The sequence below is a fragment of the Acidovorax sp. 56 genome, from assembly GCF_002749705.1.
Classification (GTDB): domain Bacteria; phylum Pseudomonadota; class Gammaproteobacteria; order Burkholderiales; family Burkholderiaceae_C; genus Acidovorax.
This window is the reverse complement of record NZ_PEEV01000001.1, coordinates 3,961,635-4,019,305: the sequence shown is the minus strand read 5'-3', so window position 1 is coordinate 4,019,305 and position 57,671 is coordinate 3,961,635. Positions and strand designations below refer to the sequence as shown.

Genomic DNA, 57,671 nt, shown 5'->3' with positions numbered 1-57,671 from the left:
AGGTCGGCACCGCCGCCAGCGGGGTACGACACCACCAGGGTGATCGTCTTGCCACCGGCAATGGGGGCTGCCGTGGCCAGGCGCCAGGGGGCTGCCACGGCGGCAGCGGCCGACGCCACCAACAGGGTGCGGCGCGACAGCGGCGTGCGCGCGGACAGGCGGGTTGCTTGTGTCATGAGAGGTCCTCTCTTTCGCTCAGTAAAAATCAGGAGATGTCCGGCACAGGACCTGGGCACAACCCTGGCAGCAGGCCACCCCAGCCGGGGCCGGCGCTGCGTGCTCAGGCCGGGTCAAGTCAGGTGCACGGTGTAGTGAAAGGCGTTGGCATCGCCCCAGGTGGTGCGCCACTCCACGCAGCGCCCCGACAGGTTGAAGGCTTTGCGGCGCACCACGGCGCAGGGGTAGCCCGGCGGCAGCGCCAGGTGGGCCGCCACATCGGTGGGCAAGGCGCCAAAGCCGATGTCGTCAGAGGCGCGGTGCACGTGCACATCGCAGCGCTGGGCAAACAGGGGGTACAGCAAGGGCTCCCACTGGCCCGCATCGTCATGCTCCAGCGCCGCAAACAACTCGCATGGCAGCCAGATGTGCTCCAGCAAGCGCGGTTGCTGCGCAATCAGGCGCAGGCGCTCCAGCCGCAGCACAGGCGCCCCAGCGGGTAGCCCCAGCGCTCGGGACACCTCGGCGGGGGCCGCCACACGCTGCTTGGACAGGATGCGCGACTGCGGGGCTTGCCCTGCAGAGGCGGCCGATGCAGGGACGGCAGCATCCCACTCGTCGCCAAACCGAAAGAAGCGGAGCATGGAAGCGCCCGGGATGCCCGAGCGCACAAACGTGCCCCGCCCGTGCACCCGCTCGATCAGCCCCTGCTCGGTCAACAGCTGCAACGCGCGGCGAATGGTGCCCAGCGCCACCGAATGGTCGTGCGCCAGCACTTGCTCAGCAGGCAAGGCCGTACCGGGCTGCCATTCGCCCCGCACGATGCGCTGGCGCAGCACATCGGCCAGGGCGGCATAGCGGGCCAAGCCCTGCGTGGGCATGGTGGGGAGTGTCGGCATGGCTGAAAGATATAGTCCTATAGAGGACTTCCAGTGTAGCCGAGAGGTTTGCTTGGCCACAAGCCTGGAGCGCTTAGCGAATCTGCGGTGCCTCCCATAAAAACGGCTGTCATCGACAGCCGTTGTTTGTGGTGCAACCTCCCTCGCTCGGTGTGGAGCGCGACCCTCAGCCCGCCTGGATTTTGCGGGCCGTGATCACCCGGCGCCACAGGACTTGCTGGGTTTTGATGAACCCACCCGCCAATCCATCGGGCTCATTGGGGAACACCTCTCCACCCAATGCATGCACCTTGGTCACAAATTCAGGTTGTTTCAGCACCTTGACGACAGCATCTACCAATTGCTTGCGGCGGTCTTTTGCAATTGCGGCGGGAGCCACCAGAGGATTCCAGTCCTGCACCTCATAGTTGCGCACACCGGCTTCCTCCATCGATTCGACCTGGGGCAGCAGCTTGGAGCGCCTGCGCAACGTGATGGCCAAGGCACGCAACTTGTTTGACTGCAGATACTCTCTGGAAGACGCAACGTGCGCAAAAAGCAAAGGCACCTTGCCAGCCACCACATCTGCCAGCGCCGCGCTGCCACCGGCATAAGGCACATGCTTCAAAGATACCTGGGCCACATCTTCAAACAAGGCGCCCGCCAAATGCTGGGCCGATCCGTTGCCAGAAGATGCATACGCGATCTGGCCCGGTTTGGCCTTGGCCAAGCGGATCAGATCGGCCACCTTGTTGGCTTCAAACTTGGGGTGGCACACCAACACATTGGGCAAAACTGCCAGCACCCCAATCACAGAGAAAGCGGTGTCAGTGTCATAGGGAAGTTTGGCAAAAAGCCCCGGGTTGATCGCAAAAGTCGATGAATCCATCAGCAACGTATTGCCATCTGCGGCCGCCTTGGCCACATAAGCCGCTGCTTTCTGGCCACTGTCACCAGGCATGTTTTCCACAGTGACAGGCTGTCCCAATGCGGTCGCTAGGTAGGGCGCGAACAGGCGGGCCATCAAATCGGTTCCACCACCGGGTGGGTAGGAGACAACGATCCGCACAGGCGAACCCGGCGCCGAGCGCCCCACTGAAGGCAACGCCACCGTAGCCGCAGCAGCCAGACCGCTGGCCAGCACCTTCCGGCGACCCAAAGACGATGTCGGACCACTTTGTGCAAGAAAGAGATTTTTCATAAGCAAGTACCAAAAGGAAAGTCAGACAGACAACCCTGCAAGACAACGGCGGCTCACCGCAATACGCCCAAGACATGTGCCCCCGACGGCATCGCCCCTGGGCTAAAGAGCCTCCCCAAAAACCCATGGGAGCCCCATTCACGTGCAGGCAGTGAACACAGCCTGCATGGCCCGCGATGGCCTTCCTGCCAGAGAAACTCTAGGCGCTCACGTCGTGCCCTACAAGCGACGGCGCTCTCGCGCTGTCGCATCCGCACGACGAACGACGGACGAACACATTACATGTCTTCGATCAACCGCGCCTTCACGCTCTTGCCCTTGACCCGTCCGCTGTTCAGGCGTGCGGCCACTTGGGCGGCAATCGCCCGGTCCACCGCCACATAGGTAGAAAAGTCATTCACGTTGATCTTGCCCACCTGCTCGCGGGTGTAGCCCAGGTCGCCGGTCAGCGCGCCCAGCACATCGCCCGCGCGGATCTTTTCCTTGCGCCCGCCCACGATCTGGATCGTGGCCATGGGCGGCTGCAACGGGCCGTCGCCTGTGGGCTTGAGGTCGGCCAGTGCAAACCAGGTGGATTCGCGGCCTTGCAGCACCTCGATCTTGCCCACATAACCCATCTCGTCCATGCTCGACAGGTTCAGCGCCAGGCCCTGGGCATCACCCCGGCCGGTGCGGCCAATGCGGTGGATGTGGACCTCGGGGTCGGGCGTCACGTCCACATTGATGACGGCCGCCAGGTTGGCGATGTCCAGGCCCCGTGCGGCCACATCGGTGGCCACCAGCACCGAGCAACTGCGGTTGGCAAACTGCACCAGCACCTGGTCGCGCTCGCGCTGTTCCAGCTCGCCGTACAGCGCCAGCGCGCTGAAGCCCTGGGCTTGCAGCACGCCCACCAGGTCGCGGCACTGCTGCTTGGTGTTGCAAAACGCAATCGATGATTCGGGACGGAAGTGGTTGAGCAGTTGCGACACCACGTGCAGCCGCTCGCTGTTCTTCACCTCGTACCAGCGCTGCTCGATCTTGCCCTCGGCATGCTGGGCCTGCACCGTGATCTGCACGGGCTGCTTCATGAACTGGGCGCTGAGCTTGGCAATGCCTTCGGGGTAGGTGGCCGAGAACAGCAGGGTTTGCCGCTCTTTGGGGCACTGGCGCGCCACGGTCACGATGTCGTCGAAGAAGCCCATGTCCAGCATGCGGTCGGCTTCGTCCAGCACCAAGGTGTTCAGGGCTTCCAGCGTCAGGTGCTGGCGCTCCAGGTGATCCATCACGCGGCCGGGCGTGCCCACCACGATGTGCGCGCCATGCTCCAGGCTCAGCATCTGCCCGCGCAGCGGCACGCCGCCGCACAGGGTCACGACCTTGATGTTTTCTTCGGCCCGCGCCAAGCGGCGGATTTCGGTGGTCACCTGGTCTGCCAGCTCGCGCGTGGGGCACAGCACCAGGGCCTGTACCGCAAACCGGCGGGGATTGAGGTTGGCCAGCAGGGCCAGGGCAAACGCGGCGGTCTTGCCGCTGCCGGTGCTGGCCTGGGCGATCAGGTCCTTGCCCAGCAGCGCGGGCGGCAGGCTGGCCGCCTGGATGGGGGTCATCGTGGTGTAGCCCAGCTGCTGCAGATTGGCCAGCGTCGTGGGGCTCAGCGCCAGCGTGCTGAAGTCCGTGCTGGCTTGGTTTTCTTTGGAGGTCATGGGGTGGATTATCCGGCCCGTGCCTCCAAGAACCTTTCTAACGTGTTCAGAGCAACGCCAGCACGCCGATAAATGCCACCGTGTGGGCCAGCACACCCGGGGCCACGGTGGCGGCATAAGCGCCCCCACCGCTCACCCAGGCCACCCCGCTTTTGCTCACGGCATGCACCAGCAGCGCGGCCATCAGGGCGTGCTCCACGCCCATAGCGGCAGGCTGCCCCGGCAAGGCATGCATCAGCACTGCCGCGGCGGCCGCGTGCACATCGGCCAGCCCGGCCAACAGGGCTCCGGCCAACATGCCTGCATCGCCCTGGGTGCGGTCCAGCCAGCGCACGCCCACCTGGATGCCCGTCAGCAGCAGTGTGATCAGCACCACATCGCGCAGTTTGAACATGGGGGCGTCGGCGGCCAGGGCGGCGGAGGGGGCCGTCTGCTCGCCCGCCCCCCGCAGCAGCCACAGCCCCCAGGCGCCAGCCACCAAGCCCCCGGCCAGCGCTGGCAACGCCAGGCGCGGCAGCCACTGCGGCTGCACCGTGGCGGCCACCACCAGCACATGCAGCATGGTGGCCACGCACGACAGCACCGCGCCACTGGCCTGTGCACGGGCGCTGGACTTGCCCGCGCGCACCTCCATGCCCAGGCTGGCAATGGTGGCGGTGCTGGAGACAAAGCCCGATGCCAGCGCCGACAGCGCCACGGCCTGGCGCGCCTGCATCAGCCGTCGCGCCACATGGGCCAGCGACTGGATGAGCAACAGCACGATCACCAGCCGCAGCACCACCTGCGGATTGAGCAGGTCCTGCAGCAGCGGCTGGTTGGGCACCAGCGGAAACACCAGCAGCGCCAGCGCCGCCAGCACCAGGCCGCTGCGCACCTCGCCGGGCTGCAGCCAGTGGTTTGAAAACTCATGCAGCGGCCCGCGCAGCGCCAAGATCCCCGTCACCGTCACGGCCAGCGCCGCCCCCAGCAGGCGATTGCTGGCGCACAGCACGCCAATCAGGTAGGCCATCAGCAAGGCAATCTCGGTGGCCACACCAGGGTCTTCCGAGCGATCGCGCACATAGGCCACCACGCCCAGCGCCGCCACAAAGGTGGCGCCCACCCCCAGCAGCACCACCGAGCCCGACAGCGCCGCCACCGCCCCGGCCAGGCTGACCAGCGTGAACGAGCGCACCCCCGCCAGCGCCCGGTGCGGCCCGCTGCCCTTGCGGCGCTCCCGCTCAATGCCCATCAGCAAGCCACAACCCAGCGCGCTGGCCAGCACCGCCAGTGCGGCATAAAAGCCTTGTAAATCCTGCATCCCCACGACCACACCCTTCCTTGGACACCCCATGGCAGGCACGATACTCCAGCCCGGCCCCGCGCCAGCGGACTTGTGGACAATAGCGCCATGGCCCCCACATCCTCCGACTTCATCGCCCCCACCCGCCACACGACGGCCGCCTCGGCCCTGGCGCAGGTGCACCACATCTACAACCACCAGATTGGACTGCTGCGCGCCAGCATGCAGCGCTTTGTCGCGGGCGAGACCCTGCCCGGCCACGTGCGCGCCTGCTACCCCTATGTGCGCATCCAGACCGACACCGTCTCGCGCGCCAAGCCCAACCCCGACATCGCCCACCTGGCCTACGGCTTTGTGGCCGGCCCCGGCCGCTTTGAGACCACGCTGACCCGCCCCGACCTGTACCACGAGTACTACCTGGAGCAATTCCAGCTGCTGCTGCAAAACCATGGCGTGGAGCTGGAAGTGGGCACCAGCCACCAGCCCATCCCTGTGCACTTCTCGTTCAGCGAGCACGACCATGTCGAAGGCCAGATGAGCGCCGAGCGCCGCACCCTGATGCGCGACGTGTTCGACCTACCCGACTTGGCCGCCATGGACGACGGCATTGCCAACGGTACCTGGGAGCCCAAGCCCGGCGAGGCGCAGCCCCTGTCGCTGTTCACCGCGCCCCGCGTGGACTACTCGCTGCACCGCTTGCGCCACTACACAGGCACCTCGCCGCGCGCCTTCCAGAACTTTGTGCTGTTCACCAACTACCAGTTCTACATCGACGAATTCGTGCGACTGGGCCATGAAGAGATGGCCAAGCCCGATAGCGAATACATCGCCTTCATCGAACCCGGCAACGTGGTCACCCGCCGCACCGGCCTGGCCGCCGAGCCCGGTGACGAGCTGGGCGCCCCGCCCCCCCGCTTGCCGCAAATGCCCGCCTACCACCTGGTGCGCGCCGACCACAGCGGCATCACCATGGTCAACATCGGCGTGGGCCCGGCCAACGCCAAGAACATCACCGACCACATCGCCGTGCTGCGCCCCCACGCCTGGATCATGCTGGGCCACTGCGCAGGCCTGCGCAACAGCCAGCAGCTGGGCGACTACGTGCTGGCCCACGGCTATGTGCGCGAAGACCACGTGCTGGACGAAGAACTGCCGCTGTGGGTGCCCATCCCCGCGCTGGCCGAGATCCAGCTCGCCTTGGAATCGGCCGTGGAAGACGTGACCGGCGTGACCGGCGCCGACCTCAAGCGCATCATGCGCACCGGCACCGTGGCCAGCACCGACAACCGCAACTGGGAGCTGCTGCCCGACAACCAGCCCCAGCGCCGCTTCAGCCAAAGCCGCGCCGTGGCGCTGGACATGGAAAGCGCCACCATCGCCGCCAACGGCTTCCGCTTTCGCGTGCCCTACGGCACCCTGCTGTGCGTGAGCGACAAGCCCCTGCACGGCGAAATCAAGCTGCCCGGCATGGCCAACCACTTCTACCGCGAGCGCGTAGACCAGCACCTGCGCATCGGCATCCGCGCACTGGAGACGCTGCGCGCCGAAGGCATGGCCCGCCTGCACAGCCGCAAGCTGCGCAGCTTTGCGGAAGTGGCGTTTCAGTAAGCCACGAATCAACACATCCCCTGACTGCCTTCAGGCCGTGCATTGTGCGAGAGGAGTGCCAACGGGCCTCCATTCTGATCGGCCTTTGAAAATATGTTCCTAAAACAATCATTAGAAATCGAGAGCAAAACCTCTTCTGGCATGTACCTCGACACACTGACAGGGGTACGCGCGGTAGCGGTACTTTGGACGCTACTTTTTCATATGTGGGGAATCACACGTGGTGGTGATCTTCTAATTTACCTTCCACTCGGGCGTGAACTGAACTTGCGTCTGCTCGCGCAGAATGGCGAGTGGGGCGTACGCATCTTCTTCGTACTGTCAGGATTTCTGCTGTCGCTCCCGTTTCTCAGGCAAGACCATGCGCCGGCATTCATGCAAAGGGCCCGCACCTTCTATGTACGCCGAGCGCTGCGCATTCTCCCTGCCTATTACGCACTGCTTCTAGTCATGCTGTATTTGTGCTTGTTTGGCTACGACAAGCTTCCTAGCCCCTCTTACATGCTCGGGCATGTACTTTTCATCAACCACTGGTGGATGGAAGCGCCGATTCGCGGAGTGTTTTGGACGCTACCCGTAGAAGTTTGCTTCTACCTTGTTCTCCCAGTGCTGATCCTTGCCCTTCAGCCCAAGCGTTGGCCCTTTCTACTTATAGGCACCATCGCTTTCGTGTTTGCCTTCAAAGTTGTGTTGCGTCACTATGCTCAGGCAGGATACCCCCAACTTTGGCCCCTGGGCCTCTCGTATCTTGCGCAAATGGAGTATTTCATAGCAGGAATGCTGGCCGCGTACTTTTTCCATCATTTGGAGCCCTCTGGAAAGAGTGGAGACCGATGGATGCTGCTTTCCATGTTCTTGGTGCTGATTCAATTGCAACTCTTTGGAAGACACCTTGAACGTGTGCTTGCTTGGTTTCCACAAAGCCATTACGCATTCGCATCATTGAGCGCATTGACCTTGGCGATGTTCTTGTACGGGGCTGCCGCAGCAGGCCCCATAGCGCGCGCCTTGCTTGCGAACAAAGCCATGGTGTTTATCGGCACCATCAGCTTCAGCCTCTACCTGTGGCATACGGTTGTCATGGATGCATTCGACCATGCTCAACTGCTCAACGGTATCCCTAGCGAAGTCAAATTCGCTGTGGCTTGCTTGTACATGCTGCCCCCCATCCTCATTGTGTCGATTGCTTCCTACTGGTTCATTGAAGTGCCATTTTTGAAGGCAAGACACAACGCTAAACAGGAAAGCGCTAGCTGGGTAAGTCGACAGCCCATACACGCCCTGGCATTGCTTGGAGCAACATTAGTGGCACTCACTTGGATCGCCAACCTAGCCTTCTCGGTTAACCATCCCGCCAAGTAGCAGCGATTACGAAAACCTGGTGATAAAGGGGTTTTCGTCTACGTTCGCTCTGATCTCGCATGAGAGCGGTTATCCCCATTTGCGCTGCGCTAGTGAGTCACATCTTTAACGAAGTGCGTACTCAGACAGGCGCGCCCGAGAGATAGATTTATCAGTCGCTTAGGCGGCAAACGATGATGCACTCGCGCTGACTTTTCAATGGCCCTGGACTTTCTCACGCTGATGGCCGTGATGGCGGCCAACCTGTTCGCCATCTCGGCGGCGCTGCCGCTCGTCATGGGCCGTGACGTGAGCCAAGCCGCGCGCAACGTGCAGGCCAGCATGCTGCTGCAGGCCCTGGCCTGGGCCGCCATCATTGCCTCGTCCACCCTGTGGGACCAGGCCCTGTCCACCCTGTCGATGGCCTGCAACGCCTGGGCGCAGTGGCTGCTGTACCGGGCGCTGCGCGAATGGCTGGGCGCGCGCCCCTTCAAGCGCACGCTGCTGGCGCTGGTGTGCCTGATGCCGCTGGGCTATGCCATCGGCTTTGGGCACTACGCCTTTCGCGTGGGCTGGGCCAACTTTTTGATGGCTGCAATTTTGCTCATCGTGGCCCGTGCCACGCTCTACCCGGCAGCCCCCACCACGCCTGCCGATGCGCGCTGGCGCCGCTTGCTCATGCTGTGTTTACTCACCTCGGCGGGCTTCACGCTGGCGCGAGGGGTGCTGGGCGCGTTCACCGACCAGTACCCCAGCTTTCGCACGCCCCACCCCGTCAACCTGGGGGCCGCCGTGGCCACCAACATCAGCCTGGTGCTGGGCACCGTCGCCATCCTGGTGGCCTGGCATGCCGAGGCCGAGCGCAAGCTGCGCGACCTGGCCATGACCGACGGGCTGACCGGGCTGGCCAACCGCCGCTCGTTTGCCGCGCAAGGGGCCGCCATGATCTCGCACGCACAGCGCCACCGCCTGCCCCTGACGGCGCTGATGCTGGACATCGACCACTTCAAGCAAATCAACGACACCCTGGGCCACGAAACCGGTGACCGCGCCCTGCAACTGTTTGGCCGCCTGCTTCAAGAGTGCCACCGCAGCGGCGACATGGTGGGCCGCCTGGGCGGTGAAGAGTTTGGCGTGCTGCTGCTGCACAACAGCGCCCCGGCAGGCACCTCGTTTGACCGGCGCCTGCGCCAGCGGCTGGCCGAGTGCAGCGTGCCGGAGCTGGGCTTTGCGCTCAACTACAGCGCTGGCATGGCCGTGCTGACGCCCCAGGACGACGCACTGACCCCGCTCATGGCCCGGGCCGATACCGCTCTGTATGCCGCCAAAGCCGCAGGCCGGGGGCAGCTGCTGGCGGCCCGCTGAGCAGTCGCGCTATCCAAAACGCTATATTTTCGATAGCTTCCAGCGCTTATCAAATAAGGGCGGATTCAAGTCCAAGTGCAACATTGATTGCTGTTGCTCAGTGCACAGACTCAGGCTGCTGAGTCAAGCGATGCAGGTGCTGGGCATAGACCTCCAAGGGCGTGCTGTAGCCCAGGGTCATCCTGGGCCGCCCGTTGAGTTCATCGGCCACCGCATCAAGCTGCTCCTGGGTGTAGCCACTGAGCTCCGTACCCTTGGGGAAGTACTGACGCAGCAGCCCATTGGTGTTCTCGTTGCTGCCCCGCTGCCAAGGGCTGTAGGGGTCACAGAAGTACACCTTCATGCCCGTGTTCTGGGTGAGTCTGGCGTGCTCGGCCATCTCGCGGCCTCGGTCGTAGGTCAGGCTCTGGCGCATCGGGCTGGCAATTGCATTGAGTTTGTCGCTGAATGCCTTGAGCACATGTGCGGCCGTAGCCGGGTTGGGGTGTGGCAGCTTGACCAGCACCACTAAGCGCGTGGTGCGCTCGACCAAGGTTCCTATGGCGCTGGCGTTGTGGGCCCCCTTGATGAGGTCTCCCTCCCAATGGCCGGGAAGCTGGCGATCCTCTACCTCTGGAGGGCGCACGTGAATGCTCACAAGATCGGTGATTTCTCCTCGGCGGTCCTCGCCTTTGGAGCGGGGCCAGCGCTTGGCGTGAGCCATGCGCAGACAGGCCACCAACTCCTTCTTGAGCTCTCCCCGGGGCTGGGCATAGATGCAGGTGTAAATGCTCTCGTGTGACACTCTCTGGCGCCTGTCGTTGGGATGAAGTTTCTTCAGGTGTCCGGCAATTTGCTGGGGCGACCAATGCTGGCGCAGATACTCGCACACCTGCTTGAACAAGATGCCTGGGCGCAGTAGCTTGGGCTGGGGGCGGCTATGGATGCGGCGAATACGGCAGCGCTGTTGGGCAAACCGGCTGACGTAGCCATGGCCTCCTGCATTGCGGAGGATCTCCCGGCTGATGGTGCTGGGGCTGCGGCCTAGAGCCCTGGCAATGGCCCGCAGGCTTTGCTTTTGCTGCAGGCCCAGCGCTATGGCGTGGCGCTCGGATTCTGTGATCTGCTCGTAGGTTCTTTTGCTCATGGAGGCCTCAATTCTGAAGGGGGTGTTGCACTTCAGATTTGAGGCCGCCAAGTGCTAGAGGCCAATTTCTCTTCAAGCTCTGAGCCCCCGCTGCCCCAATGCCGCCACAATGGCGGCATGAGCGAACTCTTTGCCGTCCAGAACCTGTACAAGCACTATGGCGATGCCACGGTGGTGAACGATGTGTCTTTTGCCATCGCACCCGGCGAATGCCTTGGCGTCATCGGCCCCAACGGGGCGGGCAAGACCACCACCATCCGCATGTGCCTGGGCCTCACGGCGCCCGACAGTGGCGACGTGCTGTTCTACCCCGAGGGCGCGACCGAGCCGCTGTACATGCCACGCGACGCGCTCGCCATCAAGGCGCAGCTCGGCGTGGTCACGCAGTTCGACACGCTGGACCCGGACTTCACCTGCGCCGAAAACCTGCGCGTGTTTGGCCGCTACTTTGGCATCCAGGGCCACACCATGGACGAGCGCGTGCCGCAACTGCTGGAGTTTGCCGCGCTGACGCACAAGGCCCACGCCAAGCCGGGCGAACTCTCGGGCGGCATGAAGCGGCGCCTGTCGCTGGCCCGCGCCCTCGTCAACCGCCCGCGCCTGCTGCTGCTGGACGAGCCCACCACCGGCCTGGACCCGCAGGCCCGCCACCTGATGTGGGAACGCCTGCAACTGCTGCTGCAGCAAGGCACCTCCATCTTGCTGACCACGCACTTCATGGACGAGGCCGAGCGCCTGTGCTCGCGCCTGCTGGTGCTGGACCATGGCAAGAAAATCGCCGAAGGCAAGCCGCGCGAGCTGATCGCCCAGCACCTGGAAAGCGATGTGGTGGAAGTTTTTGGCGTGGGCGCCGTGGCACTGGCCGAGGATGCGAACCTGCGTGCCCTGGCTGCCCGCGTGGAGGTCAGCGGCGAGACGGTGTTCTTCTACACGCAGAACGCACAGCCGCTGTTGCAAGCGCTGGGCCAGCACGGGCACCTGCGCACACTGCACCGGCCAGCCAACCTGGAGGACTTGTTCCTGAAGCTGACGGGGCGGCAGATTCGAGAGTAGGGCTGAGGCGTGGCGTCGGGTGACGCTGCGCCCACCCACCCATACCAAAAATGATAGCTGCCAGCGCTTTCTGAATAAGCGCTAGCGGCCAATTTCACTTAAAACGCAGCATCAAGCCTTGCGTGGCTTGACCTTGCTGGCCGCCAGCTTGGCGTTGGTGCGGGCCGCATCCACATCGGCCGCACGCGCCAAGGCCACACCCATGCGGCGCTTGGCAAAGCTCTCGGGCTTGCCGAACAGGCGCAGGTCGGTGCCGGGCACGCGCAGGGCTTCGTCTACGCCGTCAAACACAATGCCTTGGGCTTCCATGCCGCCATAGATCACGGCACTGGCGCCGGGGTTGCGCAGGCTGGTGTCCACGGGCAGGCCCAGGATGGCGCGGGCGTGCAGCTCGAACTCGCTCTGGTGCTGGGTGCACAGCGTGACCAGTCCGGTGTCGTGCGGGCGGGGGCTGACTTCGCTGAACCAGACGTCCTGGCCCTTCACGAACAGCTCCACGCCAAACAATCCCTGGCCGCCCAGGTTGTCGGTCACGGCCTTGGCGATCTGGCGCGATTTTTCCAGCGCTGCAGGGTGCATGGGGTGCGGCTGCCAGCTTTCCACATAGTCGCCGCTGACCTGCACGTGGCCGATGGGGTCGCAGAAGCTGGTGGTAATTTGGCCATCTGTGCCCACCGACCGCACCGTGAGCTGCGTGATTTCGTAGTCAAAGTCGATGAAGCCTTCCACGATGACGCGGCCGTGGCTCACGCGGCCACCGGCCATGGCGTAATCCCAGGCTTTTGGCACATCGGCCGGGCCGTCGATCTTGCTTTGGCCCTTGCCGGAGCTGCTCATCACGGGCTTGACGATGCAGGGGTAGCCGATGCCTGCATCGATCGCGGCCTGCAGTTCTTCGAGCGAGTTGCAGAACTTGTAAGGGCTGGTGGGCAGGCCCAGCGTTTCGGCGGCCAGCACGCGGATGCCTTCACGGTCCATGGTCAGGCGCGCGGCGCGGGCGGTGGGGATGACGCGCACCACACCGGCGGCTTCCAGCTCTTCGAGCATGGGGGTGGCGATGGCTTCGATCTCGGGCACGACCAGGTGTGGGCGCTCAGCCTCGATCAGGGCCTTGAGCTGGGCCGGATCGCTCATGGTGATGGTGCGTGCGTGGTGGGCCACCTGCTGGCCGGGGGCGTTCTCGTAGCGGTCGACCGCAATGGTCTCCACGCCCAGGCGCTGCAGCGCGATCAGCACTTCCTTGCCCAGCTCTCCCGAGCCCAAGAGCATGACTTTGGTGGCGTGGGGGGACAAAGGGGTTCCGAGGGTGGTCATGGCAAGGGCCTTCAAACGGTGATTGGGGGGAAAGAGGATAGAAGAGAGTCGGCCAGGATTTTGCCTGCTGCGCAAAGCCTGGGAACCCTCTGCGCGAATCACCGCGCCGGGGATTCCTGGAGCCCCGCACAATAGCCCCCATGAGTACCACGCCCAGCTTGCAGCCCCAGGCCACCGACGCAGCCCCACCCAGCACCTTGCGGCCCCGCCCGCCCGCACCGGCTTCAGTCTGGCGCCCGCCTGCGCTGTCGGCCCGCTGGTGGCCGGTGTTTTTGCGCAACCTGCTGGTGTGGCGCAAGCTGGCCATCCCTAGCCTGGTAGGCAACATTGCCGAGCCGCTGATGTGGCTGGTGGCCTTTGGCTACGGCATGGGTGCCCTGGTGGGGCAGGTGAGCGTGGGCGCCGCAGGCGGGGATGCCAAGGTGCCCTACATCCTGTTCCTGGCCAGCGGCTCGATCTGCATGAGCGCCATGAACGCGGCCAGCTTTGAGGCGCTGTACTCAGCCTTCTCGCGCATGCATGTGCAAAAGACGTGGGACGGCATCATGAATGCGCCCGTCACGCTCGACGATGTGGTGCTGGCCGAGATGCTGTGGGCGGCGTTCAAGGCGCTGTTCACCGTCACGGCCATCCTGGGGGTGATGCTGGCCCTGGGCATCAGCCACAGCCCCAAGTTGCTGGTGGCGTGGCCGGTGCTGCTGGGGGTGGGCATCATGTTTTCCAGCATTGCGCTCATCTTCAATGCACTGGCCAAGGGGTATGACTTTTTCACGTACTACTTCACGCTGGTGCTCACGCCCATGATGTTTTTGTCGGGGGTGTTCTTCCCGCGCGAGCAGCTACCGCCGCTGGTGCGTGCGATCTCGGACTGGCTGCCGCTGACCAATGCGGTCGAGCTGGTGCGCCCGCTGTTCATGGACCAGTGGCCCCAGCAGCCGATGCGCCACGGCCTGGTGCTGGTAGCCACCACCGTGGTGGCCTTCTGGCTGGCGCTGGCGCTGACGCGGCGGCGCTTTCGCGGCTGAAGGGCACGCCGCTGCAGCGGCTCAGTGGGCCCCATCCAGGTGCTTGAGGGCCTGCACATCCAGCCCGTCCGCCCCGGGTGCCCAGCCCTTGGCTTGCAGGCGCTCTTCGGCGTAGCACACCAGCTGCAAAGCCAGCGGGGCGCCCAGTTCGTTGCAATAGCGGGTGATGACCTGGTAGCGCAGCACCAGCAGGCCCCGCAGCTCGCTGCGCAGGCGGCTTTCGCGGGTGCTTTGGTGGGGGCCGCTTTGGGGGGTGGCGGGCTGCTGATGGAGCCATTGCTGCAATTGCCCATGCTGCTCCAATCGGGCGTCCAGCAAGTGGGACAGGGCGGCGATGCGTTCATCCAGTTTTTCCAGCCTGCCTTCCAGGCGCAGGGCGTATTGGGTCAGGGCCTGTTGTGCGGCTTCGGTCTGCATGGTGCTCCAGGGCCGGCGGTGCGGCGGCGTCTCTTGCCAGCGGCAAGAACCAAGGGTAAACCCTAGCCGCCATTCTGAGGGACGCCGCCCAGCACCCTCCCCATTCCAGGCCCACCACGGACCTGACACCTGATGCAGATCAAGAAACTCAGGCAACGCTGGCCCGCAGCAGGTCCACCGCCTTCTCGGCAATCATCACCGTGGGGGCGTTGGTGTTGCCACTGACGATGCGTGGCATCACCGAGGCATCCACCACCCGCAACCCCTGCACGCCATGCACACGCAGCTGCGCGTCCACCACATCCATGGGCCCGGGCCCCATGCGGCACGAGCCCACCGGGTGGTAGATGGTGTCGGCATGGTTTCGGATGAAGGCGGCAATGTCGGCATCGGTGTGCGCGGCGGCCGATGCAGGCAGCTCGCGTGCGCCCAGGTCGGCCAGCGCGGGCTGCGACAGGATGGAGCGCATGCGGCGCACGCCCAGCACCATGCGCCGCAGGTCGTCCGCATCGGCCAGAAAGTTCGGGTCCACCAGCGGCAGCGCCATGGCATCGCCGCTGGCCAGGCGCACACGCCCCCGGCTGCGCGGCTGCAGCAGGCACAAATGCGACGAGTAGCCGTGGCCCAGCGCGGTTTGGCGCCCATGGTCCACCAGCTTGCCAATCACAAAGTGCAGTTGCAGGTCGGGTGCGGGCTCTGCCGCGCTGCTGCAGATAAAGCCCCCGGCCTCGGCAAAGTTGGTGGTGAGCATGCCCCGGCGCTCTTTGCGCCACTGGGCCATGCCCTGCACCACCCGCAGCAGCCCCGCCGCTGACACGCCAAACAGGTCCTTGAGGTGCGGCGCGTCGTACAGCAGCACCACATCGGGGTGGTCGTGCAGGTGCTCGCCCACGCCGGGCAGCGCATGCACCACGGCAATGCCGTGCTGCTGCAGCTGCGCGGCCGGGCCAATGCCCGAGAGCATCAACAGCTGCGGCGACAGCAAAGCCCCGGCGCTCAGCAGCACTTCGCGCGCCGCGCGCACCTGCTTGAGTTGCCCGCCCTGGCGGTACTCCACGCCCACGGCGCGCCGCCCGTCCATGAGGATGCGCGTGGCATGCGCCTGGGTGATGACCTGCAGGTTGGCGCGCCCCAGGTGCGGGGTCAGGTAGGCCTTGGCGGCGCTGTGGCGCTCACCGTTTTTGTGGGTGACCTGATACAGGCCCACCCCCTCTTGCGTGGGGCCGTTGAAATCGGTGTTGTGGGGGTAGCCCGCCTCCTCGCCCGCCAGCACAAAGCGCTGGCTCACGCGGTGGGGCGAACGCAGGTCGGCCACGTTGAAGGGGCCGCCTTGGCCATGCAGTGCATCGGCGATGCGCTCGTTGTGCTCGGCACGCACAAAGTAGGGCAGCACATCGGCCCAGGCCCAGCCCGGGTTGCCTTGCGCGGCCCAGTGGTCGTAGTCGGCAGCCTGCCCACGCACGTAGACCATGGCGTTGACCGAGCTGGAGCCCCCCAGCACTTTGCCGCGCGGCTGGTAGCCCCTGCGCCCGTTCAGCCCTGGCTGCGGCACGGTGCTCTGGTGCCAGCTGTGCGATTGCAGCCGTGCCATGGCCGCCAGGCCCGCAGGGCAGTGGATGAAAACGCTGGTATCGGCCGCACCAGCCTCCAGCAGGCACACGCGCACAGCCGGGTTCTCTGACAAGCGCCCCGCCAGCACAGACCCCGCCGAGCCCCCTCCCACCACGATGTAATCGAACATGGCCGCCTCCTCCCGGGCTGTGCACAGCAGCCCCGCGAGCACCTTAACCGAACGCCCGTGCTTTTTACTCAGGAACTTACCCGGGGGCGACAGGGCCAAGTAACTCTTGTCACGTACCATGCGGGCGTCTGTTTCACTTGGAAGAAGGCTCTTTTTTATGACGATTCAAACCGTTGGCATCATCGGCGCGGGCACCATGGGCAACGGCATTGCGCAGGCTTGCGCGGTGTCGGGCATCAACGTGGTGATGGTGGATATTTCTGACGCGGCCGTGCAAAAAGGCCTGGCCACCGTGGCCGGCAGCCTGGACCGCCTGATCAAGAAAGAGAAGATCACCGAGGCCGACAAGGCGGCTGCCCTGGCGCGCATCCAGACCTCCACCAACTACGACGCGCTGAAAACCGCGCAGCTGGTGATCGAGGCCGCTACCGAGAACTACGAGCTCAAGCTCAAGATCCTGAAGCAGGTCGACGCCTTGGTCGCCCCCGAGGTGATCGTGGCCTCCAACACCTCCTCCATCTCCATCACCAAGCTGGCCGCCGCCACCGGCCGTGCCGACCGTTTCATCGGCATGCACTTCTTCAACCCTGTGCCCATGATGGCGCTGGTGGAGATCATCCGCGGCCTGCAGACCAGCGACGCCACGCACGACGCGGTGAAGGCACTGGCCGAAGCGCTGGGCAAGAGCCCCATCACCGTGAAGAATGCGCCAGGCTTTGTGGTCAACCGCATCCTGGTGCCGATGATCAACGAAGCATTTTTTGTGCTGGCTGAGGGTCTGGCCACGCCCGAAGACATCGACGCGGGCATGAAGCTGGGCTGCAACCAGCCCATTGGCCCGCTGGCACTGGCTGACATGATTGGCCTGGACGTGTGCCTGGCGGTGATGGACGTGTACCTCACCGAGTTTGGCGACAGCAAGTACCGCCCCTGCCCGCTGCTCAAGGAAATGGTGGCCGCTGGCCGCCTGGGCCGCAAGACGGGTCAGGGCGTTTACACCTACTGAAGCGACGGGGGTGCAGCCGCCCCCCCATCGCGTCAAGGGGCGGCGGGGTCCGCCAGCGGCAGCCACACACTGGCCACCAGCCCCGGCCCTTGGGCAGCGCCCTCCAGGGCCAAGCGACCGCCCATCAACTGGGCATAACGCGCGACGATGGAGAGCCCCAGGCCCGCCCCCTGCCCCAGCGCCAGCCCCGGCGCGCCTTGCGCCCAGCGCTGCTGGACATGGCGGGCCAGCTCGGCGTCCACGCCGGGGCCGTTGTCCTGCACTTGCAGCACGGCATAGGGCGGCTCGCAATGCAGGGCCACGGTGATCTGGGGCGGATGGCCCCGGCCGTAACGCAGGGCGTTGTCCAGCAGGTTGTGCAAGATGCCTTCGATCAAACCGGTGTTCCCCCGCACCTGGGTGCCAGGCTCCAGGCCCTGCGCGCCCAGGTCTACCCCCAAAGCATCGGCACGGGGCAGGCACCGCAACACCACATCGCGCACCACGGCGTCCAGCGCCACGGTCTGCACCGACAGCGCAATGCCGCCCTCGGCCGCCCGCGCCAGGGCCAGCAGCTGGTCCACCGTGCGGCTGGCGCGCTGCTCTGCCTTGGCAATGCCCTCCAGTTCGCTGCGCCAGACGGTCGGATCATCCTGCGCCAGCGCATGCGCGGCCTGGGCGCGGATGCCTGCCAGCGGCGTGCGCAGCTCATGTGCCACATTGCCAGCAAACTCGCGCTGGGCGTGCAAACCCTCGCGCACACGGGCCAGCAGCCCGTCCAGCGCCTCGCCCAGGCGCTGCACATCCAGGGTGGTGGCCTGCTCGGTGAGCGCTGGGGGCAGCGGTTGCAGGTCGGCCGCATCCCGCTGCTGCACGGCATCTTGCAAAGCAGCCAAGGGGCGCAAGTGCTTTTCGATACCGCCCAACAGGCGCGATCCCAGCACCACCAGCAGCCACAGCTGGGCCAGGCCCGAGTAGATAAGCAAGCGGTGCAGCAGCTGGGTGCGGCTCTCGGTGGCCTCGGCCATGACCACGGTGAAAGACGGCGGGCCAGCCACGTGCAAGCTCACACGGCGCCACTCGCGTCCCTCGCGCTCCATCGTGGAAAAGGCCTGCATTCGGCCCCGGGGCATGGCATCGGCTGCCAGTTCAGGGTCACCCGCCACCAGCGCTCCATCGGGGCCGTACACCGCAAAAGGGGCTGCGGCACTTTGATCGAGCAACAAGATGCCCACCTCCCGCTGCGTGAGGCCCAACTCCAGCGGCACGCCGCCCACACCACCTCGCACATGGGCTGCCAGCCCGTGCGCATCGTCCAGCAGGGCCCGGTCAAAGGCCTCGGCCACAAAGTGGTTGCCCACCGCCAAAATGACGGCGCTGCCCAGCCCCCAGACCAACACCAGCGACACCAGCACATGGCGCCCGATACGCTGGCGCAGTGCAGGCAACGGCAGGCGTTGCGCCCACCCGCCAGGGCTACGAGGAACTGGCATCTTCCTCCAGCACATAGCCCAGCCCGCGCAGCGTGCGAATGGCTGCGCCGCTGCCCTGCAGCTTGCGCCGCAGGCGTGAGACGAAGGACTCCAGCGCGTTGTCGCCCAGGGCTTCGCTGGTGTCGGACAACCGCTGCGACAGCTCGCTTTTGCTCAACACCCGGCCGGGTGGCGTCATCAGCTCCCACAGCAGTTCAAACTCCCGGGCGGGCAGCTCCAGCGGCTGGCCGCCCAGGCTGCAACGGCGTGCCAGCCGGTCCAGCAGCAGCTGGCCCACGGTGACCACGTCGGCGGTGCCGCTGGCGCGGCGCACCAGCGCTCGCAAGCGCGCCTCCACCTCTTTGAGTTCGTAAGGTTTGCCCAGGTAGTCATCAGCCCCGGCATCCAGGCCGGCAATGCGCTCTTCGGTGCTGTCGCGGGCGCTGAGGATCAGCACGGGGGTGCGATCGCCCCGGGCCCGGGCACCCCGCAGCGCGGTCAGCCCACTGCCCAGGCCGCTGCGGGTGCTGGCAGCGTGGGGCAGGTTCAAGTCCAGCAGCACGGCATCAAAGCCTTGCACGGCCCACCAGTGCTGGGCCTCTTCCACCGTGCGGGCCAGCTCCACCCGGTGGCCCGCTTTTTCCAGCCCCTGGGCCATGGTGCGGCCGAGCACGGGGTCGTCTTCTACCAAGAGGATGCGCATCGGTTTACGTGGAATTACGCATGGGCCAGGTCAGCCCGCGATCAGGTTCGATGGGAATAGTGCAACGGCCAGCATACCCCAGCCATCGGCGCGATTTTGGCAGGCCAAAGGCCCTTCGCCGAACACTACAGGAGACATATTTTGACAATGGATCGCAACCTCATACGGGGCATCGCCCTGATGGCACTGGCGGTGGGCTTTGGCCTACCGTCAGTGAACTACTCACTGGGCTCTCTGGGCAGGGCGGGGCCGGGGATGTTTCCCTTCATCGTGAGCTGCATGCTGTTTGTGATCGGCGTGATCACCGTGGTGCGCGCGCGCCTGGTCAAGCCGGTGCCACTGAATTTCCAGGTGCGCAACATCAGCATCATCCTGGGCAGCCTGTGCGGCTTTGCCTTGCTGTCGCACTACCTCAACATGATCGTTGGCATCGTGTTCATGGTGTTCTGCTCCGGGTTTGCCAGCACCACCTATTCGGTCGCGCGCAACCTGAAGATCGCCGCCGTGCTGGTGCTCATTGCACTGGCCTTCCAAAAACTTCTTGGCGTGAACCTGCCGCTGTACTGACATGGAAGTCCTCAACAACCTGGCGTTCGGCTTCAGCCACGCACTCACGCTGCACAACCTGATGTACTGTGCCATCGGCTGCACAGTAGGCACCTTGGTGGGCTTGTTGCCCGGCCTGGGCCCCCTGGCCACCATCAGCCTGCTGCTGCCGCTGACCTACTCTATCGACACCACGGGCGCGCTGATCATGCTCGCCGGCATTTACTACGGCGCGCAATACGGAGATAGCGTGAGCGCCATCACCATGAAAATTCCGCACGCGAGCAGCATCGTGGCCTGTATTGACGGGTATGCGATGACGCTCAAGGGGCAGACCGGGCTGGCGCTGTTCACTGCGGGCTTTTCCAGCTTCATCGGTGGCACGGTGGCCATCGTGGTGCTGACCTTCCTGGCCCCCAGCCTGGGCGAGGTGGCCTTCCTGTTTGGCCCGGCGGACTACTGCGCACTCATGTTGGTGGGCTTTGTGTGCGTGAGCTTTGTGACCACCGGCAGCCTCATCAATGGCCTGGCCATGTGCCTGGTGGGCGTGTTGCTGGGCTCGGTAGGCACCGACGTGAACAGCGGCACCGCGCGCTTCACCTTCGACCTGCCCTTCCTGGCCGACGGCGTGGGCATTGTCAGCATTGCGCTGGGCTGCTTCGGCATTGCCGAGATCACCAAGAACCTGGACTCGCGCGAGGAGCGCTCGCCCTTCAACGGCAAGATCAAGCTCATCCCGACCTGGCCTGAGTTCAAGCGCATCATCCCCAGCGCATTGCGCGGCAGCGTGGTCGGCTCCCTCCTGGGCATCCTGCCAGGCGGCGGCCCGGTGATTGCGCAGTTTGCGGCTTACGCCCTGGACAAGAAGGTCAGCAAATACCGCCATGAGATCGGCTCTGGCTGCATCGAAGGCGTGGCCGGCCAAGCCGCCGCCGACGAAGCAGCTGCGCGCACCAGCTTCATCCCGCTCATGAGCATTGGCATCCCCGAGAACGCCGTCATGGCGCTGATGATGGCGGCCTTCATCATCAAGGGTATCCAGCCCGGCCCCAACATGATTGCCGGGCACCCCGAGCTGTTCTGGGGGCTGGTCGCCAGCATGTGGATTGGCAACTGCTTCTTGCTGACACTGAACGTGCCCTTGGTGCGCTACTGGCTGTCGGTCTTCAAGGTGCCCTACAACGTGCTGTTCCCAGCCATCTTGTTCTTCTGCTGCATTGGCACCTACAGCATCAACAACAACCTCGACGATGTGTTCATCACCGTGGTGTTCGGCCTGCTGGGCTACCTGTTCATGCGGCTGGAGATGGACCCGTCGCCGCTGATGCTGGGCTTCATCCTTGGCCCCATGCTGGAAGAAAACTTCCGCCGCAGCATGCTGCTCAGCCGGGGCAGCTTTGAGGTGTTCGTGAACCGCCCCATCAGTGGCACCTTGCTCGGACTGATTGCAGTGTTTGTGTTGTGGCAGATGGTGAGCTTCTTCCGCCAAAGGGGCAAAACCCCGGCGTTAACGGATGCAGCGCATACCGACCACCAAGCCGTGGCGCCTGGCACCCCGGCAGTCCCGCAGCACGGCGCCTGAGGATTCAGAGCCCGGTTGACGACCCTGCAGAGCGTCACCAACAGACTCCCAAGCCAGTTCAAAACCTGTGACCACACCGGGTCCGTGCGACCCCGGTGCTTGAACCAGTGCCTGAAGCCACCCGCACGGAGGACTCCGTGCGGGTGGCTTCGTTTTTGGGCACCACAGCACAGCCCCCGCCGGATGGCCTTGGCTTATTAACCACGTCAACGGTGCTGACATTTACCCAATTACATTGCGCACAATTTAATTGCCAGCAATAATTCAACCCATGCCCACCCGCTCAAGCACTCCCACCACCCCCACGCCGCCGTCGTTGCGGCTGGACAACCAGGTCTGCTTCGCGCTCTACTCCGCATCGCTGGCCATGACCAAGCTGTACAAGCCGCTGCTAGAAGCCATTGGGCTGACGTACCCGCAGTACCTGGTGATGTTGGTGCTGTGGGAGCAAGAGGGGCTCACCGTGTCTGAGCTGGGCGAGCGCCTGTACCTGGATTCGGGCACGCTCACCCCGCTGCTCAAGCGGCTGGAGTCGGGTGGCAACATCCGCCGCCTGCGCGATGCCGAGGATGAGCGACGCGTGCGTATCAGCCTCACGGGCCAAGGGCTTGCACTGCGGGGCAAGGCCGAAGCCATTCCGCCCTGCGTACTGGAAAGCAGCCAGTGCACCCTGCCCGAACTGGTGGCACTGACCACCGAACTCAAACAACTGCGCGACCGATTGGGTCAGCGCTGAACGATTCCCTCCACCGCCCGTCTTTGGGCAAACACTGCAAGGAAGACACCATGACGACACTCGAAAAAGTCCTGTACACAGCCAAGTCCCACGTGACCGGCGGCCGTGATGGCGCAGCCAAGACCGACGACGGCCGCCTGGACGTCAAGCTCTCCTCGCCCGGCACCTCCGGCACCGGCACCAACCCAGAGCAGCTGTTTGCCTCCGGCTACGCCGCCTGCTTCATCGGCGCCATGAAGGCCGTGGGCGGCAAGATCGGCATCCCCGTGCCGCAGGACGTTTCCATCGACGCCGAAGTGGACCTGGGCCCCATCCCTAACGCCTACGGCATCGCCGCCCGCCTGGCCATCAGCCTGCCCGGCCTGGACAAAGCCACGGCCCAAAAGCTGGTGGACGCAGCCCACCAGGTGTGCCCCTACTCCAACGCCACACGCGGCAACATCGACGTGACCATCACGCTGGTGTAAGGCCCGCGCGCACCAGTTGCGCCCAGCTTCCCCACCACCGCCGGTGCCCTCGTTAGAGCGCACCGGCGGTGTGCTTTGGGGCCGCACGTCCCCGGAGAAAACCGTAGGCCCGTGGCCTCCACCCTGGGGCATGATGCAGGCATGGGGAGATCACCATGAAACTGGCCCTCTTGTCAGACATCCACTCCAACCGCCAGGCGCTGGACGCCTGCCTGCAGCACGCCCGTGAACAGGGGGCGGAGCACTTTGCCCTGCTGGGCGACCTGGTGGGCTACGGGGCCGACCCCGCCTATGTGGTGCAGCAGGCCATGGAACTGGCCGCAGCCGGGCACAACGTGATTGGCGGCAACCACGACGCCTTTGCCGTGCACCCCCCGGTGGGGGCCGATAAAGGCGCGACCAGCATCGCCGCCCAAGGCGCGGCATGGACGCACGAGCAGCTCACCCCGCAGCAGCGTGATTTTCTGGCCCAGTTGCCCCTGACCGCCGAGGTGGGTGGCGTGCTGCTGGTGCACGCCAGCGCCGATGCCCCTGAAAGCTGGCGTTATGTGGACAACGAAGTGGTGGCAGCCCAGTGCCTGGAGGCTGCGGCCCAGCACCCCGGTGTGCAGCATGTGTTTTGCGGCCATGTGCACTTGCAGACCCTCTACTACCGGGGCGCCGGGCGGGGGTTGATGCGCTTTTCCCCCATGGCGGGGGTCGCCGTGCCCGTGCCACCGCACCGGCAATGGGTGGCCACAGTGGGCTCAGTGGGCCAGCCACGCGATGGAGACCCGCGCGCTATGTACGCCCTGCTGGACACCGACCACTGGCAGCTCAGATTTGAGCGCGTGCCCTACGCAGTGAGCGAGGCTGCTGCCGCCATTTTGGCCACGCGGGGGGCCCTGCCCGCCACCTTTGCCCACCGGCTGGAGGCAGGACGATGAAACTGCTGGAGCCCGGCGCCGTGGTGGACGGCTTTGTGGTGCACGAATGCATCCACGCAGGGGGCATGGCCCACATTTACCGGGTCGAATACGCCAGCGGCGCGCCAGACCCCGGATTTCCCATGGCCATGAAGATCCCGCGCATGACGGTGGGCGATGGGGCAGAGAACATCGTGGGGTTTGAGGTAGAGCTGCAAATCCTGCCTGCTCTTACCGGCCCGCATGTGCCGCGCTTTGTGGCCGCTGGCGACTTGCACCGGCTGCCCTACATCACCATGGAATACCTGCAGGGCCGCACCCTGCAGCACTGGCTGGACGCTGGCGAGCGCCCAGCCGATGCACAGATCGCCCGCCTGGGTGCGGCCCTGGCCCATGCCGTGCACAGCCTGCACCAGCAAAACGCCTGCCACCTCGACCTCAAGCCCGGCAACGTGCTCTTCACGCACGAGGACCATGCCGTGTTGCTGGACTTTGGCCTGTCGTGCCACGCGCACTTCCCGGATCTGCTGGCCGAAGAGCAGCGCAAGGCTGTGGGCTCGCCCGCCTGGATGGCGCCCGAGCAAGTGGTGGGCGTGCGGGGTGACCCGCGCAGCGACCTCTTCGCCATTGGCGTGATGCTGTACGAACTGGCCACGGGCGAGCTGCCGTTTGGTGCCCCCACCACCGATGGCGGCCTGCGCCAGCGGCTGTGGATGGTGCCCGCACCGCCACGCAAGCACCGCCCCAACCTGGCCCCCTGGCTGCAAGAAATCATCTTGCGCTGCCTGGAGCCCGAGGCCGCGCAGCGCTACCCATCGGCCGCCCACCTGGCCCTGGACCTGGCCAACCCCACCCAGGTGCGCATTACCGAGCGGGGGCGGCGCACCCAGGGCACGCCGTTCCTCGCGCACCTCAAGCGCTGGCTGCGGGCTGCGGGCATGCACTACCAGCCCAGCCCCTTGCCCTCGCAACAGATCGAAGAAACCCCCATCGTGATGGTGGCAGTGCCGCACAGCGATGTGACGGACGCCACGCTGTACTCGCTGCGCGAAGCGGTGGCCCGCTCGCTGGGCATCCGGCCCGGGGCGCGGCTGGCGTGCGTCACGGTGCTGTCCCCGTCGGCCAGCAGCACCAGCGACAGCGCCCGCAGCGAAACCGCGCTGCACCGCCAGCACCACGCCCGCCTGCGCCAATGGGCCCAGCCGCTGGACCTGACCGAACACCCCGTGAGCTACCACGTGCTCGAATCCAGTGATGTGGCCCACGCCCTGGTGCGCTATGCCGAGGGCAACCACGTCAACATGATGATCCTGGGTGCGGCCACCCACGGGCTGCAAACCCAGCGCTTCATTGCCACCGTGCCGATGCGCGTGGCCCGCGACGCGCCGTGCACCGTCATCCTGGTCAAGCAGGCCCTGCCGTTTGCGCGCCTGGCCGGGACGGCTTAGCCAGCAAGTGATGGAGAACTGTCACCCACGCGGCCCTTGGCTATTGAGCCCGCACGCCCTTTGCATTAGCGTAGCGGCATGAGCACCACCACCCTCCTCGTGCGCCAGAACCAACTGGCCGACACCGCTGTGCGCACCACGGCCGATTCAGCGCTGCAGGAGGGAGAGATCCGCGTCCAGGTGGACCGGTTTGCCCTCACCAGCAACAACATCACCTACGCGGCCATGGGCGACATGCTGCAGTACTGGCAGTTCTTCCCCTCGGGCGAGGCGGGCTGGGGGATCATTCCGGTGTGGGGGTTTGGCACGGTGCAGGCCTCGCGGCACCCCGACATCCCGGTGGGCGAGCACCTCTACGGCTGCTGGCCCATGGCCACCCATGCGGTGCTGTCCCCGCACCGCGTGAGCAGCACGGGATTCAGCGACGGCGCTGCGCACCGCGCGGGGCTGCATGCGGTCTACAACCACTACCTGCGCACCAGCACCGACCCGTTCTACCAACCCTTCAACGAAGACATCCAGGCCCTGCTGCGACCGCTGTTTGTCACCTCGTGGCTCATCGACGATTTTCTGGCCGACCAGCAGTTCTTTGGCGCGGGCACCGTGCTGCTGTCCAGCGCGTCCAGCAAAACGGCCTACGGCACGGCGTTCGAGCTGGCCAAACGCCCAGGCATCCAGGTGGTGGGGCTGACCTCAGCCACCAACCGGGCGTTTTGCGAAAGCCTGGGCTGCTACCACCGGGTATTGGCTTATGAAGACCTGGAACAGCTGCCCACCAAGCCTGCCTGCGTGTACGTGGACTTTGCGGGCAGCGTGGCGCTGCGCGGGCGCATCCACCGGCATTTGACAGGGCTGGCCTACAGCTGCGCCGTAGGGGCCAGCCATGTGCAAGACCTGGGCGGCGCGAGCGACCTGCCCGGCCCCCGCCCCACCATGTTCTTCGCCCCGGCACAGGTCAAAAAGCGCAACGCAGACTGGGGAGCCCAGGGCCTGAACGAGCGCCTGGTGCAGACATGGCAGCAATTCAGCGCAGCGGTGCAGGCCCCGCCACAACCCTGGCTGGTGGTGCAGCACCACCAAGGCAGTGCCGCGACGCAGGCGGTGTACCAGCAAGTGCTGGGCGGCCAGGGCAGCCCGCGTATTGGGCATATGGCCGCGATGCTGACCGCCTAGCGCGCGCGCACCATGCAGAGCCGCTGAGCCCGGAGTCAGCCTGCCAGCGCGCAAAGCGAGGCTCTCACCACACTGCGCGGCGTAGCTCCCCGGCCCTGGCACCCGCTCCAACGGCAGCATCCAACGCAAAAACCATAGCAGCCAGCGCTTGCTAGACAAGGGCAAAGCCCCGATGTGGCGTGAACACCTAACACAAGTCAATTTTCTTGCAGCCAAAAGTGTTTCAGCTTGTACGATCTCGGGATCTCCATCGCCCACCCCAAAGGCATCCATGCCACCAACACAACGCTCCACCAGGCTAGGCCGCTCCTGGCTCACCCTGAAGGCTCTCGCCTTGGGCCTCACTCTGTCTGCCGGCGCCCACGCTGCCACCGTATGGACCAACGGCCAGGCCGCCATCCTGGTGCTGGGGGCGGACAACTTCACCACCGCCGGTGCCACTGCATCGGCCTCCCGCTTTGTCGGCCCCACAGACATCTGCACCGACGCGGCCACCGGCAAGGTGTTCGTGATCGTCTACGGCCAAAACCGCATCCTGCGTTTTTCTGCCGAACAGGCCGTCACCAACGGCGGTGCCGCCGAGGCCGTTTTTGGCCAGCCCGACTTCACCAGCACCACCGCCAACAACGGCGGGCTGTCTGCCAAATCCCTGCAACGCCCCATGACCTGTGCCATGGATGCCGCAGGGCGGCTTTTTGTGACAGACCACGGCAACCGCCGCGTGCTGCGCTACGACAACGCCGCCACCAAGCCCAGTTTTGCGGCGGCAGACGGGATGCTGGGCCAGGCCGACTTCACCAGCTTCAGCTCTGGCACCACAGCCAATCGCTTCGGCGCGAGTAATTTGTACGGCATCGCCTTGGGCCCCAATGGCGCGCTGTATGTGTCTGACCCAGGCAACCGCCGTGTGCTGCGCTTTGACAACGCCGCCGCCAAGGCCAACGGTGCCGACGCCGATGGCGTGCTGGGCGCCGCCAACCTCACCACGGCGGGTGCAGGAGGAATCACAGCATCCACCTTCTCCAGCAACATCTACGGCCTGACGGTGGATGCCGCCGGCAACCTCTACGTGAGCGATGCGAGCCACCGCCGCATCCTGCGCTTCAACAACGCCGCCGCCAAGGCGAACGGTGCCGCCGCCGATGGCGTGCTGGGCGCGCCCGATTTCACGATAGCAGGCGCAGGTTCCGCGTCATCCTCAACCATCAGCAGCAGCGTCTACGGCATCGACGTGCTTGCCGATGGCGCCCTGTACGCGGCGGACTTCGGCAACCACCGTGTGCTGATCTACAACAACCCGGCCACCAAGGCCAATGGCGCGCCCGCCGACCATGTACTGGGGCAAAGCAATTTCACCGACAGCACGGCCGCGCTCACCGCCACCGGACTGAATAGCCCGCTGGGCTTGGGCTACAACGCCCAGGCGGGCTACCTGATGATTCCCGACTATTTAAACAACCGCGTGGTCGGGCATTACCAGTCCACTTTGCTCGCCAACGCCGCCCCAGTGGCGAGCAGCGTGGCCGTTTCCGGCACACCGCAGGTGGGCCAGCTGCTCACTGGCAGCTATGTCTATTCCGATGCAGACAGTGACCCCCAGGGCGCCAGCACCTTCGTGTGGAAGCGTGGCAGCACGCCCATTGGCGGCGCTACCAGCGCGCAGTACACGCCCGTGCTTGCCGATGTGGGCCAAACGCTGACCTTTTGCGTGACTCCGGTGGCCAGCGCAGGCACGGCTGCGGGTGCGCTGGCATGTTCGGCGCCCACTACGGCCGTGGCGGCGGCCCCAATCGATGGCGCCTGCGGTGCATCGGCAGGGCAGAGCCTGTCGGTGGCCCCCACGGCCAATCTGTGCAGCGCGGGCACACCCGGCGCTGTCTCCAGTGCCAGTGGCGCTTACACCTGGCAGTGCCAGGGTGCTAACGGCGGCGCCAGCAACAGCTGCCAGGCCCAATGGGCCAACGCTGGCGGGGGCCGAGGTACGGTAGTGCTGCAACCTTTGAACCTTTGGCAGGTGGACAGCGCCAGCTTCAGCGCCACGCCACCCGCAGCCGCTCCGCAGGGCATGACCTTTCCTACCGGGCTGCTCTCACTGAATCTAAGCTCAGGAACCGCTGGCAGTGATGCGACGGTGGTGGTCCACTTCAACAGCCCCGTGCCGACGGGTGCCGTCTACATGAAATATGGCCCCAGCCCCGACGGCTACAACTGCCAAGGCGCTGCGTGCGCGCAACCACACTGGTATGAGCTGCCAGCAAGCCGCGCCGTGCTGGCACCAGATCGCCTGAGCGCCACGCTGACGCTTACCGACGGTGGCCTAGGGGACCACGACAGCATTGCCAATCAGTTCATTCAGGACCCAGGCGGCTTCGCACTGGCAGCGGCGCCCAGTAGCCTCCAAGGCATTCCTACGCTGGGCGAATGGGGCCTGCTGCTGCTATCAGCGTTGGTCGCGGCTGTGGGGATGCGCGGTGTGCGGCGCCGAATGGCTTGAGGCTTTGTGAACCTTGTTATCCCGGGCGGCGGCACCTGACCCGATGGGGTGCCCCTTTCTGATCAAGGAAACTGCACGAGCAACTGCACCAAGGGCACTGTGCATTGAAGCCCACCCACCCATACTCAGGCAGTGCGCGAGCCTTGAGTGAGGGCTGAAGTCTGGCCACAAGCCCGACAATAGCCCCATGACGCACCAAAGTACCGACAGTCTGTTGACACATCCCTATGCCCGCCTCACCCCTGACCATGTGCTGGACGCGCTGGCAAGCGTGGGGCTGTACGGCGACGGGCGGCTCATGGCACTGTCGTCTTATGAAAACCGGGTGTACCAGGTGTCACTGGAAGACGGCCAGCGCGTGGTGGCCAAGTTTTACCGCCCTGAGCGCTGGAGCCACGCGCAGATTCTGGAAGAACATGCCTTTGCCGCCGAGCTGACCGCCGCCGAGGTGCCCGCTGTGGGCCCGCTGGAATTGAACGGCACCACGCTGCACACCCATGGCGGTTTTGCGTTTTCGGTCAGCCCCTGGCGCGGAGGCCGGGGGCCAGAGCTGGACGACTTTGAAGTGCTGGAGTGGATTGGCCGCTTTCTGGCGCGCATCCACACCGTGGGAGCGACCAAGCCCTTTGCGCACCGCCCGGCGCTCAACGTGCAGACCTTTGGCTCCGAACCACGCGACTGGCTGCTGGCCCACGAGATCATCCCGCTGGACATGCAGTCGGCCTGGCAAGGCGCCTGCGAAAACGCTCTTAAATTGATAGCTAGCAGCGCTTTATCAACGAGCGATGGAGGCCAATTTGGCTTAAACCAAGCACGCCAGATACGCCTGCACGGCGACTGCCACCCTGGCAACATCCTCTGGACGCCCACCGACCAGCCCAGCGGGGGGCCCCACTTTGTGGACCTGGACGACGCCCGCACCGGCCCCGCTGTGCAGGACCTGTGGATGCTGCTGTCGGGCGACCGCAGCCAGCGCACGCAGCAGCTCAGCGCCTTGCTGGAAGGCTACGAGCAATTTCGCAGCTTCGACCGCCGCGAGTTGGCGCTGATCGAGCCTCTGCGCACGCTGCGCCTCATCCACTACAGCGCCTGGCTGGCCCGGCGCTGGCAAGACCCGGTGTTCCCCGTCAACTTTCCATGGTTTGGCAGCAGCGACTACTGGCGCGGCCAAGTGGACATGCTGCACGAACAGATCGAAGCCATGGGCGAAGAGCCGCTGTACGCCTGACGCAGCCAGCTTTCAGCGGCCCTCTTCTATGGCATCGCGTCCAAATGCGTATAGATATCATTTGTGGCAAAAATGATTTTCAATTTTCTATAAAGTGTTTACAATGACACTCAAATGATACTTTGGTGGTTTCCGGTGTGTTGGCCAATCCGCTCCTCGTGGATTGCAAACGATTGTCAGCACAAAGACCTGCACTGCGGTTCTAGGGCACCATCCAAAGGCCCCCTTTGTTGTTCTATGAAAAGTGCGCTCAAGCGCTGACCACAAGCCATGCGAATAGCCGCCCTCGACGATGACCCGATCTTGCTGGAGCTGATCAAAGCAACCACCGAGCACCAAGGCCACGTCTGCCACACCTACCAAACGGGCGCGCAACTGCTGCGCGACATCCGCCACGAAACGTTTGACCTGCTGATCGTGGACTGGCATTTGCCCGACATGGATGGCCCCGAAGTCGTCGCCTCCGTGCGCCAGTCCACAGGACGGCAATTGCCCATCCTGTTTGTCACCCGCCGCCGCGAAGAGCAGGACGTGATCGAGGCGCTGTCTTGCGGCGCGGACGACTTCATGACCAAGCCCCTGCGCATGGGTGAGCTGATGGCCCGCGCCACGGCCCTGTTGCGCCGTGCATACCCCCAAGCCATGGGCAACAACCTGGCGTTTGGCCCCTACCGGTTTGACCCCGACAAGCGTTCTCTGCTGCTCAATGACGTGGAAGTGGACCTGAAAAACCGCGAATACGAGTTAGCCCTGTTCATGTTCCGCAACGCCGGGCGGCTGCTGTCGCGCGCCCACCTGCGCGAAGTGGTGTGGGGCGAAACCAGCGAGGCCCCCTCGCGCTCACTGGATACCCATGTCTCACGCCTGCGCAGCAAACTCGACCTGAACCCTGCCAACGGCTATGTGGTCAGCGCCATCTACGGCATGGGCTACCGGCTGGATGCGGTAGACCCCCACGCAGCGCACCACAGTCCTCAGGACGCCCCAGGCTCTGAGGGCGCAGGAGCCGCGGGAGCAACGGGTGTGGCAGCCACAGCCGCCGGTGAGGGCCGCCAGACCGGCACCACCACCTTGGCCACGAACTGACGGTCCAGCCACAGCCACACCAGGATAGGTGCCAAGGTGGGCACCACCAACGAGCCCATCTGGTAGCCGTACACGATGGCCTCCAGCTGCCACTGCGCAATGCGCAGCAGCCTAGCATCCACCTGGGTGGTCAGCACCACCTGCATCAGCGCATACATCGTCAGGCTGAAAGCCTGCGCGGGCAGCAACACCAGGTAACCCACCAGCGCACGCTGCCAGCGCTTAGGCCCCCGGGCTGCCAGCAGCAACGCCAAGAAAATCGGCAGCCCATAGGCGTAGCGCGCGGGGTTCACGTCAATGGTGACCTCGGCCTTGCGGCCACCGGCCGATGGCACCGGAATGGCCACCCGGGTGTCCACGTCCATCACGCCCGGGCGCAGGTGCACCTCACGCACCCACATGGGCGCCGTCTGCTCCAGCGTCACGCTGGACAGCACGCCCACGGGATACGAAGTCCACGGAGAAATCTGCGTCCACAGCACGGTGAGCGCCAACATCCAGCCAAAGGCGGACAGGACAAAAATTGCAAACGGAGAAGGACGGCGCATGGTCTTCAAGCCCTCACCCATCAAGCTGCAGCCGCTTCAGCGGGGGCCGCTGCGGCCTTGTTGCCGGCGCGCACCCACAGCAGCCACACGATCAGCACATCCAGCATGATGAGCGCCTGCCACAGGTACTCGTGCGCAAAGTTGAACACCTGCGTATTCCACTGCCCCAGGTAAAACAGGCTGATGACCCGCACCATGTTGAGCCCCTGCACCGCCACAAACCCCGCCGCCAAGCCGATGAGCTTGTGCCGCCACGACGAGGGGAACGCCACCACCGCCGCAAACAACACAATGCACGCCTCAATGCCGTTGCAGCCGGGCTCGATCGACACGCCAAAGCCCGTCACCGTGTTCCACAGCACCTTGCCTGCCGCCGCCGCGCTGCTGTCAAACCAGGTCACCAGCCCAGCGCACATGCGGGCCAGCAGCATCGTCCAGGGTAGCACCACATGCTGCTGCACCACGCCCAGCATGTTGATGCCGAACAGCGACAGCTGCAGTGCCAAAAATGTGAGAAAGAAACGGGCCATGAACCACCTGGAGCGAGAAAGAAGGGAGAGAAGCCGGGCGCAAACGGGTGCCAGCAGGCCACCCCCACCCGGCAGCCGGTTGGGCGTGCGGATTATCAAGCGATCTGCCTCGAATGGCACCAAAAACTTGGCATCCCGTGCGGGTGTGCCGCAGCCCACCACAAGGCCACCGTGCCCAGCCACGCCGATGCGTTCAACATCGTTAACCTTTGGGGACCTGGGAGCGCGCGCCACAGCCTTCTACACTGCGCCGACCCAAGGGCGTTATAGCCACCTCTACTGGGGGCTTACAGCCCACTTGACCCGGGTCATATTCCCCTTGCGATCCCCAGAAACTGGGCGCACAGTGCCCCAACAATCCATCAGCCCACCCCGTCCATTCACCCACCAGCCCGTCCTGTCCGCCTGCTGACAGGGTGTGAACGCCATCATCGAGCCCCATGCGCCGCGAACGTTTTTTCTCCCACCTGCCCCTGGCAGCCAAAATCAGCCTGCTGGTCGGGTTGATGGGCCTGGTGTCGATGGCCATCATTGGCTACGCCATGGTCAGCATGCGGCAGATGGACACGCAGTACCGCGCCTTGATCTCACTGGAGTCCGAGCTGACCCACAGCTTTGGCGACGCGAGCGTGCTGCTCAGCGAGACCCACGGCTTGGTGTCTGGCATGGCCAACACCCCCCGCAGCCCTGTGCAGGCCGCGGCGGCCAAGCCCACACAGCGGCTGCGCGCGGTGCAGCGTGATTTTGAAATGACGCTGAACGACATCGCGCAGCGCATGCCCCACAAGGGGCGGGATCTGATGGCGCTGCGGCTGCGCTCGCAAGAGGTGTTCGATGCAGGTCAGCAAGTCCTCAACGCAGCAGAGGCAGCCCCCGCCCGACCGGGCTTCAACACCCACGCCAACAACCACCTGTACCAGGACTTCGAGCCTGCGATGGTGCAGCTCAAGCAAGGGCTGGAGAGCCTGCGCAGCCGCTCGCACGCCGAGTTCGAGGCGCTGGTAGAGCAGCAAAACGACGCCACCAGCGACACCCTGTGGTCCATGGCTGCGGCTGTCGTGGCCGCGCTGGCGCTGGTGCTGGTGCTGTCGGTGTACGTGGCGGTGACGCAAATCTCGCGCCCCATCACCGACTTGGCGCGCATCATGAAGCGCCTGGCCTCGCAGCAATATGGCGACGCCATCCCCGCCACCCGCCGCCGCGACGAGGTGGGCACCATGGCCCGGGCGCTGCAGGTCTTCAAGAACACCATGCAGCGCGCCGACAAGCTCACCGCACAGGTGCAACGCAGCGAAGAAGCCCGCAAACTGTCTGAACAGCTGGTGGACCTGACCAGTGCCATCCCTGGCGTGGTGTTTCAGCTGCACCTGCTGCCCAACGGCACCTGCCGCTTTTTGTTCGTGAGCGACAAGGCTGCGGAAATGCCGGGCCTGCAGGTGCTGGCCCTGCTGCGCAGCGGCGGCTCGGTGGGCGAGGCGTATTCGGTTCCGCAAAGCGTGCAGCAGCGCGTGCAAGCACGCTTCATGGAACGGCTGCACACCCAGGCCCCACTCGACTTTGACACCGAAGTGCTGCACGAAGGCACATCCCGGTGGCTGCAAACCTCGGCCACCGCACGGCGGCTGGAGGACGGCAGCGTGCTCTTTCATGGCGTCTGGATGGACGTGACCGAGCGCAAGAGCCAGACCCGCGCCATGGCCACCGCCAAGGAAGCGGCAGAGCGCGCCGCGCAAGAGCGCGCCCGCTTCCTGGCCGTGATGAGCCACGAGATCCGCACTCCACTCAACGCCATCCTGGGCATGGCCCAGCTTGCACTGAAAGAAGAGCTGCCCCCGCCCCAGCGCGAGCGCATCGAGCAAATGCACCGCGCAGGCCGGCACCTGCTGGGCATCCTGAGCGACATCCTGGACTTCTCCAAAATCGACGGCGGCCACCTAGTGCTGGAGAACAAGGCCTTTGCCCTGTCGCCCGTACTGGCCACGCTGGTCGACCTGCTCAGCCCCAAAGCCCACGCCAAAGCCCTGCAACTGCGCCTGGAAGTGGCCGACGAGGTGCCCGAACAGCTGATGGGCGACAGCCAGCGCCTGTCCCAAATCCTCATCAACTACGTGCACAACGCCATCAAGTTCACCCACCAGGGCGAAGTGCTGGTGCGCCTGAGCGTGGCCCAGCAAGACAACAACAGCCTGCTGCTGCATGGCGCCGTGCAAGACACCGGCATAGGCCTCACGCCCGAGCAGATGCAGGGGCTGTTTGAGCCCTTCAGGCAGGGCGATAGCTCCATCACGCGCCGCTTTGGCGGCACGGGGCTGGGGCTCGTCATCTCGCGCCAGCTGGCGCGGGCCATGGGGGGCGACACCGGAGTGCAAAGCCAGCCCGGGCAAGGCAGCACCTTCTGGTTCACCGCACGCCTGCAGCGCGCCCCTGCCACCGACTGGGCGCGCGACGTGCTCACCCAGCCCCTGCAAACCACGGCCCTGGCCCCCGCCCACACTGCGGGGTTGCGCGTTCTGGTGGTGGACGACAACGACCTGAATCGGCAAGTGGCCAAAGGCCTGCTCGAAGCCGGAGGCCTGGTCGTGGACATGGCCCACGACGGCGCCCAGGCCGTGGAAACACTCACCCAGGCCAGCGACAACACCTACGCAGCCGTGTTGATGGACATGCAGATGCCCGTGATGGACGGGCTCAGCGCCACACGCGCCCTGCGCGCCCTGCCCCGCTTCGAGGCCCTGCCCATCATCGCCATGACGGCCAACGCCAGCACCGCCGATGTGGAGCGCACCCGCGCCTGCGGCATGAACGACCACATCGCCAAACCCTTATTGGAAGCACCGCTGTGGCACACCCTCTCGCGCTGGCTGGCCAACGCCCGCAGCACCCGCGCGCCCAGCCCGCCGCCGATCACGGCACCGGCAACGCAGCCCGCCATCAGCCCCGCCCCGCCCCCCGTCGCCGCCGTTGAGAGTCCGCAGGCCTCGACCGCCACCAGCACCGCCACCGTCGTGTTCGACGCAGCGCTGCTGCAAGACCTGCAAGACACCATCCCCACCGCGCGGCTGCTGCCCCTCATCGACCAATTCATCCAGGACTGCGAGCGCCGGGTGGAACGCATCACCCAGGCCGCACACAGCCGCCAATGGGAAACCCTGCGCCGCGAAGCCCACGACCTGGGCGGCACCGCAGGCAGCTTTGGCCTGAGCCCCCTGGGCGAGCTGACCCGCCCCCTGGAAGCTGCCGCCAAAGCCCAGGACGCCGCCACCATCGACCGCTGCCTGCCCGAACTGCAACACCTGGCCCGCCAAGGCCTGACGCAATTGGGAGCCCATGTGCGCGCACTGCAAGCGCCGCATCAGGGGCAGCGTGGGCAGGGGACGTCAGCGTAAGGGGATGGCCAAGGGCTTATTGGGATGGAGAATGCCGCTATCGGCCAACTCCAAACATGCGAAGCCTAGCTCCAGTGGCCCCAGAAGCTAACGTTCGCGTGCTCATTTCAGAACTCGCTTGACCCGACCCTTAGGGCCACCTTTATAAAAACATCTTTCCACATGTGAAGAGGTGACTTTGTGAACAGTCGAACGCGATTCCTTAGCCCTTCAGAGGCAGCGAGAAGGCTTGGCATCTCCGCAAAGGCATTACGTATTTACGAGCAACGTGGTCTTATGACACCGAGGCGCACCGAGGCTGGCTGGCGGTCTTACGGACCGGTGGAGATGCAGTGCGCCAGCGAGATTGTGGCCCTTCGTGCGCTGGGCTTGAGTCTTGCGCAAGTGGCCAGTGTTTTAGAAGGCGAGGCCGAGGGACTTGAGCCTGCCTTGGCCTTACATCAGTCCGTGCTTGAAGGTGATGCGCGTCGACTGGGAGACACCATCGAACGTGTTCGTGGTCTACGAGCCAAATTGGAAAGAGGGCAGAGGCCAACCGTCACAGAATTGACGCGCCTGCAGGTGTCGACCAGTCGGCTGAGCGTCGAATTCGAACTACCCTGGCCCTGGGGTGGTGAATTTTTCCAGTTGCACGACATCCGTCCCCTGAACTACATCGTGGGTCCGTTGGGCAGCGGAAAAACGCGATTGGCCCTGCGCATAGCCGAGGTGCTGCCGTCGGCGGCATTCCTTGGCCTAGAGCGGGTTGCGGCAGGTGATGCGAAGGCGCGCATGGATGCCGACTCGAACCTACGATTACGCATCAATCACGCGATGGATTGGCTGATCGAAGAAGGCGCTGTCGCCTCCGAGGCACTAACCGCGCTGCTGGTCGGACTGGAAGCCGAAGGGCCGACCATTCTGGTCGTCGACATGGTCGAGCACGGCCTGGATGCGCCCACCCAACAGGCGGTGTCCGCCTACCTGCGTCGCCACATGTCCGTGGAGCGCCCGCTCTTCTTGATGACACGTTCTTCGGTCATCCTCGATTTAGCTTCCGTTGGCGCGGGAGAGTCCATTCTTCTCTGCCCTGCCAATCACAACCCACCCATTCACGTGGAGCCCTATCCAGGGGCTACAGGCTATGAAGCCGTTGCAACTTGTCTGGCGGCTCCTGAGGTGCGCGCGCGAACGGAAGGCGTCATTGCATGGTGGCCTCGGGGGCATGAACACGATTGTGAGGATGGGCACCCCTCAGCTCGTTGCTAGCCGTGTTTTTGCTGCGTGGAGGCTTTTGCATATCCGGCAAGATACGGCCAGAAGCAGCCGGTCACCGCAAAATTAAGCGGACGTTAAACGCCGGAGGACAGCCGCAGTCGAAGGCTGTCGCTTTGGCCCGACCGGTTAGGAGTATTTAAGACCATGCTTGCGTTCAATCGCCCGTTTGCCAACATAGTGAATCCCAGTGCCAACGACAAAAAATCCCACGAAGGAGTTGAACGGTACTCGAAGCAGCAGAATTACCAATGGTGAGACCACGAAACAAAGACTCCACACCAGAAAAAGCCACCCGAATTGCGTAGACAGCGAGCTCAAAGTTTTCTCATCCGTAACTCCGAATTGACGCAAGTAGCTCTCATCCCTCCGTCTGAAAAGCAAATAGGTTTTCCGCAGACCAAAGCCGCCAAGACATAGCATCGAAAGCAGGGCAAGAATGATGACCAGCGTCAAAGGGAACACTCCTTACGTAATTGAGATCGCAATAAACTTGCGGGAAAAACTGGATCATGCGAGATATTTGGCGCACTGATTCCTCCGCCTAACATATTGCACTATGACGACGGCTAGGGACCGGACTCTGGAAGAGGGCCAGGCTCCGATCAAGCAGCCTTTGGCTCAATGGCCGCTTTGAACACCAATGCTCGCCGACGGCTTCGGGCCCAAAGCACTCCTTCGCACACCAATCCATCGCCGCAACATCGACAGCCCCAGCAGGCCCAAACCCCATCAGGCAACACCACCCCGCTATGCTGTGCACAGACCGTCGCCCAGCGCACACCTGCGCTGGCGGCATCACCACCGCCCCGGCAAGCATCTCCAACGCCCGGTTCACAGGCCCTTGCACCCAACGCTCATCGCCACCGCCATGAAAGACCTGATCCGCAATCTGTTGTCCATCCGCCAAAAGCGCAAGACCGCGCCCGTGGGGCCCTTGCCGCAGGTGGGGGCAGCCCTCATCCGTGGCACGGTCAAGATGAAAGTCACCCACCCCGTGCCGCGTGAGCTGTGGGATTGGCTGGTGCTCTCGGGCTGGCGCAACGTGCCGGTGAAGAATGACCGGCGCAGCTACCAATGGCTACCCGATGCGGCGCTCAAAGAGCTGCTGGATGCAGACCCGGCGCAGCGCAACCAAGCGCATGCGCGTGTGCTGGCGCAGAGCAAGGCAGACGCATAGACCTATAGCGCCCCAACCCCCGGTGGCTCCCGCTGCCCCACAAAAAAACCCCGGATGCGCGCAAGCACACCGGGGTTTACTATTATTTTAATAGCTGCTAGCGCTTACTCCATAAGCGCTAGCAGCCTATTTGGCATCAAAACTATGCCAGCAAGGCATTCACGCGCTTGACGTACGCAGCGGGGTCTTCGGGCAAGCCGCCCTCGGCCAACAGGGCCTGGTCGAACAGGATGTGCGCCAGGTCATGGAAGTGCACGCTGCCGTCGAGCTTTTTGACCAGCGCATGCTCGGCATTCACTTCCAGCACGGGCTTGGTCTCGGGCGCCTGCTGGCCGGCCTGCTTGAGCAAGCGCGCCAGCTGGGTGCTCATGCCATCGTCCTGCACCACCAGGCAGGCGGGCGAGTCGACCAGGCGCGTGGTCACGCGCACGTCTTCGGCCTTGTCCTTCAGGGCTTCTTTCAGCTTGGCCAGCACGGGCTTGAAGGCTTCGGCAGCCTCTTCGGCGGCCTTCTTTTCGGCTTCGTCTTGCAGCTTGCCCAGGTCCACAGCGCCCTTGGCCACGCTTTGCAGCGGGGTGCCGTCAAACTCTTGCAGGTAGTTCAGCGCCCACTCGTCCACACGGTCGGTCATCAGGAGCACTTCGATGCCCTTCTTCTTGAAGACTTCGAGCTGCGGGCTGTTCTTGGCGGCGGCGAGCGTGTCGGCGGTGATGTAGTAAATCGCCTCCTGGCCTTCCTTCATGCGGGCCTTGTAGTCGGCAAAGCCCACCGTCACAGCGTCGCTGGTGGTGGATGCAAAACGCAGCAGCTTGGCCAGGCGCTCGCGGTTGCCAAAGTCTTCGCCCAGGCCTTCCTTCAGCACGGCGCCAAACTCGGCGTAGAACGCGGTGTACTTGCCTTCCTTGGCCTTGTCGTCGGCATCGACCACATCGGTCACGCCATCGGCGCCTGCCGTGGTGTCGTGCTTGTCGTGTTTGGCCAAGTCTTCGAGCATGCTCAGCACGCGCTTGGTGGAGCCTTCGCGGATGGACCGCACGTCACGGCTTTCTTGCAGCAGCTCGCGGCTCACGTTCAGCGGCAGGTCGGCCGAGTCGATCACGCCCTTGACGAAGCGCAGGTAGGTGGGCATCAGCGCTTCGGCGTCGTCCATGATGAACACGCGCTTCACATACAGCTTCACGCCGGCCTTCTTGTCGCGGTTCCACAAATCGAACGGCGCCTTGGCAGGGATGTACAGCAGCTGCGTGTACTCGGTGTTGCCTTCCACACGGTTGTGTGCCCAGGTCAGCGGGGCTTCGTGGTCGTGGCTGATGGTTTTGTAGAAGTCGGCGTACTGCTCTTCGGTGATGTCTTTCTTGGGGCGCGTCCACAGGGCACTGGCCTTGTTGATGGTTTCCCACTCGCCGGTCTTGACCATGCCGCCAGGCTGGCGGCCGCCGTTTTCGTCCGATGGATTGATCAGCTCGCCGTCTTTCCACTCTTCCTTTTCCATCAGGATGGGCAGGCTGATGTGGTCGGAGTATTTTGCGATGACCTGTTTGAGTTTCCAGGCGTTGAGGTATTCCTCGGCATCGTCGCGCAGGTGCAGGATGATGCTGGTGCCGCGTGCAGCGCGGGTGATGGTTTCGACCTCGAAGTCGCCCGTGCCGCCGCTGATCCAGCGCACGCCTTCGTCGGCCTTGAGGCCCGCACGGCGCGATTCCACGGTGATCTTGTCGGCCACGATGAAGCCGGAGTAGAAACCCACGCCGAACTGGCCGATGAGCTGCGCGTCCTGCTTCTGGTCGCCCGAGAGCTTGCCCATGAAGTCCTTGGTGCCGCTCTTGGCGATGGTGCCCAGGTGGTCAATGGCCTCTTGCTGGCTCATGCCGATGCCGTTGTCGGTGATGGTCAGCGTCTTGGCATCTTTGTCGAAGCTCACGCGCACTTCAAGGTTGGGGGCGTCCTCGAACAGCGCGGAGTTGTTCAGGCCTTCAAAACGCAGCTTGTCACAGGCGTCCGACGCGTTGGAAATCAACTCGCGCAGGAAAATTTCCTGGTTGGAATACAGCGAATGGGTGACCAGGTGCAGCAGCTGGGCCACTTCGGCCTGGAACGACAGGGTTTGCTTGCTCATGGGTGGGTTCTCTCTCGGTAGATTCAATGGAATACGCAAAGGGGCTGGCAAAAAAGAAAATCACGCATGCCAGACCGGCAGGCGTGATTTATGGGCAAAGGGAAGGGGTTTCAAGGGGGCGCTTCATCGCCGCGCCCTTGACTGTCTCCCGATCAGCCGTCGGCGTTGATGCGCGTCACCAGCGTCTTCAGCACCGCATCGGCCTTGTCGTTCGCCACCTGGCAGGTGCCTGCGGCGGCGTGGCCGCCACCGCCAAACTCCAGCATCAGGTTGCCCACATGGGTTTTGCTGCCACGGTCCAGAATGGATTTGCCGGTGGCAAACACGGTGTTTTGCTTTTGCAGGCCCCACATCACGTGGATAGAAATATTGGTCTGCGGGAACAGCGCATAAATCATGAACCGGTTGGTGGCCCAGATGGTGTCCTCGCTGCGCAAGTCCAGCACGACCAGGTTGCCCAGCACAATGGCGCAACGCTCGAGTTGTTCCTTGGCCTTGATGGCGTGTTCGCGGTACAGCACCACGCGCTCTTGCACATCGGGCAAGGCCAGGATTTCCTCAATGGTGTGGTCGCGGCAGTACTTGATCAGGTCCATCATCAGCGCATAGTTGCTGATGCGGAAGTCGCGGAAACGGCCCAGGCCCGTGCGCGAGTCCATCAGGTAGTTCAGCAGCACCCAGCCCTGGGGGTTCAGGATGTCTTCGCGCGAATATTGGGCCGAATCGGCCTGGTCCACCGCCGCCATCATCTCGTCCGTCACCCGCGGGAAAGCCGCCTTGCCACCGTAGTGGTTGTAGACCACGCGCGCGGCCGAGGGGGCGTGGGCCTCGATGATGTGGTTGACATCGCGGCGGCCCGCATTGCGCACGGTTTCCGATTCATGGTGGTCAAACACCAGATGGGCGCCGGGCACGTAGGGCAAGTTGGTGGTGATGTCGCGGCTGGTGATGGCCACTTTGCCGTCCTGCATGTCCTTGGGGTGGACGAAGGTGATCTCGTCAATCAGTTCCAGCTCGTTGAGCAGCACCGCACACACCAGGCCATCAAAGTCACTGCGGGTGACCAACCGGAATTTTTCTTCACTCACAGACATCTCCTCGTTTGAACATGCGGGTGCAGCCATGGTAGCAACGCCCCGTGGGCAGCACACCTTGCTGTCGCTAAAAATCCCATCAAAACCGCTCGTGCGGCCCCAGGTAGCGCCACTGGCCCACAGGCAGGTTGCCCAGGGTCACCCGGCCGATGCGGATGCGCTTGAGGCCCACCACCTTGAGCCCCACCAGCTCGCACATACGGCGAATCTGGCGCTTTTTGCCCTCGGTGAGCACAAACCGCAGCTGCTCGGGGTTTTGCCAATCGACCTTGGCGGGCTTGAGCGGCTCGCCGTCCAGGCTCAGGCCATGGCGCAGGCGTTCCAGCAATTCTTTGGGAAACACCGCCTGCACATTGGTGCTGACAGGGTCACGCTCGTCGATTTCCTGCAGCGGCGCAGAGCGCTCGCCGGGGTGGCGTGGCACCGCCTGGCCTGGTGCCTGGTAGACCACGCGCACCAGGTACTCCTTTTCCATCTCGGAGTCTTCGCCAATGATCTGCCGGGCCACGCGGCCGTCCTGGGTCAGCACCAAGAGGCCCACCGAGTCGATATCGAGCCGCCCGCAAGGCGCCAGGCCCCGCAACTGCGGCGGGGAGAAGCGGTTGCGGCTGGCGTCATCGCGCCAGTGGGTGCGGGGGTTGATGAGTGCCACGGCGGGCGTATGGCCGTCCTCGGCCTGGCCGCTCACATAGCCAATGGGCTTGTTCAGCAGGATGGTGACACGCTGCTCCTGGAAACCCTGGGCAATCTTGTCCACCTCGATGCGGTCTGCGGCAGTGACCTGCAATCCCATGGGCGCGACTTCGCCATTGACCTTGACCCAGCCTTGGGCAATCCAGTCATCGGCTTCGCGGCGCGAGCACAGGCCCAGCTCGGCCATGCGCTTGTTCAAGCGGGAGGTGTCGCCACCGCCCGGCGCGGATCGGGCCACAGGCCCTGCAGCGGGCCGGGGAGCAGCAGAGCGTGCTGCCGGGGGCCGCGCTGGCGCAGGCCGCCCGCCTGCATCGGCAGCCCAGGTGCGAGTCGATGTGGGGCCGATGGCACGCTCGGACCGCGCAGCAGCAGGCCGCGCGCCCGCTGCGGCTGCAGGCCTTGCGGGGGCCCTGGACGGCGTGGGGGCGGCAGGGGCTGGCTTGGCCGACAAGGTGGGGCGGCGCAGCACAGGCCGCGCAGGAGCGTCCTCGGCAGGCGCAGCCGTGGGGGCGGGACGTTGGGGTGGGCGGGAGCTGGATGAAGACATTGGGCGTATTGTCGCTGGCGAACCGGCGGGCGGGCATACGAACAGGCAAATGGGCCGACGGGCTGGTCACAGGGGGCGACCGGGGGCCAATAGCCAGCGTGTGGAAGATTACCCCTGCCGTTGCTGCCACGCCAGAAAATCTTGCGCAGGCACGGGGCGGCTGATGTGGTAGCCCTGCGCCTCATCGCAGGCCAGGGCGCGCAGGCGCTCCAGGATGGCGGCGGTCTCCACCCCTTCGGCCACCACCGTGAGGCCCAGGTTGTGTGCCAGGTCGATGGTGGAGCGCACGATCATGGCGTCGTCCTCACCCGCCTCCATGCCCATCACAAAGGATTTGTCGATTTTGAGCTCATCCACCGGCAGGCGCTTGAGGTAAGCCAGCGACGAGTAGCCGGTGCCAAAGTCGTCGATCGACAGTTTGAAGCCCTGCTCCGACAGCCGGTTGAGCATGGCCTCGGCGCGCTGGGGGTCGTCCATGATGGCGCTTTCGGTGATCTCCAGGCAAAACCCGCTGGCGGCCACCCCATGCCGCGCCAGGATGTCGCCCAGGCGCTGGCTCAACTCGGGGTCAAGCAAGTCCCGCGTGGACAGGTTGACCGACACGCGTAACGCGCCCGCCGTGGCCGGCAGCAGCGCCAGAAAGCGGGCCACCTCCTCAAACATCCACAGCGTCAGTTGGCGCACAAAGCCGGTTTGCTCGGCAAACGGAATGAACTCCATGGGCGGCACCAGCCCGCGTTGCGGGTGCTGCCAGCGCACCAGGGCCTCGGCAGCCCACCCGCTTTGGCCGTGCAGGGGCACCTTGGGTTGCAGGTACAGCCGCAGTTCGTTGTGCTCTACCGCGTGGCGCAGCTCGGTCAGCAGCGACAGGGTTTGCGCGCTGCTCGAATCAATCGATGCGTCGTAGCGCACAGCGCCGCTGAGCTTGCGCTTGGCGGCGTACATGGCAATCTCCGAGCGGCTCAGCAGCGTATCGGCGTCCTCTGCATCGGCAGGCCAGCAGGCAATGCCAATGCCAGCGCTCAGGTCCACGGTTTGCTCTTCCAGCGCCAAAGGCGCTTCAAACGACGCCAAAATTTGCTGTGCCACCGTGTGGGCCGCGGCAGCGCCCGCCCCTTGCAGCAACACGGCAAACTCGTTGCCGCCCAGGCGCGCCACCATATCGCCAGGCAAAGTCACCAGGGCCTGCAGCCGCCCCGCCACCGCCTGCAGCAACCGGTCGCCAAAGGCGTAGCCCATCACGTCGTTCACATGCTTGAAGCGGTCCAAGTCCAGGGTCAGCACGCACAGTGGCCGGACCTCGCCAGGGCTTTGCGCCATGGCCTGCACCACAACGTCCCGAAAACGCTCGCGGTTGGGCAGGCCCGTCAGGCGGTCCCAGTACGCCAGGTGTTTGATCTCGCGTTGCTGCGCACCGATGTCCAGCCGCATGCGGTCAAACGAGCGCGACAACTGGCCGATTTCATCCCGTCGCCCGGTGTGCTCCATGGGGGTGTCGTACTCGCCGCGCGACAGGCGCTGGGTGGCCCGCATCAGCGAGCGCAGCGGGCTGATCACGCGCTGCGCCATCACGCCGCTGCCCAGGGCAAACAACAACAGCCCCCCGGCGGTGATGATGGACAACAACACTTGCAGTTGGCGGTAAGGAGCGACCACCGCATCGACCGAGCGCAGCAGCACCGCATGCACCTGCCCGTTCAGGCTGGGCAGTGGACTGGAGCGCGCCAGCAACAAACCGTCGGCCGATGCCAGTTCCCCCCCGTCAGCGCCCATGGCCAGCACCGGGCCATGCAGCGGCGCGGGCAGCGTGCTGACATGCACGGCGGCAGGCCCCTGCGTGCCTTGCACCACCAGCGCCACATGCACCGACAGCAACTGGCGCATTTCATCGGCCAGGGGCTGCCCCAGGGGGAACCCCATCAGCACCCAGCCGATGACCACCGGAGCCCGCATGGGCACCATCACAAACTGGTAGGGCACGCCTTCCACCACCGCCACCTGGCTGCCCTGCGGGCTGCTGGCCAGCTGGGGCGCCAGCAGCGCCAGCGTGGGCACCAGGGCCTGCGCAGGCACCGGGGCGCTGATGGCGCGCAGCGCCATATCGGTGCCCAGCAGCGCCGTCACGGCAGCGCCAATGCGCTCGCCATGGTTCTCCAGCACCGACTGGATGGTTTCTTCTTCACCCGAATGCACGGCCGAGCGAAACCCGTAGTCCGCGGCTAACAGGGCCGAGCCCTGGCGCAAGCGCTCGGCATTCTGCTCCAGCAGGCGCCGCCACACGTTTTCGTCCACATCCAGCTGCCGCGCAATCTGGCCCCGGGCGTTGCGCTCAATGCTGGCCCGCACCACAGCAAAGCCCGCCAGCTGCACCACCAACAGCAGCAGCAAGGAGACCCCGACCAAGCGCAGGATCAGGCTACGCCAGAGGGTTTGCCACATCAGGGGGCCAACCCCGCCATCTTCACGGCCGCCTGCGCATTGCCCGTGGAAGGCACCACCAGCGCCTGCTCATGGGCCGCAGCCCCCGGCGCCAGCCTGGGGTGCCACACGCGCAGCTTGTAGTTGCCGGGCGGCACGCTTTGCAGCAGTGCCCGGCCGGGGCTGCTGGCGCTGGCTGCGCCCCCTTCGCCAGGGCCACCCTCTGGCGCCTGTGCGTAGTAGGGTGTGTCGACCACCAAAATCCACCCCACCATGCGGTCGTGGATGTTGCAGCCCAACGAGACCACGCCGGGCTGGTCAAACAACACTGGGTTGGCGGGGGTTCCGGCGTAGAGCTTGAGTTCAAACTTCTTGGCGGGCGAGAACGAATAGACGTGGTGGCGCACGCTATCGCGGTTGGGGAAGTGCACCTGCGTGCCCACGGGCACCACCAGCACCCCGGGCAAAAACTGCTTTTTTTCCTGCGCCACCTCGGCCTGGGGCAAGGGCTTGACCAGCGCCCGCGCGGCGGGCGACTCCAGAAACACCACGGCGCCTGCCACAGGCCGCCCCGCGTCGTCCACCACGTCCACCTGCACCGTCGCCGCCTGCGTGCTCCAAGCGCTGCATGCCAGCCCAGCGGCCAGCCACCCAGTCCATCGCGTTCGGCGTTGCGTCATGGCTCAATCGCCATGCCTACCAGCGGGCTGCCATCGCCCACCACGCCCAGCGGGGTGGCCTTGCCGGTGTTCAAGTCCACCAGATGCAGGCGGGTCTTGGGATCACTGGCCGTGCGCACTGCGGCCAGTGCGGTGTTGTTCACATCCGAGATGTCCAGCGAAGCGTCCGCCAGCGCGCCCAGGCCCAGCGACCCGACGGTGCGCAACTGGCCCAGGTTGGGCGACACCACCGGGGTCTCCCCCTCGCGTGAGCCTTGCATCACCAACACCCCCAAGGTGCGGTCGATGGCGTAGTTGGTGGTGATCTTGCTGTTGGTGGGGTTGTAGGTGTAGGCCGCCGCGACGATGTCGGGCGAGCGGGCGTGGTTCACATCGCTCCAGGCATAGCGCAGGTAGGGGTCGGCCTGCACGCCAGGCTGCAAGGGGTCGCCATCCACAGCCGCACCGGTGTCAGGGTGCAGGCGCAGGTTTTGCCCGAGGTTGGAGACCACGCGCAGCCGGTCCGCCGCGGGATTGAAATCCACGCCAAAGGCCGTGCCTTTGAGGGCAATGGCCGAGGGCGCCGGGCCCACAGCCGTCAACGCACCGCTGCCCAGGTCCAGCGTGTACAAACGCCCCGCCTGCGACAAGGCATACAGCACGCCCCGCGCCACACGAAAGTCGATGCCCACCAGCTTGTCGCCTGCGGGCAAGCCCAGCACCGGCTTGCGCTCCAGGATGTTGTCAGGCCGCCCTGCATTGAAGGTGATCAGCTCATGGCTGGCCGTCACGGCCACCACCTGCTCACGCAAGGCGCCCCCATCGGCCACCGTTTGGGCGCACCCCCAAGAGAGCGCAGCAGCCGCCACCAACGAAACGCGCCAAGCCAGACGCGGAGACTGGAGTGAGGAACGGGAAGGCATAGGACAAGCTCCTGCAGTTGTAACAAATAGGGGCACAGCAAGCCATTGTTGCACCGTCTTCACATACACAGAAGAGGGGAATTGAGAATATAAATTTGATAGCAACAAGTCCACTATATAAAGCGTTGCAAAGCATCTCCGTCACATCTCTGCACCACTTGAGTGCCAACGGCTGGACTTTGCACCGGATGCACCACACCTCTTCATTTGTAACAAAACCGTCATGCCACAGCGGCATGACGTCATCCAAAAGCTTCATCACGCAAATGCGTTGTTCTCTCTAAACTTTCGCCCTTCACCCCTGTTGCCGCAGCCTGCCCCCGCTCCAACCCGCACCAGCCAAGGCAGGCCCTCTTCTTGCTTCGTTTGCGCAGACCACTTCAACCAAGTGCCCCCAAGGAAACCATGATCCCCTCGCGCTTCAAATCCCTGTCCATCTCCACCCGACTGGGGCTGGGGTTCGGCTGTCTGCTGGTGCTGTTGATTGCCGTGGCGACGGTGGGCCAACTGTCGCTGAACAAGGTGCACGAGCAGATGCGCGACATCACCGGCACGGGGGCTGCGAAATCCAAGCTGGTCAACGGCATGCTCGAAAGCGTAGGGTCGCTGGGCATCCAAAGCCGCTCCAGCGCCATGCTCAACGAAATCGACCCCAAGCAAGCCCAGGTGCAAATCCAGGCGGTGCGCAAGACGCTGCAGGACTACGCCAAGCAAGAAACCCAGCTGGCCGAGCTCATCACCCCCGCGACAGCCACGGCGGCTGAGACGACCCTGCTGCAGCAAGTGCAAGAGGCCAGCAAAAAAGCGCGCCCTGAAATCGAAGGCGCCATGCAGTCGGCAGACGACGGCGACACCGTGGCCGCCAGCCTGAACCTGATGACGCGCGCGGCCCCCGCCGAAGCCCTGTGGCGCCAGCGCCTGGCCGAGCTGATTGCGTTGCAAAACAGCCTGAACGATGAAACCACGGCCTCTGCCGAAGTCACCCAAAGCCGCGCCCGCTGGAGCGGCGGGCTGCTGGTGGCCATGGCCATGGGCTTGGGCGTGCTGATTGCCTGGCGCATCACCGCCAGCATCACCCAGCCCATTGGCCGCGCCGTGGTGGTGGCCGAGCGCATTGCGCGCGGCGACCTGACCTCGCAGGTGGAGGTGCGCATCAACGACGAAACCGGGCGGCTGCTTGAAGCCATTGCGGCCATGCAAGAGCGGCTGCGCAGTCTGGTCGGCGAGATCGGGCAGACGGCCGACTCCATCCTCGTGGCCAGCTCGGAAGTGGCATCGGGCAACCAGGACCTGAGCCAGCGCACCGAGCAAACCTCGCACAACCTGCAAGGCGCATCGCACGCCCTGGCCGACCTGACGGGCACCGTGGCACAAAGTGCGGAATCGGCCCACCAGGCCAACGGACTGGCCTCCAAGGCGTCCAGCGCGGCCACGCAGGGCGGCGAGGTGGTCTCGCAAGTGGTGCGCACCATGGACGCCATCAGCGCCAGCTCGCGCAAGATTTCCGACATCACCGGGGTGATCGATTCGATTGCCTTCCAGACCAACATCCTGGCGCTGAACGCGGCCGTGGAAGCCGCCCGCGCCGGTGAGCAAGGCCGGGGCTTTGCCGTGGTGGCCAGCGAGGTGCGTGGCCTGGCAGGCCGGGCGGCCAATGCTGCGCGCGAGATCAAGACCCTCATCAACGACAGCGCCCAGCAGGTGCAAGAAGGCAGCACCCTGGTCAACCACGCGGGCGCCAGCATCGCGCAGCTGGTGCAGTCCGTCCGCCAGGTGTCGGACATCATGGCCGAGATCACGGCCGCCACCCAGGAGCAAAGCCAGCGCATCACCGACGTCAGCCATTCGGTGGGGTCGTTGGAAGAAATGACCCAGCAAAACGCGGCCCTGGTGGAAGAAGGCGCGGCAGCGGCCGAAAGCCTCAAGGACCAGGCGGGCCGCCTGACGCAGGTGGTGCACACCTTCCGCCTGACGCGGGACAACGCCAACGACCGCAACTGGGAAGTGCCTGCCACAGCAGCCCCCTCCCCCGCCCCCGCTGTTGCGCGGCCCGCGCAACGCATCGCTCTGCCTCGGGGCTGATGGCAGGGCGGCTGGTGCGGTCGCAACCGCACCAGTGCATGGGTTCTCTCAACCGGTGGCGGAATGCGCCACGACGGACCTGTGGGCAAACACGCTGGACTGCAACGCCCCCAGGTCAAGCACGCGCACGCCGCCATACTCCACCCGAATGGCGCCCTGCGCCTGCAGTGCTGTCAACGCCTCATTGACCCGCTGGCGCGACAAGCCCACCAAGTAGGCCAACTCTTGCTGGGTGATGCGCAGCACTTCGCCCACCCCGGGGTACAGCACCGGGTTGAACAACGATGCCAGGCTGCGCGCCACGCGCACGTCGGGGTTGGTCAGCCGGTCAATCTCGCGCGCTGCGATGAACTGGCCCAGCCGCTCATTGAGCTGGTGCATGACAAAGCGATTGAAGCCAATGGAATGGTCCAGCAGCCAGTGAAAGGTATCAATCGGCAGCCCCGCCACCACGCTTTTGCGCAGCGCCTGGATGTTGTAGCGGTAGGGCTCGCGCTTCATGGCGGTGCCCTCGCCAAACCAGCCGCCCGGCGGCACGCCGGTGAACGTCATCGTCTGCCCCTGGGCGTTGTCGCTGCTCATCTTGAGCAAGCCTTCCACCACCCCAAACCAGTAGGTCACCGGCCGCCCCACGCGGCACACAAAGTCCCCTGGCGCTGCATCGCCCACCAACAGCGCCGCCTCGGCGCGCTCGCGCTCGGGGGACGGGAGCCTCTGCAGCCACGGGATATTGGCCATCTCGGCCGCCGTGGGCGGGCGGCGGCGCTGGTGCAATGACAGGTCCTGGTTCATGAAGCTCACCGGGCAGGGGGAATGGGGCCGCATTGGCGCGGAACATCGCAGGCCAAATTGTCGCCCAATCCACCATTTACTGCCAATTGGCAGCGCAGGGCATGCCGCCCCTACTGCAAGCGCACTGCGTAGCGATAGCCATGAAACGACCAGACGGTGCGGTTTTGCTCGATGCGTTCGAGTTTGAGCCCTGGCGCAGCCTGGTCACCCTCCTGCAGCACCTGCCCATTGACGATGGCCATGCGGTGCGCAGGATTGCTGGAGTAGGTCGCCCCCGTCACTGTCAGCGCGGGCAACTGCTCCCGCACCGAAGGCGGCAAGTCGCTCTGCGCAAACACCGGGCCATTGGGCGGCGTGGCCCCAGGCGGGGCTGCTGCAGGCGCGGCAGCAGGTGGAGTTACCGGCGCGGGGGGTTGCGAGCGGGTGGCGGGAGCGGGCTGCGGCAAGGGAGTTTCGCGAACACGCGCCTGCGCAGGCGCGGGCGCAGCGGCAGGCTTTTCACGCACGGGCTCGGCCACGCGCTTGGGTGCCACGGGGCGTGGCTCCAGCGTGACCGGGGCGGGCGGGAGAAGTGGGCTGGGGTCGGACATAGGCACAGGCACAGGCACAGGCACAGGCGCAGGTGCCGGTGCGGGAGCCACGGGGACTGCGGGCGCAGTGGCCACGGCCACCGGGGCCACGGGGGCCGCAGGAGGAACCGCCACGGCAGGGACAGCCGCTGGCGCGCCGCGCTGCATGGCCCACCAAGTGCCCCCCGCCGCAAGGCCTGCCACGGCCACCACGGCGCCCCCCCACAGCAGCCAGTGGCCCGGGCTGGGGGAGTCAGCACGCGGGGCCGACACGGCCTGCGTATGGAGACCGGGCACAGCGCCCCGGCCTCGCTCGGCTTCTGCGCGCCGCAGTGCATCAAGGATGTAGGACATAAAAATCAGGCGCCGTTGCGCAAACGAGGTTCTTTGACGCCAGTGGCGCGGTTGAGCAGCATGAGGGTCAGAGGCCCGGCCCGGCCGTCGGGCGTCACCCCCTGGGCCAGCTGAAAGCGGTGGATGCGGGCCTGGCGCAGCGCTGGCGTCACCGGACGGGCGCTGGGACCAGCCCCGCCGGCGGCCTTGGATGCCAAGCGCGCGTCCAGCCAGGCAGTGCCAGCGGCGCCGTCCGTGATTTCCCCCTTGTCAGGCATGCCGGGCGGCGCGCGCCACAAGGTGACCATGTCCCCGCGCCACACCTGGGCCAGGTCGGCCACGGGCACATGCAGCGTGCGGCCACCACTTTGCAGTGTGGCCACATCCTCGTCCAGGCCACGCAGAACGGCAGGCACTGTCGCGTCTCCCTCACTCGATGGGGACAACATGAGCAACGTCGGCCGGTCGATCTGCCGGATCAGGTTCAGGCCCGCACGCCGATTGCGGTAGCAGCGCAACCCGTCGCGCGCCAGCGTGGCGCACGCATCTGCCCCCTCGGGCAATGCCACGCCCCAGGCCAAGGCCAGGGCCTGCCAAGCCGAAGCATCGCCAGGTGACTGCGCTTGCAGGAACTGCTGCAACCCGGAAGCAGGCCCAAGGACTGCTGTGGCCGCTGTGGCGGGCGCAGCGGACGCGGCAAGCGCCGTGGAGGGCGCGGTGGACGCAGACTGGCCTGGTGCGGACGCGGCAGCGCTTGCAGGCGCTGGGGCCTTGGTCTGCGGCAGCTTCGCCGGTGCGCTGGACGCAGTGCCCAGCGGCCCGGCAACGCCAGCCCCCACAGCCTGCGCAGCGCCTGGCGCCTTCAGCGCTGGGCGAACACCCAACGCCCAGCCAGCCGCAGCCACCATGGCCGCCCCCGCCACCAGGCCCATGCCCGCAACCGCCCACCGTGGCAGGGGCGAGCGTGCGCCGCTCGCAACCCTGGTTGGCGGCTGGGTGCCAAACACCTCGCGCGCGGCCCGCTCGATGATGGCCTTGCTGACCGCATGCTGCCCGGCCGCATAGGCACCGAGCAGGGCGCGGTCACACAGCAGGTTGATGCGCCGCGGGATGCCGCGCGACAGCACATGCACGCGCCGCAGCGCCCGGCGGCTGAACGGCACCGGGCCGCGCAGCCCGGCCACGGCCAAGCGGTGCGCAATGTACTGCTGGGTTTCCTGCGGGCTCAGTGCGTCGAGGTGAAAGCGCGCAATCACGCGCTGCGCCAATTGCTCCAGCGAAGGGCGCGCCACCATCGTGCGTAGCTCTGGCTGGCCAATCAGGATGATCTGCAGCAGCTTGCGCTCGTTGGTTTCCAGGTTGGTGAGCAGGCGCAACTGCTCCAGCACGTCGGCTTCCAGGTTCTGCGCCTCGTCAATGATGAGCACCGTGTTGCGCCCGGCCGCATGCGCCGCCAGCAGCGAGGCATTCAGGGGGTCGATGTAGTCCTTGACGGTTTCCACCCCCGGCACATTGGGCTTGTGGGGCACGCCAAACTCGTCGCAGATGGAGCGCAGCAGTTCCCCCACGGTGAGCTTGGGGTTGAAGATGTAGGCCACATTGCAGTGCTCCGGGATTTGCTCCAGAAAGCAGCGGCACACCGTGGTCTTGCCTGCGCCCACCTCGCCTGTCAGCAACACGAAGCCGCCGCCTGCATCCAGCCCATAGAGCAGGTGGGCCAGGGCCTCTCTGTGCCGCTCGCTCATGAAAAGATAGCGCGGGTCAGGGGCAATCGAAAACGGCGGGTGCTGGAGACCGAAGAACGGGGCGTACATGCTGGCAAGGATAACGCCCCCATCCACCGCGCACGGCCCAGCCCGAAGTCATCAGACTTTCACGAGGCTTTCACAGGGGAGGAGGGTTTCACCCGAGGAGTAGTTTCCCGTAAATTGTCGTCGGCAAGACAAGATAACGTCAAAGTCGGTCCTAGCATCCCCTCCATAGGCAAAAGCGCGGCCCTTGGGCGGCGCCTCAGAATGTCCCCAGGCTGACAGCCCTCACCTTCTAGGAACCTGCAATGTTGACCACGTTCCCGCAACTGCTGCTCAAGCACGCCGCCGAGCGCCCCACAGCACCGGCGCTGCGTGAAAAGGAATACGGCATCTGGCAGACCCACAGCTGGGCAGACCTGGCCCGGCTGGTGGAGACTGTGGCTGCGGGGCTGCGCCAAGCCGGGTTGCAACGCCACGAGCACATGGTGGTGATTGGCGCCAACCGCCCCCGCCTGTACGCCACCATGCTGGCCGCCCAGTCGCTGGGCGCCATCCCTGTTCCGCTGTACCAGGACGCCGTGGCGGCCGAATGCATCTACCCACTCAACAACGCCGAGGTGCGGTTTTGCCTGGTGGAAGACCAGGAGCAGGTCGACAAGATGCTGGAGATCCGCGAGCAATGCCCGCAGATCGCCCGCATCTTCTATGACGACCCACGGGGCCTTCGCAACTACAACGAGCAAGGCCTGGAGTCGCTGGATGCGCTGATCGAATCGGGCACCGCCTTTGTGGCGCAAAACCCAGGCTGGTTCCAGGCCGAAGTGGCCCAGGCCCGCCCCGACGATGTGGCTGCCATGTTCTTCACCTCAGGCACCACCGGCAACCCCAAGGGCGTGGTGCACACCCACAGCACGCTGCTGGACCGCGCCAGCGCGGGCGCCGAGTTCGACAAGCTCACCAGCAGCGAAGAGGTGCTGGCCTACCTGCCGCCCGCCTGGATCGGACAGAACATCTTCAGCTATGCCCAGTGGCTGGCCTGCGGCTATGTAGTCAACTGCCCCGAGTCGGCCAGCACGGTGACCATCGATTTGAAGGAAGTCGGCCCCACCTACTACTTTGCGCCCCCCCGCATTTTTGAAGGCCTCCTCACCAGCGTGATGATTCGCATGGAAGACGCAGGCACCCTCAAGCGCAAGATGTTCGAGGCCTGCATGGCTGTGGCCAAACGCGTGGGCCCGGCCCTGATGGACGGCGAGGCCGTGGGCACACTGGACCGCATCAAATACGCGCTGGGCAACCTGCTGGTGTACGGCCCGCTGCGCAACAACCTGGGCTTCAGCCGCGTGCGCGTGGCCTACACGGCAGGCGAGGCCATTGGCCCCGACCTGTTCACCTTCTACCGCTCCATCGGCATCAACTTGAAGCAGCTGTACGGCTCCACCGAGACCGCCGTGTTTGTCTGCCTGCAGCCCGACAACCAGGCGCGCGCCGACACGGTGGGCGTGCCCATTCGCGGGGTGCAGATCAAGGTGGCCGACAACGGCGAGATCCTGGTCAAGTCGGCCGGGTTGCTCAAGGAGTACTACAAGAACCCCGCCGCCACGGCCGAGGTGCTTACGGCCGACGGCTGGTACCACACCAGCGACGCGGGCTTTCTGGATGCGCATGGCCACCTCAAGATCATCGACCGCGTCAAGGACGTAGGCCGCATCATGGGCGGCGCCAACGACGGCGCCATGTTTGCGCCCAAGTACGTGGAAAACAAGCTCAAGTTCTTCCCGCACATCAAGGAGGTGGTGGCCCTGGGCGACAAGCGCGAGAAGGTGTGCGTGATGGTCAACATCGACTTCGACGCCGTGGGCAACTGGGCCGAGCGCCGCAACCTGCCCTACGCCGGCTACACCGACCTGGCGCAAAAGCCCGAGGTGTACGAACTGATCCGCGAATGCATCGAGAAGGTGAACGCCGACCTGGCGGGCGACAGCATGCTGGCTGGCAGCCAGGTGAGCCGCTTCCTGGTGCTGCACAAGGAGCTGGACGCCGACGACGGCGAGCTCACCCGCACCAACAAGGTCCGCCGGGGCTTCATCGCCGAGAAGTACGGCGTGCTCGTCGATGCGCTGTACGCAGGCCGCACCGAGCAGTACATCGAGACCCAGGTCAAGTTCGAGGACGGCCGCACCGGCAGCGTGAGCGCCACGCTCAAGATCTCGGACGCAAAGACCTTCACCCCCGTCAAGACCGCCGCATGAAACCCGCGCTCTACCCGCTGGAGAAGCCCCCCACCATGACCACCAAAAAGATCGGCGACGTCATCCTCGACGTCAAGAACATCAGCCTCCGGTTTGGCGGGGTGAAGGCACTCACCGACATCTCTTTCAATGTGAAAGAGCACGAGATCCGCGCCATCATCGGCCCCAACGGCGCGGGCAAAAGCTCCATGCTCAACTGCATCAACGGCGTGTACACACCGTCCGAAGGCTCCATCACCTTCCGGGGCAAGACCTTTGACCACATGAACTCCCGCCAAGTGGCAGAGATGGGCGTGGCGCGCACGTTCCAGAACCTGGCGCTGTTCAAGGGCATGAGCGTGATCGACAACATCATGACCGGCCGCAACCTCAAGATCAAAAGCAACCTGCTGATGCAGGCGCTGCGCATCGGCCCGGCCGAGCGCGAGGAAATCCGCCACCGCGAATACGTCGAACACATCATCGACTTCCTCGAAATCCAGGCCTATCGCAAGACCCCCGTGGGCCAGCTGCCCTACGGCCTGCAAAAGCGCGTGGACCTGGGCCGGGCCCTGGCCATGGAGCCGCAGGTGCTGCTGCTCGATGAACCCATGGCCGGCATGAACGTGGAAGAGAAGCAGGACATGTGCCGCTTCATCCTGGACGTGAACGACGAGTTCGGCACCACCATCGTGCTCATCGAGCACGACATGGGCGTGGTGATGGACATCAGCGACCGCGTGGTGGTGCTGGACTACGGCAAGAAGATCGGCGACGGCACGCCCGACGAAGTGCGCAGCAACGAAGACGTGATCAGTGCCTACCTCGGCACCTCGCACTGATCAGGAGAACAACTCATGGCATTCTTTCTCGAAACACTGATCGGCGGCCTCATGGCCGGCATGCTGTATTCGCTGGTGGCGCTGGGCTTTGTGCTGATCTACAAGGCCTCGGGCGTGTTCAACTTTGCGCAGGGCGCCATGGTGCTGTTCGCAGCCCTGGCGATGGCCCGCTTTGCCGAGTGGATTCCGCAGTGGACCGGCATCACGAACCCCATCGTGGCCAACCTGGCGGCCTTTGTGATTGCCGGCGCCATCATGTTCGTCGTGGCCTGGCTGATTGAAAAGCTGGTGCTGCGCCATCTGGTGAACCAGGAGGGCGCCACGCTGCTCATGGCCACGCTGGGCATCACCTACTTCATGGAAGGCCTGGGCCAGACGCTGTTCGGCAGCAACATCTACAAGATCGACGTGGGCATGCCCAAGGACCCGATCTTTGCGCTGGAGTCCATGTTCCAGGGCGGCATCCTGATCAACAAGGAAGACGTGATTGCCGCCGCCATCGCCGCCGCGCTGGTGGCCCTGCTGTCGGTGTTTTTCCAGAAGACCTCCACCGGCCGCGCCCTGCGCGCTGTGGCCGACGACCACCAGGCGGCCCAGTCCATCGGCATCCCGCTCAACCGCATCTGGGTGATCGTGTGGTGCGTGGCGGGCGTCGTCGCCCTGGTGGCCGGGATGATCTGGGGCAGCAAGCTGGGTGTGCAGTTCTCGCTGACCACGGTGGCGCTGCGTGCGCTGCCCGTGGTGATCCTGGGCGGCCTCACCTCGGTGCCCGGCGCCATCATCGGCGGTCTGATCATCGGCGTGGGCGAGAAGCTGTCGGAGGTGTACCTGGGCCCGTATGTGGGCGGTGGCATCGAGATCTGGTTTGCGTATGTGCTGGCGCTGGTGTTCCTGCTATTCAGGCCGCAGGGGTTGTTTGGCGAAAAAATCATTGATCGCGTGTGAAACACGTGATCCGCCCGGAGGGTGCTTCGCGCAGCGAAGAATGATTTTTCGGCGGAGGGCACGCAGTGCCAGTAGCCAAAAGATCACCACCCCGAAGGTTCACAAGGAGAAATAAAACATGCTCTACCGCGAAAACGGCCAGTTCAAGACCAGCTACCGCGCCGACCAGCAGATCTTCCCGATCGCACAGGACCGCATTGCCATCGGCATCATCCTGGCCATCGCCTTCATCGCCGTGCCCATGCTGGCCAGCGACTACATCTTCCGCGCCATCCTGATCCCCTTCGTCATCATGGCGCTGGCGGCCCTGGGGGTGAACATCCTCGTGGGCTACTGCGGCCAGATCTCGCTGGGTTCGGGCGCCTTCATGGCCGTAGGGGCCTATGGAGCCTACAACTTCTTCGTGCGCTTTCCGGGCATGCCGCTGATTCCGGCGCTCATCCTGGGCGGGTTGTGCGCCACGTTCTTCGGCATCCTGTTCGGGCTGCCCAGCCTGCGCGTCAAGGGCCTGTACCTGGCGGTGGCGACGCTGGCCGCTCAGTTCTTCAGCGACTGGATGTTCCTGCGCATCAAGTGGTTCACCAACAACTCCGACTCGGGCTCGGTGTCGGTCACCAACCTGCAGGTGCTTGGCATGCCCATCGAAAGCGCCACCAGCAAATACCTCTTCTGCCTGGCCATTCTGGTGGTGGTGGCCCTGCTGGCCAAGAACCTGGTGCGCGGCGCGATTGGCCGCGAGTGGATGGCGATTCGCGACATGGACGTGGCCGCTGCGGTGATCGGCATCCGCCCCATGTACGCCAAGCTCAGCGCGTTTGCCGTGAGCTCCTTCATCGTGGGCATGGCCGGTGCACTGTGGGCCTTTGTGCACCTGGGCGCTTGGGAGCCTGCGGCCTTCTCGGTCGAAATCTCGTTCCGCCTCTTGTTCATGGTGATCATCGGCGGACTGGGCTCGGTGATGGGCGCGTTCTTTGGCGCCGCCTTCATCGTGGTGCTGCCCATCGTGCTCAACCAGTTCCTGCCCGCGCTCGTGGGTCTGTTCGGTATCGAGATTTCCACGGCAGGCGTCTCGCACGCCGAGCTGATGATTTTTGGCGCACTGATCGTGTGGTTCCTGATCGTGGAGCCGCATGGCCTGGCCAAGCTGTGGTCCACCGCCAAGCAAAAACTCCGCCTCTGGCCCTTCCCGCATTGATCCCCTGCCAGTTTTCCCCGTGCTTCAACACATTCATCCAAAGGAGACATCCATGAAGCTTTCCAAAATCGTGATTGCCGCAGCGGTGGTTGCCGCTGGAGCGTCCTCGCTGGCGACCAGCGCGATGGCGCAAGCGAAGGAGCAGTTCTTCCCGCTGCTGTCGTACCGCACGGGGCCGTACGCACCCAACGGTGTGCCATGGGCCAATGGCAAGCAGGACTACATCAAGATGATCAACGCCCGCGATGGCGGCATCAACGGTGTGAAGCTCACTTTTGAAGAATGCGAAACCGGCTACGCCACCGACCGGGGCGTGGAGTGCTACGAGCGCCTCAAGGGCAAGCCCGGCGTGTCGCTGTTTGACCCCCAGGCCACCGGCATCACGTTTGCGCTGACCGAGAAGGCGCCCGTGGACAAGATCCCGCTGATGACGCTGGGCTATGGCCTGTCGGTGGCGCAGGACGGGCAGGCGTTCAAGTGGAACTTCCCCTTCATGGGCAGCTACTGGACGGGCGCGGACATCCTGATCCAGCACCTGGGCAAGGCCAATGGCGGGCTGGACAAGC

48 protein-coding genes (2 of these 48 cut by a window edge) are annotated in these 57,671 nt (G+C 64.9%); 25 read left to right on the top strand and 23 right to left on the bottom strand.

Features of this window, described 5'->3' with window-relative positions; genetic code table 11:
* The 5 genes from CLU88_RS17820 to CLU88_RS17800 all read right to left on the bottom strand — a co-directional run.
* A protein-coding gene (locus CLU88_RS17820) for a tripartite tricarboxylate transporter substrate binding protein (protein WP_099657732.1) crosses the window boundary here: on the bottom strand, nt 1-176 show its 5' portion. It extends 838 nt beyond the left edge of the window; 176 of the gene's 1,014 nt are visible here — the first part of the coding sequence; the start codon lies at nt 174-176; its stop codon lies beyond the left edge, outside the window.
* A gap of 114 nt (nt 177-290) precedes the next feature.
* Entirely contained in the window at nt 291-1,055 is a 765-nt protein-coding gene (locus CLU88_RS17815; RefSeq protein ID WP_099657731.1) for a GntR family transcriptional regulator, read from the bottom strand.
* A 166-nt stretch (nt 1,056-1,221) separates the two neighbouring features.
* Nucleotides 1,222-2,058: a tripartite tricarboxylate transporter substrate-binding protein gene (locus CLU88_RS17810; protein WP_233205521.1), complete on the bottom strand. Its 837-nt coding sequence runs from the start codon at nt 2,056-2,058 to the stop codon at nt 1,222-1,224.
* 455 nt (nt 2,059-2,513) lie between these two features.
* On the bottom strand, nt 2,514-3,920 hold the full coding sequence (dbpA, locus tag CLU88_RS17805) for an ATP-dependent RNA helicase DbpA (RefSeq protein ID WP_099657729.1): 1,407 nt from the start codon (nt 3,918-3,920) through the stop codon (nt 2,514-2,516).
* Between the two features lie 46 nt (nt 3,921-3,966).
* The gene (locus CLU88_RS17800; protein ID WP_099657728.1) at nt 3,967-5,220 is read right to left on the bottom strand and encodes a DUF4010 domain-containing protein; all 1,254 of its coding nucleotides are present in this window, start codon (nt 5,218-5,220) and stop codon (nt 3,967-3,969) included.
* Nucleotides 5,221-5,310: 90 nt separating this feature from the next.
* Here CLU88_RS17800 and CLU88_RS17795 point away from each other — a divergent pair, with 90 nt between their 5' ends.
* The 3 genes from CLU88_RS17795 (at nt 5,311) to CLU88_RS17785 (ending at nt 9,516) form a co-directional block, all read left to right on the top strand.
* Complete coding sequence (locus CLU88_RS17795; protein ID WP_099657727.1) at nt 5,311-6,810, top strand: AMP nucleosidase; 1,500 nt, start codon at nt 5,311-5,313, stop codon at nt 6,808-6,810.
* A 93-nt stretch (nt 6,811-6,903) separates the two neighbouring features.
* Nucleotides 6,904-8,172: an acyltransferase gene (locus tag CLU88_RS17790; protein WP_099657726.1), complete on the top strand. Its 1,269-nt coding sequence runs from the start codon at nt 6,904-6,906 to the stop codon at nt 8,170-8,172.
* 198 nt (nt 8,173-8,370) lie between these two features.
* The gene (locus CLU88_RS17785) at nt 8,371-9,516 is read left to right on the top strand and encodes a GGDEF domain-containing protein (protein WP_099657725.1); all 1,146 of its coding nucleotides are present in this window, start codon (nt 8,371-8,373) and stop codon (nt 9,514-9,516) included.
* 97 nt (nt 9,517-9,613) lie between these two features.
* On the opposite strand, the gene CLU88_RS17780 is transcribed toward CLU88_RS17785, so the two are convergent.
* Nucleotides 9,614-10,642, bottom strand: coding sequence for an IS30 family transposase (locus CLU88_RS17780; protein WP_099655696.1), 1,029 nt, complete (start codon nt 10,640-10,642; stop codon nt 9,614-9,616).
* Nucleotides 10,643-10,759: 117 nt separating this feature from the next.
* Between CLU88_RS17780 and CLU88_RS17775 the strand changes: the two genes are divergently transcribed.
* Nucleotides 10,760-11,695: an ATP-binding cassette domain-containing protein gene (locus tag CLU88_RS17775; RefSeq protein WP_099657724.1), complete on the top strand. Its 936-nt coding sequence runs from the start codon at nt 10,760-10,762 to the stop codon at nt 11,693-11,695.
* 111 nt (nt 11,696-11,806) lie between these two features.
* Here the strand turns inward: CLU88_RS17775 and purT are convergent, their stop codons facing one another.
* Nucleotides 11,807-13,009: a formate-dependent phosphoribosylglycinamide formyltransferase gene (gene purT, locus CLU88_RS17770; RefSeq protein WP_099657723.1), complete on the bottom strand. Its 1,203-nt coding sequence runs from the start codon at nt 13,007-13,009 to the stop codon at nt 11,807-11,809.
* Nucleotides 13,010-13,149: 140 nt separating this feature from the next.
* Here purT and CLU88_RS17765 point away from each other — a divergent pair, with 140 nt between their 5' ends.
* The gene (locus CLU88_RS17765) at nt 13,150-14,034 is read left to right on the top strand and encodes an ABC transporter permease (protein ID WP_233205520.1); all 885 of its coding nucleotides are present in this window, start codon (nt 13,150-13,152) and stop codon (nt 14,032-14,034) included.
* A gap of 21 nt (nt 14,035-14,055) precedes the next feature.
* Here the strand turns inward: CLU88_RS17765 and CLU88_RS17760 are convergent, their stop codons facing one another.
* Nucleotides 14,056-14,451, bottom strand: coding sequence for a hypothetical protein (locus tag CLU88_RS17760; protein WP_099657722.1), 396 nt, complete (start codon nt 14,449-14,451; stop codon nt 14,056-14,058).
* Between the two features lie 148 nt (nt 14,452-14,599).
* Nucleotides 14,600-16,192, bottom strand: coding sequence for a GMC family oxidoreductase (locus CLU88_RS17755; RefSeq protein WP_099657721.1), 1,593 nt, complete (start codon nt 16,190-16,192; stop codon nt 14,600-14,602).
* Nucleotides 16,193-16,349: 157 nt separating this feature from the next.
* Between CLU88_RS17755 and CLU88_RS17750 the strand changes: the two genes are divergently transcribed.
* A complete protein-coding gene (locus CLU88_RS17750; protein ID WP_099657720.1) occupies nt 16,350-17,198 on the top strand; it encodes a 3-hydroxybutyryl-CoA dehydrogenase in 849 nt (282 codons plus the stop codon).
* Between the two features lie 32 nt (nt 17,199-17,230).
* On the opposite strand, the gene CLU88_RS17745 is transcribed toward CLU88_RS17750, so the two are convergent.
* Nucleotides 17,231-18,670: a sensor histidine kinase gene (locus CLU88_RS17745; protein ID WP_099657719.1), complete on the bottom strand. Its 1,440-nt coding sequence runs from the start codon at nt 18,668-18,670 to the stop codon at nt 17,231-17,233.
* The gene (locus CLU88_RS17740; RefSeq protein ID WP_099657718.1) at nt 18,654-19,352 is read right to left on the bottom strand and encodes a response regulator transcription factor; all 699 of its coding nucleotides are present in this window, start codon (nt 19,350-19,352) and stop codon (nt 18,654-18,656) included. Before CLU88_RS17740 ends, CLU88_RS17745 begins: the two co-directional genes overlap by 17 nt.
* A gap of 147 nt (nt 19,353-19,499) precedes the next feature.
* Here CLU88_RS17740 and CLU88_RS17735 point away from each other — a divergent pair, with 147 nt between their 5' ends.
* The 10 genes from CLU88_RS17735 to CLU88_RS17690 all read left to right on the top strand — a co-directional run bounded on the left by CLU88_RS17735 (nt 19,500) and on the right by CLU88_RS17690 (nt 31,017).
* Complete coding sequence (locus tag CLU88_RS17735) at nt 19,500-19,919, top strand: tripartite tricarboxylate transporter TctB family protein (RefSeq protein WP_233205617.1); 420 nt, start codon at nt 19,500-19,502, stop codon at nt 19,917-19,919.
* Between the two features lies 1 nt (nt 19,920).
* Entirely contained in the window at nt 19,921-21,480 is a 1,560-nt protein-coding gene (locus CLU88_RS17730; protein WP_233205519.1) for a tripartite tricarboxylate transporter permease, read from the top strand.
* A 271-nt stretch (nt 21,481-21,751) separates the two neighbouring features.
* The gene (locus tag CLU88_RS17725) at nt 21,752-22,216 is read left to right on the top strand and encodes a MarR family winged helix-turn-helix transcriptional regulator (RefSeq protein ID WP_099657717.1); all 465 of its coding nucleotides are present in this window, start codon (nt 21,752-21,754) and stop codon (nt 22,214-22,216) included.
* Between the two features lie 50 nt (nt 22,217-22,266).
* Nucleotides 22,267-22,683 (top strand): organic hydroperoxide resistance protein, encoded by a 417-nt coding sequence (locus CLU88_RS17720; RefSeq protein WP_099658980.1) that lies wholly within the window; start codon nt 22,267-22,269, stop codon nt 22,681-22,683.
* Between the two features lie 155 nt (nt 22,684-22,838).
* Nucleotides 22,839-23,609 carry a metallophosphoesterase gene (locus tag CLU88_RS17715; protein WP_099657716.1) on the top strand — a complete coding sequence of 257 codons (771 nt, stop codon included), beginning with the start codon at nt 22,839-22,841 and terminating at the stop codon, nt 23,607-23,609.
* On the top strand, nt 23,606-25,036 hold the full coding sequence (locus CLU88_RS17710) for a bifunctional serine/threonine-protein kinase/universal stress protein (RefSeq protein ID WP_099657715.1): 1,431 nt from the start codon (nt 23,606-23,608) through the stop codon (nt 25,034-25,036). Before CLU88_RS17715 ends, CLU88_RS17710 begins: the two co-directional genes overlap by 4 nt.
* Before the next feature lie 78 nt (nt 25,037-25,114).
* The gene (locus CLU88_RS17705; RefSeq protein ID WP_099657714.1) at nt 25,115-26,209 is read left to right on the top strand and encodes a DUF2855 family protein; all 1,095 of its coding nucleotides are present in this window, start codon (nt 25,115-25,117) and stop codon (nt 26,207-26,209) included.
* 271 nt (nt 26,210-26,480) lie between these two features.
* Nucleotides 26,481-28,703 carry an IPTL-CTERM sorting domain-containing protein gene (locus CLU88_RS17700; RefSeq protein WP_143226045.1) on the top strand — a complete coding sequence of 741 codons (2,223 nt, stop codon included), beginning with the start codon at nt 26,481-26,483 and terminating at the stop codon, nt 28,701-28,703.
* A gap of 187 nt (nt 28,704-28,890) precedes the next feature.
* Nucleotides 28,891-29,931 (top strand): serine/threonine protein kinase, encoded by a 1,041-nt coding sequence (locus tag CLU88_RS17695; protein ID WP_099657712.1) that lies wholly within the window; start codon nt 28,891-28,893, stop codon nt 29,929-29,931.
* A 270-nt stretch (nt 29,932-30,201) separates the two neighbouring features.
* Nucleotides 30,202-31,017: a response regulator transcription factor gene (locus CLU88_RS17690; protein ID WP_099657711.1), complete on the top strand. Its 816-nt coding sequence runs from the start codon at nt 30,202-30,204 to the stop codon at nt 31,015-31,017.
* On the opposite strand, the gene CLU88_RS17685 is transcribed toward CLU88_RS17690, so the two are convergent.
* The gene (locus tag CLU88_RS17685; RefSeq protein ID WP_199173471.1) at nt 30,906-31,565 is read right to left on the bottom strand and encodes an exosortase H-associated membrane protein; all 660 of its coding nucleotides are present in this window, start codon (nt 31,563-31,565) and stop codon (nt 30,906-30,908) included. The two genes, CLU88_RS17690 and CLU88_RS17685, sit on opposite strands and share 112 nt — an antisense overlap.
* Nucleotides 31,566-31,585: 20 nt before the next feature.
* Nucleotides 31,586-32,095 carry an exosortase H gene (gene xrtH, locus CLU88_RS17680; RefSeq protein WP_121454183.1) on the bottom strand — a complete coding sequence of 170 codons (510 nt, stop codon included), beginning with the start codon at nt 32,093-32,095 and terminating at the stop codon, nt 31,586-31,588.
* Between the two features lie 440 nt (nt 32,096-32,535).
* Here xrtH and CLU88_RS17675 point away from each other — a divergent pair, with 440 nt between their 5' ends.
* Entirely contained in the window at nt 32,536-35,481 is a 2,946-nt protein-coding gene (locus CLU88_RS17675; RefSeq protein ID WP_099657710.1) for an ATP-binding protein, read from the top strand.
* A gap of 180 nt (nt 35,482-35,661) precedes the next feature.
* Nucleotides 35,662-36,729, top strand: a complete 1,068-nt coding sequence (locus CLU88_RS17670) for a MerR family transcriptional regulator (protein WP_099657709.1) — start codon at nt 35,662-35,664, stop codon at nt 36,727-36,729.
* 135 nt (nt 36,730-36,864) lie between these two features.
* On the opposite strand, the gene CLU88_RS17665 is transcribed toward CLU88_RS17670, so the two are convergent.
* Nucleotides 36,865-37,191 carry a hypothetical protein gene (locus CLU88_RS17665; RefSeq protein WP_143226044.1) on the bottom strand — a complete coding sequence of 109 codons (327 nt, stop codon included), beginning with the start codon at nt 37,189-37,191 and terminating at the stop codon, nt 36,865-36,867.
* 415 nt (nt 37,192-37,606) lie between these two features.
* Between CLU88_RS17665 and CLU88_RS17660 the strand changes: the two genes are divergently transcribed.
* The gene (locus tag CLU88_RS17660) at nt 37,607-37,915 is read left to right on the top strand and encodes a hypothetical protein (protein WP_099657707.1); all 309 of its coding nucleotides are present in this window, start codon (nt 37,607-37,609) and stop codon (nt 37,913-37,915) included.
* Nucleotides 37,916-38,057: 142 nt separating this feature from the next.
* Here CLU88_RS17660 and htpG read toward each other — a convergent pair whose 3' ends face one another.
* The 6 genes from htpG to CLU88_RS17630 form a co-directional block, all read right to left on the bottom strand.
* Entirely contained in the window at nt 38,058-40,031 is a 1,974-nt protein-coding gene (htpG, locus tag CLU88_RS17655) for a molecular chaperone HtpG (protein WP_099657706.1), read from the bottom strand.
* A gap of 152 nt (nt 40,032-40,183) precedes the next feature.
* Nucleotides 40,184-41,119, bottom strand: coding sequence for an exopolyphosphatase (locus CLU88_RS17650; RefSeq protein ID WP_099658978.1), 936 nt, complete (start codon nt 41,117-41,119; stop codon nt 40,184-40,186).
* A gap of 85 nt (nt 41,120-41,204) precedes the next feature.
* Complete coding sequence (locus CLU88_RS17645; RefSeq protein ID WP_121730564.1) at nt 41,205-42,005, bottom strand: pseudouridine synthase; 801 nt, start codon at nt 42,003-42,005, stop codon at nt 41,205-41,207.
* Nucleotides 42,006-42,473: 468 nt separating this feature from the next.
* On the bottom strand, nt 42,474-44,804 hold the full coding sequence (locus CLU88_RS17640; RefSeq protein ID WP_099657704.1) for a bifunctional diguanylate cyclase/phosphodiesterase: 2,331 nt from the start codon (nt 44,802-44,804) through the stop codon (nt 42,474-42,476).
* Complete coding sequence (locus CLU88_RS17635) at nt 44,804-45,463, bottom strand: methylamine utilization protein (protein WP_233205518.1); 660 nt, start codon at nt 45,461-45,463, stop codon at nt 44,804-44,806. The genes CLU88_RS17640 and CLU88_RS17635 overlap by 1 nt, the downstream gene beginning before the upstream one ends.
* A complete protein-coding gene (locus CLU88_RS17630; protein ID WP_099657703.1) occupies nt 45,460-46,365 on the bottom strand; it encodes a DUF4394 domain-containing protein in 906 nt (301 codons plus the stop codon). Before CLU88_RS17630 ends, CLU88_RS17635 begins: the two co-directional genes overlap by 4 nt.
* Before the next feature lie 405 nt (nt 46,366-46,770).
* Between CLU88_RS17630 and CLU88_RS17625 the strand changes: the two genes are divergently transcribed.
* Complete coding sequence (locus CLU88_RS17625) at nt 46,771-48,447, top strand: methyl-accepting chemotaxis protein (protein ID WP_099657702.1); 1,677 nt, start codon at nt 46,771-46,773, stop codon at nt 48,445-48,447.
* Nucleotides 48,448-48,495: 48 nt separating this feature from the next.
* Here CLU88_RS17625 and CLU88_RS17620 read toward each other — a convergent pair whose 3' ends face one another.
* From CLU88_RS17620 to CLU88_RS17610, 3 genes are all read right to left on the bottom strand, one after another.
* Complete coding sequence (locus CLU88_RS17620) at nt 48,496-49,239, bottom strand: Crp/Fnr family transcriptional regulator (RefSeq protein WP_099657701.1); 744 nt, start codon at nt 49,237-49,239, stop codon at nt 48,496-48,498.
* Between the two features lie 110 nt (nt 49,240-49,349).
* Nucleotides 49,350-50,162 (bottom strand): general secretion pathway protein GspB, encoded by an 813-nt coding sequence (locus tag CLU88_RS17615; RefSeq protein ID WP_099657700.1) that lies wholly within the window; start codon nt 50,160-50,162, stop codon nt 49,350-49,352.
* Nucleotides 50,163-50,167: 5 nt separating this feature from the next.
* The gene (locus tag CLU88_RS17610; RefSeq protein WP_099657699.1) at nt 50,168-51,955 is read right to left on the bottom strand and encodes an ExeA family protein; all 1,788 of its coding nucleotides are present in this window, start codon (nt 51,953-51,955) and stop codon (nt 50,168-50,170) included.
* A gap of 242 nt (nt 51,956-52,197) precedes the next feature.
* Between CLU88_RS17610 and CLU88_RS17605 the strand changes: the two genes are divergently transcribed.
* The 5 genes from CLU88_RS17605 to CLU88_RS17585 all read left to right on the top strand — a co-directional run.
* Nucleotides 52,198-54,144 carry a long-chain fatty acid--CoA ligase gene (locus CLU88_RS17605; RefSeq protein ID WP_099657698.1) on the top strand — a complete coding sequence of 649 codons (1,947 nt, stop codon included), beginning with the start codon at nt 52,198-52,200 and terminating at the stop codon, nt 54,142-54,144.
* Nucleotides 54,145-54,179: 35 nt separating this feature from the next.
* On the top strand, nt 54,180-54,965 hold the full coding sequence (locus CLU88_RS17600; RefSeq protein WP_015012351.1) for an ABC transporter ATP-binding protein: 786 nt from the start codon (nt 54,180-54,182) through the stop codon (nt 54,963-54,965).
* A gap of 15 nt (nt 54,966-54,980) precedes the next feature.
* The gene (locus CLU88_RS17595) at nt 54,981-55,910 is read left to right on the top strand and encodes a branched-chain amino acid ABC transporter permease (protein WP_015012350.1); all 930 of its coding nucleotides are present in this window, start codon (nt 54,981-54,983) and stop codon (nt 55,908-55,910) included.
* Nucleotides 55,911-56,028: 118 nt separating this feature from the next.
* Nucleotides 56,029-57,105: a branched-chain amino acid ABC transporter permease gene (locus tag CLU88_RS17590; protein WP_099657697.1), complete on the top strand. Its 1,077-nt coding sequence runs from the start codon at nt 56,029-56,031 to the stop codon at nt 57,103-57,105.
* 52 nt (nt 57,106-57,157) lie between these two features.
* Nucleotides 57,158-57,671 carry the start of an ABC transporter substrate-binding protein gene (locus tag CLU88_RS17585; RefSeq protein ID WP_099657696.1) on the top strand. Its footprint extends 815 nt past the window's final position, so only the first 514 of its 1,329 coding nucleotides appear in the window; the start codon lies at nt 57,158-57,160; its stop codon lies beyond the right edge, outside the window.

Bases quoted from the DNA above. Each gene is read 5' to 3' on its own strand.
- CLU88_RS17630 (WP_099657703.1), bottom strand. From the start codon at position 46,365: ATGCCTTCCCGTTCCTCACTCCAGTCTCCGCGTCTGGCTTGGCGCGTT.
- CLU88_RS17730 (WP_233205519.1), top strand. From the start codon at position 19,921: ATGGAAGTCCTCAACAACCTGGCGTTCGGCTTCAGCCACGCACTCACG.
- CLU88_RS17760 (WP_099657722.1), bottom strand. From the start codon at position 14,451: ATGCAGACCGAAGCCGCACAACAGGCCCTGACCCAATACGCCCTGCGC.
- CLU88_RS17710 (WP_099657715.1), top strand. From the start codon at position 23,606: ATGAAACTGCTGGAGCCCGGCGCCGTGGTGGACGGCTTTGTGGTGCAC.
- CLU88_RS17765 (WP_233205520.1), top strand. From the start codon at position 13,150: ATGAGTACCACGCCCAGCTTGCAGCCCCAGGCCACCGACGCAGCCCCA.
- CLU88_RS17790 (WP_099657726.1), top strand. From the start codon at position 6,904: ATGTTCCTAAAACAATCATTAGAAATCGAGAGCAAAACCTCTTCTGGC.
- CLU88_RS17590 (WP_099657697.1), top strand. From the start codon at position 56,029: ATGCTCTACCGCGAAAACGGCCAGTTCAAGACCAGCTACCGCGCCGAC.
- purT (WP_099657723.1), bottom strand. From the start codon at position 13,009: ATGACCACCCTCGGAACCCCTTTGTCCCCCCACGCCACCAAAGTCATG.
- CLU88_RS17645 (WP_121730564.1), bottom strand. From the start codon at position 42,005: ATGGCCGAGCTGGGCCTGTGCTCGCGCCGCGAAGCCGATGACTGGATT.
- CLU88_RS17725 (WP_099657717.1), top strand. From the start codon at position 21,752: ATGCCCACCCGCTCAAGCACTCCCACCACCCCCACGCCGCCGTCGTTG.
- CLU88_RS17785 (WP_099657725.1), top strand. From the start codon at position 8,371: ATGGCCCTGGACTTTCTCACGCTGATGGCCGTGATGGCGGCCAACCTG.
- CLU88_RS17755 (WP_099657721.1), bottom strand. From the start codon at position 16,192: ATGTTCGATTACATCGTGGTGGGAGGGGGCTCGGCGGGGTCTGTGCTG.
- CLU88_RS17745 (WP_099657719.1), bottom strand. From the start codon at position 18,670: ATGCCAGTTCCTCGTAGCCCTGGCGGGTGGGCGCAACGCCTGCCGTTG.
- CLU88_RS17635 (WP_233205518.1), bottom strand. From the start codon at position 45,463: ATGACGCAACGCCGAACGCGATGGACTGGGTGGCTGGCCGCTGGGCTG.
- CLU88_RS17700 (WP_143226045.1), top strand. From the start codon at position 26,481: ATGCCACCAACACAACGCTCCACCAGGCTAGGCCGCTCCTGGCTCACC.
- CLU88_RS17625 (WP_099657702.1), top strand. From the start codon at position 46,771: ATGATCCCCTCGCGCTTCAAATCCCTGTCCATCTCCACCCGACTGGGG.
- CLU88_RS17695 (WP_099657712.1), top strand. From the start codon at position 28,891: ATGACGCACCAAAGTACCGACAGTCTGTTGACACATCCCTATGCCCGC.
- CLU88_RS17720 (WP_099658980.1), top strand. From the start codon at position 22,267: ATGACGACACTCGAAAAAGTCCTGTACACAGCCAAGTCCCACGTGACC.
- CLU88_RS17600 (WP_015012351.1), top strand. From the start codon at position 54,180: ATGACCACCAAAAAGATCGGCGACGTCATCCTCGACGTCAAGAACATC.
- CLU88_RS17800 (WP_099657728.1), bottom strand. From the start codon at position 5,220: ATGCAGGATTTACAAGGCTTTTATGCCGCACTGGCGGTGCTGGCCAGC.
- CLU88_RS17660 (WP_099657707.1), top strand. From the start codon at position 37,607: ATGAAAGACCTGATCCGCAATCTGTTGTCCATCCGCCAAAAGCGCAAG.
- CLU88_RS17780 (WP_099655696.1), bottom strand. From the start codon at position 10,642: ATGAGCAAAAGAACCTACGAGCAGATCACAGAATCCGAGCGCCACGCC.
- CLU88_RS17750 (WP_099657720.1), top strand. From the start codon at position 16,350: ATGACGATTCAAACCGTTGGCATCATCGGCGCGGGCACCATGGGCAAC.
- CLU88_RS17815 (WP_099657731.1), bottom strand. From the start codon at position 1,055: ATGCCGACACTCCCCACCATGCCCACGCAGGGCTTGGCCCGCTATGCC.
- CLU88_RS17735 (WP_233205617.1), top strand. From the start codon at position 19,500: ATGGATCGCAACCTCATACGGGGCATCGCCCTGATGGCACTGGCGGTG.
- CLU88_RS17685 (WP_199173471.1), bottom strand. From the start codon at position 31,565: ATGCGCCGTCCTTCTCCGTTTGCAATTTTTGTCCTGTCCGCCTTTGGC.
- CLU88_RS17715 (WP_099657716.1), top strand. From the start codon at position 22,839: ATGAAACTGGCCCTCTTGTCAGACATCCACTCCAACCGCCAGGCGCTG.
- CLU88_RS17595 (WP_015012350.1), top strand. From the start codon at position 54,981: ATGGCATTCTTTCTCGAAACACTGATCGGCGGCCTCATGGCCGGCATG.
- CLU88_RS17605 (WP_099657698.1), top strand. From the start codon at position 52,198: ATGTTGACCACGTTCCCGCAACTGCTGCTCAAGCACGCCGCCGAGCGC.
- CLU88_RS17610 (WP_099657699.1), bottom strand. From the start codon at position 51,955: ATGTACGCCCCGTTCTTCGGTCTCCAGCACCCGCCGTTTTCGATTGCC.
- CLU88_RS17740 (WP_099657718.1), bottom strand. From the start codon at position 19,352: ATGCGCATCCTCTTGGTAGAAGACGACCCCGTGCTCGGCCGCACCATG.
- xrtH (WP_121454183.1), bottom strand. From the start codon at position 32,095: ATGGCCCGTTTCTTTCTCACATTTTTGGCACTGCAGCTGTCGCTGTTC.
- dbpA (WP_099657729.1), bottom strand. From the start codon at position 3,920: ATGACCTCCAAAGAAAACCAAGCCAGCACGGACTTCAGCACGCTGGCG.
- htpG (WP_099657706.1), bottom strand. From the start codon at position 40,031: ATGAGCAAGCAAACCCTGTCGTTCCAGGCCGAAGTGGCCCAGCTGCTG.
- CLU88_RS17705 (WP_099657714.1), top strand. From the start codon at position 25,115: ATGAGCACCACCACCCTCCTCGTGCGCCAGAACCAACTGGCCGACACC.
- CLU88_RS17795 (WP_099657727.1), top strand. From the start codon at position 5,311: ATGGCCCCCACATCCTCCGACTTCATCGCCCCCACCCGCCACACGACG.
- CLU88_RS17620 (WP_099657701.1), bottom strand. From the start codon at position 49,239: ATGAACCAGGACCTGTCATTGCACCAGCGCCGCCGCCCGCCCACGGCG.
- CLU88_RS17810 (WP_233205521.1), bottom strand. From the start codon at position 2,058: ATGGCCCGCCTGTTCGCGCCCTACCTAGCGACCGCATTGGGACAGCCT.
- CLU88_RS17775 (WP_099657724.1), top strand. From the start codon at position 10,760: ATGAGCGAACTCTTTGCCGTCCAGAACCTGTACAAGCACTATGGCGAT.
- CLU88_RS17675 (WP_099657710.1), top strand. From the start codon at position 32,536: ATGCGCCGCGAACGTTTTTTCTCCCACCTGCCCCTGGCAGCCAAAATC.
- CLU88_RS17690 (WP_099657711.1), top strand. From the start codon at position 30,202: ATGCGAATAGCCGCCCTCGACGATGACCCGATCTTGCTGGAGCTGATC.
- CLU88_RS17640 (WP_099657704.1), bottom strand. From the start codon at position 44,804: ATGTGGCAAACCCTCTGGCGTAGCCTGATCCTGCGCTTGGTCGGGGTC.
- CLU88_RS17615 (WP_099657700.1), bottom strand. From the start codon at position 50,162: ATGTCCTACATCCTTGATGCACTGCGGCGCGCAGAAGCCGAGCGAGGC.